Annotated in this window: 33 protein-coding genes; 13 read left to right on the top strand and 20 right to left on the bottom strand. The window is 41.9% G+C overall.

Annotation, left to right across the window (positions count from 1 at the left end):
- Positions 1 to 289: 289 nt before the first annotated feature.
- Genes leuD through leuA form a run of 4 tightly spaced genes read right to left on the bottom strand, consistent with a single transcriptional unit; the run spans position 290 to position 4988 of the window.
- Positions 290 to 895 (bottom strand): 3-isopropylmalate dehydratase small subunit, encoded by a 606-nt coding sequence (leuD, locus tag H5185_RS07325; protein WP_124018365.1) that lies wholly within the window; start codon positions 893 to 895, stop codon positions 290 to 292.
- A 21-nt stretch (positions 896 to 916) separates the two neighbouring features.
- On the bottom strand, positions 917 to 2329 hold the full coding sequence (gene leuC, locus H5185_RS07320; protein WP_182741715.1) for a 3-isopropylmalate dehydratase large subunit: 1413 nt from the start codon (positions 2327 to 2329) through the stop codon (positions 917 to 919).
- The gene (gene leuB / locus H5185_RS07315; protein ID WP_182698910.1) at positions 2329 to 3423 is read right to left on the bottom strand and encodes a 3-isopropylmalate dehydrogenase; all 1095 of its coding nucleotides are present in this window, start codon (positions 3421 to 3423) and stop codon (positions 2329 to 2331) included. The genes leuC and leuB overlap by 1 nt, the downstream gene beginning before the upstream one ends.
- On the bottom strand, positions 3420 to 4988 hold the full coding sequence (leuA, locus tag H5185_RS07310; protein ID WP_124018362.1) for a 2-isopropylmalate synthase: 1569 nt from the start codon (positions 4986 to 4988) through the stop codon (positions 3420 to 3422). Before leuA ends, leuB begins: the two co-directional genes overlap by 4 nt.
- Positions 4989 to 5516: 528 nt before the next feature.
- Between leuA and H5185_RS07305 the strand changes: the two genes are divergently transcribed.
- Positions 5517 to 7355 (top strand): diguanylate cyclase domain-containing protein, encoded by a 1839-nt coding sequence (locus H5185_RS07305; protein ID WP_182741714.1) that lies wholly within the window; start codon positions 5517 to 5519, stop codon positions 7353 to 7355.
- Positions 7356 to 7359: 4 nt separating this feature from the next.
- On the opposite strand, the gene recQ is transcribed toward H5185_RS07305, so the two are convergent.
- Positions 7360 to 9207 (bottom strand): DNA helicase RecQ, encoded by a 1848-nt coding sequence (recQ, locus tag H5185_RS07300; protein WP_165870194.1) that lies wholly within the window; start codon positions 9205 to 9207, stop codon positions 7360 to 7362.
- A gap of 200 nt (positions 9208 to 9407) precedes the next feature.
- Here recQ and H5185_RS07295 point away from each other — a divergent pair, with 200 nt between their 5' ends.
- Complete coding sequence (locus tag H5185_RS07295) at positions 9408 to 9872, top strand: thioesterase family protein (protein ID WP_124018360.1); 465 nt, start codon at positions 9408 to 9410, stop codon at positions 9870 to 9872.
- Between the two features lie 117 nt (positions 9873 to 9989).
- A complete protein-coding gene (gene rarD / locus H5185_RS07290) occupies positions 9990 to 10898 on the top strand; it encodes an EamA family transporter RarD (protein ID WP_182698908.1) in 909 nt (302 codons plus the stop codon).
- 185 nt (positions 10899 to 11083) lie between these two features.
- On the opposite strand, the gene argA is transcribed toward rarD, so the two are convergent.
- The 4 genes from argA to radC form a co-directional block, all read right to left on the bottom strand.
- On the bottom strand, positions 11084 to 12403 hold the full coding sequence (gene argA / locus H5185_RS07285) for an amino-acid N-acetyltransferase (RefSeq protein WP_124018358.1): 1320 nt from the start codon (positions 12401 to 12403) through the stop codon (positions 11084 to 11086).
- 477 nt (positions 12404 to 12880) lie between these two features.
- Positions 12881 to 13054, bottom strand: a complete 174-nt coding sequence (rpmG, locus tag H5185_RS07280; protein WP_124018357.1) for a 50S ribosomal protein L33 — start codon at positions 13052 to 13054, stop codon at positions 12881 to 12883.
- A gap of 6 nt (positions 13055 to 13060) precedes the next feature.
- Positions 13061 to 13297 carry a 50S ribosomal protein L28 gene (gene rpmB / locus H5185_RS07275; protein WP_011639236.1) on the bottom strand — a complete coding sequence of 79 codons (237 nt, stop codon included), beginning with the start codon at positions 13295 to 13297 and terminating at the stop codon, positions 13061 to 13063.
- A 121-nt stretch (positions 13298 to 13418) separates the two neighbouring features.
- On the bottom strand, positions 13419 to 14096 hold the full coding sequence (gene radC, locus H5185_RS07270) for a DNA repair protein RadC (protein ID WP_124018356.1): 678 nt from the start codon (positions 14094 to 14096) through the stop codon (positions 13419 to 13421).
- 217 nt (positions 14097 to 14313) lie between these two features.
- On the opposite strand from radC, the gene coaBC reads away from it, so the two are divergent.
- The 5 genes from coaBC (at position 14314) to folE (ending at position 19546) form a co-directional block, all read left to right on the top strand.
- Positions 14314 to 15516 (top strand): bifunctional phosphopantothenoylcysteine decarboxylase/phosphopantothenate--cysteine ligase CoaBC, encoded by a 1203-nt coding sequence (coaBC, locus tag H5185_RS07265; protein ID WP_220494424.1) that lies wholly within the window; start codon positions 14314 to 14316, stop codon positions 15514 to 15516.
- Complete coding sequence (dut, locus tag H5185_RS07260; RefSeq protein ID WP_124018355.1) at positions 15513 to 15971, top strand: dUTP diphosphatase; 459 nt, start codon at positions 15513 to 15515, stop codon at positions 15969 to 15971. Before coaBC ends, dut begins: the two co-directional genes overlap by 4 nt.
- Positions 15972 to 16006: 35 nt before the next feature.
- Positions 16007 to 16600 (top strand): nucleoid occlusion factor SlmA, encoded by a 594-nt coding sequence (slmA, locus tag H5185_RS07255; protein ID WP_182698906.1) that lies wholly within the window; start codon positions 16007 to 16009, stop codon positions 16598 to 16600.
- A gap of 167 nt (positions 16601 to 16767) precedes the next feature.
- Positions 16768 to 18717, top strand: a complete 1950-nt coding sequence (locus H5185_RS07250; RefSeq protein ID WP_182741713.1) for a S9 family peptidase — start codon at positions 16768 to 16770, stop codon at positions 18715 to 18717.
- 178 nt (positions 18718 to 18895) lie between these two features.
- Positions 18896 to 19546 carry a GTP cyclohydrolase I FolE gene (gene folE / locus H5185_RS07245; RefSeq protein WP_124018352.1) on the top strand — a complete coding sequence of 217 codons (651 nt, stop codon included), beginning with the start codon at positions 18896 to 18898 and terminating at the stop codon, positions 19544 to 19546.
- An 85-nt stretch (positions 19547 to 19631) separates the two neighbouring features.
- Here folE and pyrE read toward each other — a convergent pair whose 3' ends face one another.
- Both pyrE and rph read right to left on the bottom strand, forming a co-directional pair.
- On the bottom strand, positions 19632 to 20273 hold the full coding sequence (gene pyrE, locus H5185_RS07240; protein WP_124018351.1) for an orotate phosphoribosyltransferase: 642 nt from the start codon (positions 20271 to 20273) through the stop codon (positions 19632 to 19634).
- Positions 20274 to 20345: 72 nt separating this feature from the next.
- Positions 20346 to 21059 carry a ribonuclease PH gene (gene rph, locus H5185_RS07235; protein ID WP_011639245.1) on the bottom strand — a complete coding sequence of 238 codons (714 nt, stop codon included), beginning with the start codon at positions 21057 to 21059 and terminating at the stop codon, positions 20346 to 20348.
- Between the two features lie 176 nt (positions 21060 to 21235).
- Between rph and H5185_RS07230 the strand changes: the two genes are divergently transcribed.
- Positions 21236 to 22099 carry a YicC/YloC family endoribonuclease gene (locus H5185_RS07230; protein ID WP_124018350.1) on the top strand — a complete coding sequence of 288 codons (864 nt, stop codon included), beginning with the start codon at positions 21236 to 21238 and terminating at the stop codon, positions 22097 to 22099.
- 344 nt (positions 22100 to 22443) lie between these two features.
- Here the strand turns inward: H5185_RS07230 and H5185_RS07225 are convergent, their stop codons facing one another.
- Positions 22444 to 23058: a hypothetical protein gene (locus H5185_RS07225; protein WP_124018349.1), complete on the bottom strand. Its 615-nt coding sequence runs from the start codon at positions 23056 to 23058 to the stop codon at positions 22444 to 22446.
- Positions 23055 to 23399 carry a PadR family transcriptional regulator gene (locus tag H5185_RS07220; RefSeq protein WP_124018348.1) on the bottom strand — a complete coding sequence of 115 codons (345 nt, stop codon included), beginning with the start codon at positions 23397 to 23399 and terminating at the stop codon, positions 23055 to 23057. Before H5185_RS07220 ends, H5185_RS07225 begins: the two co-directional genes overlap by 4 nt.
- A gap of 258 nt (positions 23400 to 23657) precedes the next feature.
- Between H5185_RS07220 and H5185_RS07215 the strand changes: the two genes are divergently transcribed.
- The 3 genes from H5185_RS07215 (at position 23658) to H5185_RS07205 (ending at position 29142) form a co-directional block, all read left to right on the top strand.
- Positions 23658 to 25448: a serine hydrolase gene (locus H5185_RS07215; protein WP_165870196.1), complete on the top strand. Its 1791-nt coding sequence runs from the start codon at positions 23658 to 23660 to the stop codon at positions 25446 to 25448.
- Positions 25449 to 25810: 362 nt separating this feature from the next.
- A complete protein-coding gene (locus H5185_RS07210; protein ID WP_182741712.1) occupies positions 25811 to 27316 on the top strand; it encodes a cytochrome-c peroxidase in 1506 nt (501 codons plus the stop codon).
- A 509-nt stretch (positions 27317 to 27825) separates the two neighbouring features.
- Complete coding sequence (locus H5185_RS07205; protein ID WP_182741711.1) at positions 27826 to 29142, top strand: anaerobic C4-dicarboxylate transporter; 1317 nt, start codon at positions 27826 to 27828, stop codon at positions 29140 to 29142.
- Between the two features lie 441 nt (positions 29143 to 29583).
- On the opposite strand, the gene H5185_RS07200 is transcribed toward H5185_RS07205, so the two are convergent.
- The 4 genes from H5185_RS07200 to H5185_RS07185 all read right to left on the bottom strand — a co-directional run bounded on the left by H5185_RS07200 (position 29584) and on the right by H5185_RS07185 (position 35465).
- Positions 29584 to 30060: a hypothetical protein gene (locus H5185_RS07200; RefSeq protein WP_182723211.1), complete on the bottom strand. Its 477-nt coding sequence runs from the start codon at positions 30058 to 30060 to the stop codon at positions 29584 to 29586.
- Positions 30050 to 30781 carry a glycoside hydrolase family 19 protein gene (locus H5185_RS07195; protein WP_182741710.1) on the bottom strand — a complete coding sequence of 244 codons (732 nt, stop codon included), beginning with the start codon at positions 30779 to 30781 and terminating at the stop codon, positions 30050 to 30052. Before H5185_RS07195 ends, H5185_RS07200 begins: the two co-directional genes overlap by 11 nt.
- A gap of 306 nt (positions 30782 to 31087) precedes the next feature.
- The gene (locus tag H5185_RS07190; RefSeq protein ID WP_182741718.1) at positions 31088 to 34243 is read right to left on the bottom strand and encodes a DUF3427 domain-containing protein; all 3156 of its coding nucleotides are present in this window, start codon (positions 34241 to 34243) and stop codon (positions 31088 to 31090) included.
- Positions 34244 to 34358: 115 nt separating this feature from the next.
- The gene (locus H5185_RS07185; RefSeq protein ID WP_182741709.1) at positions 34359 to 35465 is read right to left on the bottom strand and encodes a Fic family protein; all 1107 of its coding nucleotides are present in this window, start codon (positions 35463 to 35465) and stop codon (positions 34359 to 34361) included.
- A 233-nt stretch (positions 35466 to 35698) separates the two neighbouring features.
- Here H5185_RS07185 and H5185_RS07180 point away from each other — a divergent pair, with 233 nt between their 5' ends.
- Positions 35699 to 36421, top strand: coding sequence for a sulfotransferase family protein (locus tag H5185_RS07180; protein WP_182741708.1), 723 nt, complete (start codon positions 35699 to 35701; stop codon positions 36419 to 36421).
- 85 nt (positions 36422 to 36506) lie between these two features.
- On the opposite strand, the gene H5185_RS07175 is transcribed toward H5185_RS07180, so the two are convergent.
- The 3 genes from H5185_RS07175 to H5185_RS07165 all read right to left on the bottom strand — a co-directional run bounded on the left by H5185_RS07175 (position 36507) and on the right by H5185_RS07165 (position 41994).
- On the bottom strand, positions 36507 to 37937 hold the full coding sequence (locus tag H5185_RS07175; protein ID WP_182741707.1) for an MFS transporter: 1431 nt from the start codon (positions 37935 to 37937) through the stop codon (positions 36507 to 36509).
- Positions 37938 to 38197: 260 nt separating this feature from the next.
- Positions 38198 to 40381, bottom strand: a complete 2184-nt coding sequence (mdoH, locus tag H5185_RS07170; RefSeq protein WP_404948449.1) for a glucans biosynthesis glucosyltransferase MdoH — start codon at positions 40379 to 40381, stop codon at positions 38198 to 38200.
- Between the two features lie 11 nt (positions 40382 to 40392).
- Entirely contained in the window at positions 40393 to 41994 is a 1602-nt protein-coding gene (locus H5185_RS07165; protein WP_310741661.1) for a glucan biosynthesis protein G, read from the bottom strand.

The following is a 41994-nucleotide window of genomic DNA, read 5'->3' as shown; positions in this document are numbered from 1 at the left end:
GGGAAGGATAAAACGGTATGGCTGTACACTTAATTCATCAATGATGCGAATCGCTAAAATTTTAAAATTAAAAATCAGTATCTTATAAAAAATATATCGTACAGCGGTAAGCTAAAATAATTAACCGTATTGCTCTAAACTCTGACGCTAAAAAAATTGTGACACAAAATGGTTACATAAAACTTTTTACAATTAAAAAGTAAAAAACCTCTTCATGATGTCATAAAGAGGTTTTTAATCAGTGATTCATCAGATATAAATACACCCTAACACACTCTGTAATAACAGATTATGCGTACCAAGCCGGTATATGCGCTTCGTAGTCACTAATCTGTTGCTCAAATGACAGTGTTAATCCGATTGCGTCTAACCCATTAAGCAACTTATGCCGTGCAGACTCCACAATAGTAAAACTGAATACACAACCAGAAGGTGACGTCACCGTTAGCGCTTGTAAATCTACAGTAATTTTCGCACCTTGTGTGGCAGACACTTCATCAATCAATTGCTGTACTTCTGTGGATGTTAACTTAACCGGTAATAAGCCATTATTGATCGAATTACCGTAAAAAATGTCCGCAAATGTCGGCGCAATGATCACTCTAAGGCCAAAATCCGCTAACGCCCAAGGCGCATGCTCACGAGATGATCCACAACCAAAGTTTTCCTGGGCGATTAAAATTGAAGCACCTTGATAACGAGGCTGGTTTAATACGAATTCAGGATTTGGCTTATCACCGGCATCGTCTAAATAACGCCAATCATGAAATAAATGAACCCCAAAACCGTCACGCGTAACTTTAGACAAAAATTGCTTGGGAATAATTTGGTCGGTATCAACATTAGCGCTATCAATGGCTACCGCTAAACCGGTATGTGCTGTAAAAGCTTGCATAAAAAATCCTTGTTTAGCTCGTTAATAAGGTTGACGAATATCAACAAAGTGCCCAGCAACAGCTGCAGCAGCAGCCATAGCAGGACTCACTAAATGGGTGCGACTGCCACGGCCTTGTCGACCTTCAAAGTTACGGTTACTGGTTGATGCACAGCGATCGCCCGCCTCTAAGCGGTCATCATTCATCGCTAAACACATAGAGCAGCCCGGTAAACGCCATTCAAAACCTGCTTCAATAAAAATCTTATCTAAGCCTTCCGCTTCTGCCTGTAACTTCACCTGGCCAGATCCTGGCACGACAATCGCGACTACGCCTTCTGCCACTTTACGATTTTTAGCATGCGCAGCAGCTGAGCGTAAATCTTCAATACGTGAGTTAGTACAAGAACCAATAAAGACTTTATTAATGCTGATATCTGTCATCTTGGTACCCGGCGTAAGACCGATATACTCTAATGCTTTCACCATACTGGTTCGATTAGTTACATTGCTTTCTTGCTCAGGGTTAGGTACTACGCCATCAATCGCCACCACTTGCCCAGGGTTAGTACCCCAAGTTAACTGCGGTGCAATATCGTTAGCGTAAAGCACCACTTCAGCATCAAATACCGCATCAGCATCTGTCTTCAATTGCGACCAAGCTGCAACGGCTTGCTCCCACATGGCGTCTTTAGGTGCAAACTCACGCCCTTTAAGGTAATCAAAAGTGGTTTCATCAGGTGCTACCATACCGGCTTTCGCGCCCATTTCGATGGCCATATTACACAAGGTCATCCGTCCTTCCATGGTTAATGCTTCAATAGCTTCACCACAAAACTCAACCACATAACCTGTACCACCATCCATGCCTAAAGTACCGATAATCGCTAATACGATGTCTTTCGCTGTTACACCATCGGTCACTTTACCGCGAACTTCAATCTTCATGGTTTTGGCTTTTAACTGACGTAAAGTCTGTGTTGCAAGCACGTGCTCAACTTCTGAGGTGCCAATACCAAATGCCAATGCACCAAATGCACCATGAGTCGCAGTGTGTGAATCGCCACAAACAATCACAGTACCTGGCAGAGTAATCCCTAACTCGGGACCCATTACATGGACAATACCTTGATTTGGGTGATGAATATCATATAAGCGCACGCCAAACTCTTTACAATTTTGCGCTAGAGTGTCAACTTGAGTGCGTGCCATAGGGCTAAGCGCATCAAGACTGGCACTGCGGGTCGAGGTGTTGTGATCCATTGTCGCAAAGGTTTTTTGTGGCGCACGTAGCTTACGTCCAGCCACTTTTAAACCACTAAAGGCTTGTGGAGATGTCACTTCATGGACTAAATGGCGATCAACATACACTATTGGCGCTTCACCTTCTGGGCTAGCAACAATATGAGCATCCCACACTTTTTCATATAAGGTTTTACCGGTCACTTGGGCCATTACACACCATCCTTAATTGCCTGAGTGATAAAGTCACCCATTTGAGCTGTCGACTTTGCTTCGCTGCGCTTATCGGCAGAAAGCAGTTCCCCAGTTAAATAACCACTTGCTAGTGCTTTTGTTACTGCACGTTCAATAGCGTTTGCGGCATCTTCTTGCTTTAAGCTATGACGCAACATCAATGCGGCAGATAAAATCTGCGCCACTGGGTTCGCAATGCCTTTACCAGCAATATCAGGCGCACTGCCACCTGCGGGTTCAAATAATCCAAAGCCAGTGCTATTCATACTTGCAGAAGATAACAAGCCCATAGATCCGGTTAACATGGCAATTTCATCGGATAAAATATCGCCAAACAAGTTAGAACATAACATCACATCAAATTCATCAGGGCGACGTAATAACTGCATAGTCGCGTTATCAATATAGATGTGCTCTAAGGTAACGTCAGGAAAATCTTTAGCCACTTCCTCTACTACTTGGCGCCATAATACTGAGCAAGCCAGCACATTGGCTTTATCTACTGAAGTGACCTTGTTTTTACGTCCACGGGCGGCTTCAAAAGCAATACGGGCAATTCGGCTAATTTCACGACGGCTATAACGCATAGTGTCGAAGGCTTCCTCATCTTCCCCCTCTCCTTGGCGTCCTTTGGGTTTACCAAAATAAATGCCACCGGTTAACTCACGCACACACAAAACATCAAAACCACGGGCGGAAATATCACTACGCAAAGGTGACATGTGCTCTAAGCCGTCATGTAATTTTGCTGGGCGTAAATTACAAAATAGCTCAAAGTGACCACGTAACGGTAATAATGCGCCGCGTTCAGGTTGATCATTTGGCGGCAAGTGCTCCCACTTAGGGCCACCCACACTGCCAAATAAAATCGCATCCGCGGCTTCGCAGCCTTTTAAAGTAGCGTCAGGTAAAGGACAACCATGGTTATCAATGGCAATGCCGCCAACATCATATTCGGTATAGTTAATGTCTAATCCAAAACGCGCTTCTACTGCACTAAGCACTTTACGCGCTTCAGCCATCACTTCAGGACCAATACCATCACCCGACAAAACTGCTATTTGATAACTCATACGCTACCTAACTCCCTTTCTTTATGGATCTGTTGTTTAAAATCAGCAACCTTATCTGCGCGGTATACTAAGTTCATCACATGGACTAACGCTTTAGCTGACGCTTCAACCACGTCGGTGGCTAAACCAACACCGTGGAACATCTGCTCGCTATATTTGGCAGTAATATCGACTTGCCCAAGCGCATTTTGACCTTCGCCTTTGGCACTTAATTTATAGTTAGTAATATTGATCTGACGACCAGTGGCACGTGCAATGGCATTATAAGCCGCATCGACTGGTCCGTTTCCTGTCGATGCTTCGGTAATATCTTGACCATCTACCGCAATACGCACTGTCGCGGTGGCAACTCCTTCAGTCGAATCTGAATGCACCATCATATGCTGTAGCTGATACTTATCATCGTCTTGTGCTTGCGACTCCATAAATACCAATGCTTCTAGATCGTAATCAAATACCTGACCTTTTTTATCCGCCAAGGTTAAAAACTGCTCGTACAGGCTATCCATATCATAATCACTTGGCTGATAACCCATTTCTTCCATACGATGTTTAATCACATGGCGGCCAGAGCGTGAGGTCATGTTCATATTGTTACGATTCAAGCCAATGCTTTCTGGCGTCATAATTTCGTAAGTATTTTTAGCTTTTAACATGCCATCTTGATGAATACCCGATGAGTGAGAAAACGCATTGGTTCCCACAATAGCTTTATTAGCTTGAATGGGCATATTACATAATTGACTGACGAGCGATGAGGTTCGGTGAATTTCTTTGGCGTTAATACCACACTCAACATTAAGCAAATCTTTACGGGTCGCTAAAATCATAGCTATTTCTTCTAGCGAACAGTTCCCGGCGCGCTCACCAATACCGTTGATAGTACATTCTACTTGGCGTGCCCCCATTTCAACTGCGGCAATAGAATTAGCAACCGATAAACCTAAATCATCATGACAATGAACCGAAATCACCGCTTGGTCGATATTCGGTACTCGATTAAATAAGGTTTGAATAATGCCACCAAACTCACTTGGCACGGTATAACCCACTGTATCGGGAATATTGATCGTACGAGCACCCGCTTTAATCGCTGCCTCTACCATTCGGCACAAGTTATCGATTGGGGTTCGGCCGGCATCTTCACAGGAGAACTCAACGTCATCAGTAAAACGTCTAGCATACTTTACCGCATTAACGGCCATCTCAAGCACATCGTCAAACGAGCGCTTTAATTTGCTTTCAACATGAATGGTCGAAGTTGAAATAAAGGTATGAATTCGAAATTGATCGGCAACCGATAATGCCTGGGCGGCAGCATCAATGTCCTTTTCAAGTGCACGAGACAATGCACACACTCGGCTATTTTTGATGGTCTTAGCAATGGTCTGCACCGAGTGGAAATCACCAGGAGAAGAAACCGGGAAACCCACTTCCATCACATCAACACCCAAACGTTCAAGCGCCAAGGCAATTTGCAACTTTTCTTTAACGGTTAAACTTGCTGCTAGTGCTTGCTCACCATCACGTAGGGTAGTATCAAAAATTATGACTCTATTGGACATCGAATTTCTCCATCGACCATCATGTATATTTACCTAACTGTAAACATCACAACTAGTACATTTCAAAAGGGCTAGAAACAAAAAACCCCGCGGCTGTTAGCGCGGGGTTTGTGTATGCTTAATGAATTATTTTGCATGTAACACAAAGGACTCCGCGCAGGGTATGCGTGAGAGGAGAAGGAGTCCGAGTAAAGTTGATTGTGTGTTCATGCCGTTAATATTCACTTTTAATAACTAAATATGCTAATTGTGCGACATACAATTATGTCTATACCTAATATGTAACGCGACCAGCCTTCTGTGTCAACCCTAATTTAACTAACGTGAAAAAGATGATAGCGTACTAGTGCTTCATTACAGTTAAACAACGACGTGATCAGCCAATATTGATTTGCTTTCAATTAATGAACTTACCTCTCAAAGTACAAATAAACATCAAGCTAAGTGGCTGCATCAATTATATTTTTATGTTTCTCAAGATAAATAATCGTATACTGCACGTACCCCATATAAAATTGATATATGACGATGACGTTATCAAGAAAGAGTATTGAATATCATGGTAGTCGCATTTTTGCTTTAATCTTCGGCCTAACTCTGCATTTAGTCGCAACACCAGCCTTAGCACAACCATCGCAATCTTTATTACTCTCCGGCGACATTATTAGCCAAACTCAACAGTTGAGTGTTCGTGAGCAGCTCAATGTAATCAGTAATATTAACTCTCAACGTTCTTATGAAGCAAAGGCACTCATTGAGTCACTTGAGCAACAACATAGTCAACAACCATTAGCTAATATCAACGCACTGCGCTTAACGCTACTTCATTGCTTTAATTTGCTGGAATTTGGTGAGTTTAATCAGGCAATCACCTTGGCAAAACAAGGGGAGATGAAGGCCAGACAGTTTAAATACGATACCGCTCGCCCTTACTTTATGCAGTGCCAAGCCGATGCACACCAAAGCCTTGGCAATACGCTACAAGAACAACAACTCACCGAAGAAGCGCTTCGTTTAGCCCGGCGTTACTCTGAGAAGCAAGCGATTGTAAATAGCCTTTATGCCAGAAGTAGACAAAATACTAGCTTAGAAAATTACAATCAATCGATTGAGGATTTACGCTTAGCATTAGCCATTTTTGATGAAGCTCAAAACCAATTTCAGCATTGGTTCTTATTGCCAAAATCATATCTACAAGCCGAAATCTCTAATGTATTTTTCTCTATGGGGGATCTTGAAGAAGCATTACATTTTGCAAAACTAACTTACCAAGACCCATCAGCTTTCGGTAAACTCAATTTTGCATTCGCAATTAATTTAGCACGCATTAACATCGTACTAGATAATAGAGAACAAGTGCTTTATTACCTAAATATGGCTGAGTCTGAGAATGATAAAAACTCCGCACAAAGAGATTTGGCAATTGGAAACGCTATACTCGCTGGTATCCATCTGTACGTAGGTGATTTCGACATCGCAGAGAAACTTGCGTTATCAAGTATTACGAGCATGACTAAATACCAAGAGCCTCTTTACGTCATGCGCATCAAGCGCACCTTAGCCAAAGTGTATTTTGCACAACATAAAGATATTCGAGCATTGTCGCTACTTAATGAGATTATTGAACAAGCAACTGAACTTAAGCAATTTTCTGATTTAGAAGAATTTAACCAAATTATCAGTCAATACTACGCTGAACAAAAACTGTTCGAATCCGCTTACCTGTTTCAAGTGCAGCGTTTTGATGCCGCCAAACAAGCTGCAGCTAAGTTAAACAATGCTCATTTTATGCAGTATAAAGCCAGAATCACCGCGCAAAGTGAAGCCAGCACAATACCAGAAAAACCGCTCAATAATATCAACCAAAATTTAACCATTGCAGTGCTAATTATTTTATTCTTATCCGTTGGGCTAGTACTGTTTTTAGTCAGAAAACCAAAGCATCTTAATATTGAGGAGCAAGAAGAAAGCCAACAACAATGTATCGATAATATGTTAAATAGTGCCAAGCAAGGGCACTATCAACTGACGTTATTACTACTCAATATCAATCATATAAATACCATGGACTTGGCATTTATCATCCCACGCCTCAAACATACTCTCAGAGAGCAAGATAAATTGTTTCGTCATAACACTGATGAAATCATCATCATACTGCCACACACATCCCCCATTGGGGCTGCAAGAGTGGCAACCCAAATTGAACAAGTCCTCAGCGAATGGAAAACGGCGCTCAAAGTCAATATCGGCATAGCGGGTTTACAACAACTCGATACTTTTGACGTACTAGTAAAAAAAGCGGTAATTAATCAACTGAATAAAATAAAATCCCAGGAAACGTCTTATTCTCATGACGAAAATTAACCGCTTAACCTTGGGTCAAATATTCAGTGATTTCATCTAAAAACTCGCCGCCAAAGCGATCAAGCTTTATTTGACCAATGCCGTTTACCGCCAACATTTCTCCTGGACTGGTTGGCAGCATGGCGCACATTTCAGCCAGTGTGGCATCGTTAAAGACTAGGTATGGAGGAATGTCATTTTTCTCAGCCAGTTCTCGGCGCAATAATTTTAACCGAGCAAATAATTTACGATCATATTGCTGTGGAGCGCGTGAATTAGGCTTACGCTTAACATCAAGTAATTGAATCCTTGGTTCCGCTAACATGAGCGATAGCTCAGCTTTTAACACTGGTCTGGCGGCAGGATTGAGCTTAATAGCAGAGCCGCGGGTAATATCCTGACTCATCAAACCCAAATGGATTAACTGACGAATAACACTGAGCCAAAACTCAGTTGATTTATCTTTACCAATACCCCACGTCGATAATTTATCATGGCCTCTATCGACAATATTAGCCGCTTTAGAACCACGTAATACTTCAATAACATGGTGAATGCCAAAGCGTTGCTGCAAACGGTAAATACAAGACAGCACTTTTTGCGCATCTTCAGTGCCATCGTATCGTTTCGGCGGTGCCAGACAAATGTCACAGTTACCACAAGGCTCAGAGGCGACTTCATCAAAGTAATTTAGTAACACTTGGCGGCGACACGTTTGCGCTTCAGCAAATGCAGCCATTGTATGTAATTTATGAAATTCGACCTGCTGCTGTGGGCCTGGTTCAGATTGCTCAATTAAATGCCTGACTCGGCCTATATCTGCTGGATCAAACAGCATATAAGCTTCAGCATCTAAACCATCACGGCCAGCTCGACCTGTCTCTTGATAATAGGCTTCAATGCTTTTAGGAATATCGTAGTGCACCACAAAGCGTACGTTAGATTTATTAATCCCCATACCAAAAGCAACCGTCGCGACCACAATATCAATTTGATCTTTGAGAAATTTATCTTGAACGTTACTGCGCTCTTCTTGACTTAATCCGGCGTGATAAGCTTGAGCATTAAACCCTTGCAAGCGTAAACGTTCAGCCACTTCATCTACTCGGCGACGACTACTGCAATACACAATACCATTGGTGCCATTTTGAATGGTTAAGAACTGACGCAGCTGATTGGTTGCATTGAGTTTTTCTGCCACGGTATAACGAATATTAGGCCGATCGAAACTCGATAATAAGGTATAAGGCGTCACCCTTAAGCGCTCGCAAATGCTCAAACGCGTGGCATGATCTGCGGTTGCAGTTAAGGCCATTAAAGGTAAATAAGGAAAATATTCTTTTAACTGACCTAATGCAGCGTATTCAGGCCTAAAATCATGACCCCATTGGCTAATACAATGCGCTTCATCTACAGCAAACATGGAAATGTTCACTGATTGAAGACGCTCAATAAAATCAGGACGCAACAAACGTTCAGGCGACACATACAGTAATTTAATCTCGCCAGAATGAAGCTTACGTAATACCTCAGCACTTTGTTCACGCGGTAAAGATGAATTGAGATAGGCGGCGGATACACCACTTTGCATTAAACTGTCGACTTGGTCTTTCATCAACGAAATTAACGGCGATACCACGATAGTCACACCAGGCAATACAATAGCAGGCAATTGATAACACATACTTTTGCCGCCACCGGTAGGCATAATCACAAGCGTATCTTGGCCTTGTAAACTTTGCTCAATGACTTCTCGCTGCCCTTCACGAAAGGCACGATAACCAAAAACTTGCTGTAAGCTTGCAGCAAGTACATCTTGCTCTGTCGTCAACACATCTGAGGACGCAATATTGGTCGAAATCGGAGTATCCATTCACACAACATCATCATTAAAGGGGCTCTCATTTTAAAGCACTCAGCCGCAGAAGTCTTGGGCCAAAACACCTTTGTCTGTTTTCAAACAAGATAGATGATTGAGTCAAGGTCACTTTAGGGTTAGATTAAATACTCTATGACAGTACGTTTTTCAAACCAACGTTCACTATAATAATAATAAATCGACAAGGATTGCTCATGACCACCTCTATTCAAACTCAGGCTTTACAGCAAGTTGCTGATATTTTTGATCAACATGTCCCATTCCATAATCTACTCGGGTTAGACATTAAACATTACGACATCAATGGGGTTGAAGTCGTAATAAAAATGAAGCCCGAGCTAATTGGTAATATTCATCAAAACATTCTTCATGGTGGGGTTACTGCAACATTGCTTGATGTTGTCGGCGGGCTAACAGTATTTGCTGCTCTAGTAGCGAGTAAAGAGGATTGGACTCTTGAAGAACTGCAACAACGTTTAACCACCTTAGGTACCATAGATATGCGAGTCGACTTTTTACGTCCAGGTCGCGGTGAAGTCTTCACTGGTACTGGAGCGGTTATCCGTTCAGGTAACCGAGTATCGGTATGTCGGATGGAATTACATAATGAGCAAGGAGTTCATATCGCCTTTGGCACTGGTACTTATATGGTGGGATAAGCGCAATATATAAACCAAACAACCAGCTTATAAAAGAATTAGCTTAATCACTTGTGTCATCCAAAATGGCGACCTACAATCGCCATCTATTATTTTCCTGCCCATTATTGACTCACTATGCCTGATTTAGAATACCGTAAAGGAGTGTTACTGGCAGTTTGCGCTTACACCATTTGGGGTGTCGCACCACTGTATTTTAAACTTTTACATCATGTCCCCGCGACAGAAATATTAATGCACCGTGTAATTTGGTCATTCATTTTTATGATTATCATGATGCAGTTTATTGGTGGTTTTGGCCGTCTACGCCTGATCCTCAAACAACCTAAACAACTTTTAGTACTGTTTGTCACTTCAGTGCTAATTGCAGCTAATTGGCTTATTTTTATCTGGGCGGTCAACAATGACCATATGCTTGATGCCAGTTTGGGATATTTTATCAATCCGCTTTTTAACGTATTGCTTGGTATGGTATTTTTAGGTGAACGTCTGCGTAAATTACAATGGGTTGCAGTCAGTTTAGCCAGTATTGGCGTACTGGTTCAATTAATCTCTTTTGGATCAATTCCATTGCTATCATTGGCATTGGCTGCCAGCTTCGGCTTTTATGGTTTATTACGAAAAAAAGTAAATATCGATGCTAAATCAGGATTATTGGTCGAAACAGCCATCTTATTACCTATCGCCCTCGGTTATCTATTCATCACTTTAGACAGCTCGACAACAAGCATGCTGGCCAACACTCTCGACCTCAATTTACTTTTAGTCGCTGCCGGCATTATTACCACTATCCCATTACTATGTTTTGCTGGAGCGGCGGTCAGAATTCCCTTTTCAATTTTGGGTTTCTTTCAATATATTGGCCCCAGCATCATGTTTATCTTGGCGGTGAAATTATTTAATGAACCGTTTGATATTGAGAAAGGTATTACCTTTGGCTTTATTTGGGGTGCATTGATTATCTTTATCGGCGATATGCTACTGCAACGTCAACGACGCAATACTGTAGCAAAAGCCCAAGCATAATAGGCCATTGATAGCCATTTAATGGCAAGTCACAAAATTGAGCATGCTGAACACGGCTAATGCAAAACAGATTGATTGAATGGCTTAACGTAACGAGTTAATCACATTAGCAATGTACAAAATTGAATCAAAAAAATGCCGGATTTATCCGGCATTTTTTTGAGCTGTTTATCCTATCCTCGTCACTATAAATCTAAAGCAAGGATCTTCGAGCGACGCTGATAGTTATAAAGCTGCTTTTTCTTGTTCGGCAGTTCTTCAACATCGACAATACTAAAGCCATGCTCTAAAAACCAATGAATGCTGCGAGTGGTTAACGCAAATAAACGGGAATAACCGCGCACGCGTGCCTGACCAATAATATTATTGAGTAACAAGCTACCACGGTCTGCATCACGATAATCAGGGTGCACTACAAGACAGGCAAACTCACCGGCATTATCTTCTTCAAATGGATACAGTGCCGCGCAGCCGATGACTAAATTGTCACGCTCAACAAGCATAAATTGCTCTATTTCCATTTCAAGTTGCTCACGAGAGCGACGTACCAAGATACCTTGCTCTTCTAAAGGTCGAATCAGGTTTAAAATGCCACCGATATCGCTAATGGTTGCGCGGCGTAAACGCTCAGCACTTTGAGTAACAATTTGCGTACCTATGCCTTCGCGCGAGAATAACTCTTGTAACAAGGCGCCATCTTCTAAATAACTCACTAAATGACAACGTGGTACGCCTCGGCGGCACGCTTCAACACTGGCTTTTAAGAAAGCGATAGTCCCCACTGAAGTATGATCATCCTCAGACATTGTCTTGAGCATTTCTTCGATATCATCTGGCATAAGTTCGGCAATCACTTCGCCATTTGCGCCTAAAATACCGTGGCTATCACTAAAACCAATAATCTTATCGGCCTTTAACTTAATCGCGACTTGGGTCGCCACCTCTTCAGCGGTCAGGTTAAAGCTTTCACCAGTAACAGAAGCCGCAATCGGCCCCATTAATACAATACCGTTGTTATCTAATTGGCGGCGTAACCCTTGTGCATCAATACGACGTACTTTGCCACTTAAACAAAAGTCGACACCGTCATCAACACCCAGCGGTTGCGCAATAACAAAATTACCACTGACTAAGTTAATTTGTGCATTCTGCATTGGCGTATTACCTAAGCTCATCGACAGCCTAGCGGTAATATCAAATTGAGTCGCCCCCGCAACCTGCTTGATAATCTTTAAGGTTTCATCATCAGTAATACGAATACCATTATGGTATGCAGGCTCAATTCCAGCAGCCTTTAAGCCGGCATCTATCTGTGGTCTTGCACCATAGACTAATACCACTTCAATCCCAAGCGAGTGCAACAAAGCCACATCATTCAAAATACCGCGGAATTGTGGATGCGCTAATGCTTCGCCACCCAACATGACGACAAAAGTTTTACCTCTATGCGCATTAACATAAGGAGCAGAATGACGAAATCCATCAACTAATTCAGTGGTTCTCACGGGCAAATTCACCTCGGTATAAATTTGATGTGCATTAATGGTTATGACAAAAAATGTCACACAATGATTTGTAGTGCCAAAAGGGAATGGTATTGCATTTTAATTCACTTTTAAAGCATTTTATTTCACTCAAAGTAAAACAGAGTGTCTCAAATTTATATGAAAAAATCATTACAGCCAAAAAGTTAGCTTATTTTTACTGTGAATAATACTTTACGCATATATTTATAACATTACATTAAACTTTAATAACAATCCTCAAACATCATCACATAATAATAATGACCACAGAGCTTGATTCAATACCATAAGATTAATCATGCACCATACATAGTAAACAACTACGCAGTACAGGAAAATCAGCAGCTTAGTCACCATTTGAGTTCACCTGCTTATGCAACAGTTTAGTATAGACTATTTTCAAACGGCCATAAAAAAAGCCCCAATTAAGGGGCTTTTTTAAGAATCAAAAATCAATTACTTGATTTTAGCTTCTTTGTACATAACGTGCTGACGAATGACTGGATCAAATTTCTTGATTTCCATTTTTTCAGGCATGTTACGCTTGTTCTTTTCAGTAGTGTAGAAGTGACCAGTTTTAGCAGTAGATACTAATTTGATCTTCTCACGATTACCTTTAGATTTAGCCATTTTCTATTATACCTTCTCGCCACGGGCACGAAGTTCTTTAACAATCACTTCGATACCTTTCTTGTCGATAATACGGATACCTTTAGTAGATACACGTAATTGCACGAAACGCTTTTCTTCTTCTAACCAAAAACGGTGGTTTTGTAGGTTAGGTAAAAAACGACGACGAGTCGAATTTTTTGCGTGCGAACGGTTGTTACCAACCATTGGCTTCTTGCCAGTTACTTGGCATACTCTTGACATGTCAATCTTCTCCAAAACAAATTTTTAACGCTCGAGCATTAATGTGCCTCGTATGGCCGTCGCCCGAGGCACAAAGAGGGCGCATTTTATACACGATTGACCATATAAGATCAAGCAGTGTTTATACAATCCACCCTCGCTCGGCAAAGGAGACTATCTCCTGATCACCTACAACCATATGATCTAACAAAGAAACATCTATGGTTGCCAATGCATTTTTTATTCGCTCAGTTATTCGCCGATCTGCCTGACTTGGCTCAGCAATGCCAGACGGGTGATTGTGACACACAATTACCGCTGCCGCTTTTTTCTCCAAAACAAGGCTTACAACCTCGCGAGGATAAACAGAAGCAGAATCGATGGTGCCACGAAATAATTCTACAAATTGAATGACTCTATGTTGGGTATCCAACAATAGTAAGGCGAACACTTCATAGGATCGGTCTGCCAATTGTCTCATTAAATAGTCCCGAGTTAAATCAGGATTTGTCAAAATTTGTCCTCTTTGTAGATTTTCATGCGCAATTCGCTTAGAAATTTCCGCTGCAGCCTGTAATTGAGCATATTTTACCGGTCCAACACCGGCTAATTTACATACTTGGCTTTTAGGTGCACTCAATAAACTGCGCAAACCACCAAACTGATGAATCATGTTTCGGGCTAAATCCACCGCATTTTGACCTGCCAGACCATTACGTAATATTACCGCGAGCAATTCTGCATCCGAAAGATGTCCTGCACCCTTGAGCAATAATTTTTCTCGCGGCCCTTCTCCTTGTGGCCAATCTTTAATTCCCATGAATGTCCCTTATATTCAATGTGGCATTACACTTCGCGTACTCAATCGACTCTAGTCACAAAACAATCACCCATCACAGCATCAATAAGCGGTCACTGTCATTTTCAAAAAGAGTTCGAATCAATTACACAGTATGGTCGATATTTTTGAGATTGGATCTACGTAACTTGTCACAGGTTTGTGATATTGTTAGCCGAAATTAGATTTGAGTCGGATAATGTGCATCATGCTGACAAATAAAAAAGTATTACTCGGAATTGGTGGCGGTATTGCCGCTTACAAAAGTGCAGACCTTATTCGCCGCTTGAAAGAGCGTGGCGCAGACGTACGTGTCATTATGACCCAAAGCGCCATGGAGTTTATTACCCCATTGACCATACAAGCGCTCTCTGGCAACCCAGTAGCCTCTGATTTACTCGATCCCGCAGCAGAAGCGGCTATGGGTCATATCGAACTCGCTCGTTGGGCTGACGTTGTTCTATTAGCACCTGCTACAGCTAATTTAATTGCACGTATCAATGCAGGTATGGCGAATGATTTACTAACCACCACCTGTTTAGCCACCAGTGCGCCTGTTATTGTATGCCCAGCAATGAATCAACAGATGTACCAAAACATCACCACTCAAGAAAACCTAGCCAATTTAGCCCGTAAAGGCCTCATCATCTGGCAGCCAGCATCTGGTAATCAAGCCTGTGGTGAAGTCGGCCCAGGCAGAATGCAAGAACCCACTGCGATGGCAGAACAATTAGTGCAATTTTTTGGCCCTAAATCACTCTGCGGCCATAACGTGCTTATAACTGCGGGCCCCACACGTGAAGCCATAGATCCAGTGCGATATATCTCGAATCACAGCTCAGGGAAAATGGGTTATTCATTAGCGCAAGCAGCGGCTGAAATGGGCGCCAAGGTGACATTAGTCTCTGGTCCAGTCAATTTAGCCACGCCTCCAGGTGTCACGCGTATTGATGTTGATTCAGCGCAGCAGATGCTCGAAGCTGTAATAGGCCAAGTTGAACAACATGATATTTTTATCGGCTGTGCCGCAGTGGCTGATTATCGAATTGCAGCTGTCGCGGATCAAAAAATCAAAAAATCGGCTGAACAAATGCAACTTGCGCTGGTACGAAATCCTGATATCTTAGCCGCGGTAGCTCAGCACGCTATCCGACCTTTTACGGTCGGTTTTGCTGCAGAAACAAACGATGTCGAACAATACGCTCGCGGTAAACTACAGCGCAAAAAGCTTGATATGATTGCCGCCAACGATGTTTCTATTCAAGGCTTAGGCTTTAATGCCGATAGCAATGCACTACAGGTATTCTGGCAAGATGGCAGCCAACAACTGCCGGCAACAGATAAACTGACTCTAGCGCGCCAATTACTTACATTGATAAAACAACAACTAAAAAAATCATGAAAACACCCATTGAACTAAAAATTATCGACTCGCGTATTGGCAGTGAATTTCCATTACCCGCCTACGCAACTTCAGGTAGTGCAGGCATGGACTTACGCGCCATGACCGACGCGACTATGGTGATTGAACCTGGTCAAACGGTATTAATTCCAACCGGTATCGCTATTCATGTTGCTGACCCCAGCCTTGCGGCGGTAATTTTGCCGCGCTCAGGCATGGGCCACAAGCATGGTATCGTTTTAGGCAATTTAGTCGGGTTAATAGACTCCGATTATCAAGGGCAATTAATGGTGTCATGTTGGAACCGAAGTGATAAACCATTCACACTCGAAATAGGCGACCGTTTAGCCCAATTGATGTTTGTACCCGTTGTACAGGCAGCATTTACCCTAGTGGATGAGTTTAATAGCTCAGATCGTGGAGAAGGCGGATTTGGTCACTCAGGCACCAAATAACCTTTTCAAGTAGTCACTGAGCCAAGGAACAGATAATGGCTGAAAGCCCTAAAATAAATCGCCGTGAGCATATTTTACAATGCTTAGCACAAATGCTCGAAACCAGCCCTGGTCAACGTATAACTACAGCCAAACTGGCCGCAGAAGTGGGTGTATCTGAAGCCGCACTTTATCGACACTTTCCTAGCAAAGCACGGATGTTCGAAGGCTTAATTGAGTTTATTGAAGATGCTATATTATCGCGTTTAAACATCATCATGGACGAAGAAAAAGATACTATGGTTCGCTGCCAATTAGTGCTGCACTTATTATTGGTATTTTCTGAACGTAACCCAGGGATCTCGCGAGTATTAAATGGCGATGCGTTGTTGGGTGAAAACGAACGTTTACGCAGTCGTATCGATGTGCTTTTTGCAAAAATAGAAACCCAAATCAAACAAATTCTACGAGAAAAAACCTTACGTGAAGGCGTAGGCTTTAATATCGATGAAGCCATTCTGGCTAACTTGTTACTCGCCTTTGCCGAAGGCAGAATTTCACAATTTGTCCGCAGTGAATTTAAACAAAAGCCAACCCAACACTTTGATGAACAGTGGACCTTTATTCAGCAACAGTTGTTGAGAAGTTAACCGTCTTTAGGGCTGTATGCTGTTAACATGTAGCCCTAGATGTTAAATCATTTAAAACCTATATCCACCTAATTCTGCTGAATAATTAGTCGACAACTCTTGCCCCAAAAACTCAGATAAAATACAATGCCTTTACATTTTTAACATTAATTACACGGACTGTATTTATGCTGCGCATTTTATACCTCACATGTTGTTTGCTCGTTCTATTTACCACCCACACTTTTGCTGCTCCACAAATTAAAGACTTTAGTGCTGATTCAGAGTTTTCTGGCGTTAAAATTTCACCCGATGGTAAGCACCTTGGTGTGATCCTAATCGAAGATGAAAAACGCACTTTGCTCATCCTTAACCTTGAATCGATGAAGCCAACGTATGCGGTTAAATTCAGTGGCGATGAAGAAGTGGGCAGTTATTATTGGGTCAATGAAGAAAGGGTTGTGTTACAAAAACTCTATAAACATGCTCAACGTGAAGTGTCCGATTACTACGGTGAGCTATTGGCAGTCAATTTTGACGGCAGCAAATCAAAATACCTATTTGGTTACAACAGTGATACATCAGCAAGTACAAAAATAAAAAGTAATGGTGGTATTCAAGCGACTGCATTCGTATTAGATACTTTAAAGGATGATAAAGACGATATCCTTGTAATGGCTTACCCTTGGAATAAGCAGAATTATACATATACAGAAGTTTATCGCGTCGATGTTTACTCAGGTAAACGAAAACGCCTTACCACATCACCGGTCGCAAATGCAGGTTTCTTAGTTGATAACAATGAAAACGTGCGCTTTAGTTTTGCCAGAGACAAGAAAAACAATGATCAACTCTTCTACTATGAAAATGATGAATGGGTTGATGCTGAGAGAATTAAAGGCGGACTAACCGATTTCTACCCTCTTTCGTTCACCGAAGACAACAAATCGATTTATGCTATTGCTCATGGTGAAGGCGCGACTAGCGCTATCTATGAAGTCGAACTCGCTACAGCTAAACATAAAAAAATCATCCAACATGATGTTGTCGATCCATTTATGACATGGGTAAGTGACCAAACAAACACCCTTTACGCGGTAGAGTTTGAAAACGGATATCCTGAGTATCAATTTGTCGACACTGAGAGTGCCAAAGCCAAAGCATTGCAACAGCTAATGGCTGCAATTCCTGATCACCGTATTCGTATCGTAAGTGAAACTGTTGACGGTAATACCCTTATTGTTATGGCAATGAATGACAGAAACTCTGGTGACTATTATTTATTTGACCGTAAAAAACTCAAACTTAAATTCTTGTTCGCTGAAAATGCTGCCCTAGACCCTAGCGACATGTCTGAAGTACGTCCCATCAGCTTTACTAACCGTGATGGTGTGACGATTCATGGTTATTTAACCCTACCTCGTGGCATAAAAGAACATAAAAACATGCCTCTAGTGGTTAACCCTCATGGCGGCCCACATGGCCCGCGCGACTTGTGGGTATTCAACTCTGAAAACCAGCTATTAGCACAAAATGGCATTGCCGTATTACAGGTTAACTTCCGCGGTTCGGGTGGGTACGGTAAAGCATTTGAAGAATCAGGCTACTTGGCTTGGGGAAGCAAAATTCAATACGATATTATCGATGCGACCCAATATGTTATCGATCAGGGTTATGCCGACAAAGATAGAGTGTGTATTTCTGGCGGCAGTTTTGGTGGATACTCAGCGCTAATGAGCCCAATGCTAGCGCCAGATATGTTCAAATGCGCAGTAGGCGTTGCCGGTGTTTATGATTTAGAACAAATGTATAAAACCGGTGATGTTCCTGAATCTTATGGGGGAGAAGCATACTTGGAAGAAGTGTTAGGTACTGATATCCAACGCCTTCGTGAAATGTCGCCAACTCACAATGTTAATAAACTGAAAGCAAAAGTGTTATTAATTCATGGTGAAGAAGATGAGCGCGCGCCTATTGAGCAATTTGAAGCAATGGAAAAAGCGTTAAATCAAGCCAACTACCCATTCCAAAAAGAGATATGGAAAAAGGAAGGCCATGGTTTTTTTAACGCCGAAAACCGAGCAAAATATTACGAAATCACACTCAAATTCATCAAAGAAAACCTAAACGTAAAGTAGTTATCGCTTAAACGTTTAACCACAAAAGGCCGATACCTGACTAAAAGGGTCGGCTTTTTTGTTACCCGTAGTATTAATTTAGCGCAAATCGCGTTATTCTCCTCGTCCCTTAACGGGCACCCAAATGGGTATTAACATACACTCATATAAACAGTGATATTGAGTAGTTGGAGGATATATGGCACTCAGTGAAGCCGCAATAAAAGTACAAGCAGCACTAAAAGACCGTGGGCTAGAAACCCCGATGTTGCCAAAAACTTCCACGCCTGAACAACGTAAAGTCAAAATTGAACACCATATGCGTGAAATTTTGACCTTAATGTCACTCGACTTAACCGACGACAGCTTGGCTGATACTCCACGCCGCATTGCTAAAATGTATGTCGACGAAATTTTCTCAGGGCTTGATTACGAAAACTTCCCTAAGATCACGGTTATCGAAAACAAAATGGGTGTTGATGAAATGGTCCGCGTACAAGACATCAGTCTTACCAGCACCTGCGAACATCACCTAGTGACCATTGATGGCTTTGCCACTGTGGCCTATTTGCCCCGTAGCAAAATTATTGGCTTGTCTAAAATCAATCGTATCGTGCGATTTTTTGCCCAGCGCCCACAAGTGCAAGAGCGCCTAACCCAACAAGTGTTAGTGGCGCTGCAAACATTACTTGAAACCAAAGACGTAGCAGTAAAAATGGATGCGGTACATTACTGCGTAAAATCTCGCGGCGTAATGGACTCAACCAGCTCGACCACGACCACTGCATTGGGTGGTATTTTTAAATCAAACCCTGCAACCCGCGCCGAGTTTTTACACCAAGTAAAATAATGTATGTAAACAAAACGCCAATAAAAACGCAGCCACCTAATTTAATAATCTAGGGGCTGCGTTTTTGTATTCATGGTTAAAAAGACTAAATCCCGTATTGCTCACGATAAGCGCTAACTGAAGCAAGTTCTGCTTCCATACCCGGCTTTTCAGACAAGTAACTGATTAAATCAGCAAGCGTAATTATCGACACAATCTGGCAGCCAAAATCGCGTTCAACTTCTTGAATCGCCGACAACTCGCCTTTGCCTTTCTCTTGGCGATCAAGTGCAATCAACACGCCCGCAAGTTGGGCATTGTGGGCATTAATAATCTCCATCGATTCACGAATAGCCGTACCAGCAGTGATCACATCGTCCACCAACATCACTTTGCCTTTTAACTCGCTGCCCACCAAACTGCCACCTTCGCCGTGGGTTTTGGCTTCTTTACGGTTAAAGCAATAAGGAATATCCACATCGTGATGATCACACAAGGCAACCGCTGTGGTTGTCGCAATCGGAATACCTTTATACGCTGGGCCAAATAACAAATCGAATTCAATACCCGAGTCCATTAACGCCGCAGCATAAAAGCGGCCTAAACGCGCTAAGTCTTTACCCGTATTGAATAATCCAGCATTAAAAAAGTACGGGCTCGTACGGCCAGATTTAAGGGTAAACTCACCGAAACGTAATACTTGGCGAGCTAAAGCAAACTCAATAAATTCGCGTTGATAGGCTTTCACGGTTATTCCTCTTTTATCAAATTTTAGACTAAAAAAAAGGACCGTAATCGGTCCTCATTTTTCAACAGCATATTAACTTAACGCAGCTTTTTGCACATCGACAATTTCGCGAATACTGTTTTTAGCTAACACTAACAACTCAAGTAACTCTTCATGGCTAAATGGCTCGCCTTCTGCAGTACCTTGAATTTCAATAATTTTACCCGTTTCAGTCATCACAACGTTCATGTCAGTTTCTGCAGCGCTGTCTTCAATGTATTCTAAATCACTGATCGCTTCGCCTTTATAAATGCCCACACTAACAGCAGCAATTAAAAACTTAAGTGGGTTAGCTTTAATAATGCCTTTACCACGAGCCCAATTAAGTGCATCAACTAATGCGACACAAGCACCAGTAATAGCCGCAGTACGCGTACCACCATCAGCTTGAATAACGTCACAATCGATAACGATGGTGTTTTCACCTAACAACTTCATGTCTACAGCGGCACGTAATGCACGGCCAATTAAACGTTGAATTTCTTGGGTACGGCCAGACTGCTTACCACGAGCCGCTTCACGGTCCATACGGCTATGAGTTGAACGCGGTAACATACCATATTCAGCAGTTACCCAACCTTGGCCTTGGCCTTTAAGAAAACGCGGAACGCCTTCAGTGAAACTGGCAGTACATAATACTTTTGTGTCGCCAAACTCAACTAAAACAGAGCCTTCAGCATGTGCAGTAAAAGAACGCGTAATAGTGATCGGGCGAGTTTGAGCTGGTGTACGGTTACTTGGGCGCATGAAAAGTCCTGTAGTCGAATTCATATCAGATTTGAGCCCATATTATAGAGCTTCACGCCGTTAGATGCCATGCTAAGCAGCGATAAGCCACAAATCTATCGACTAATCCTTTAATCCGGTTGGCTAAAACGGCTATAATCACTCCACATTCGCGTAATAACATAACAGGACACTCCATGATCCAAAGCATGACAGCCTACGCTCGTATCGAGCACAAAGCACAATGGGGCACCGCCTCATGGGAAATCCGCTCAGTCAACCAGCGCTACCTAGAAACCTACCTGCGCCTACCTGAGCAGTTTCGCAGCTTTGAACCTGTCTTACGTGACCGCTTACGTAAACGCCTGAATCGTGGCAAAATCGAAGTTAATTTACGTTATGAACTTGCCGACAACAGCAGTAATGAATTACAGCTAAACCAAGCGCTAGCAAAGCAGTTGTTAAGTGCTGCAAATTGGTTAAAACAAGAAGCAGGACAAGGCGAACTCAGCTTAACTGATGTGCTGCGTTGGCCTGGCGTGCTGTCCGCTGCAGAACAAGATATGGATAGCATCGGTGCCGATTTAATGATCGCGTTTGACAGTGCTATCGATCAGTTTATCGAAGCGCGCGGCCGTGAAGGTGAAGCCATTAAAGACATGCTACTTACCCGTTTAGACGGTGTAATGGAGCAAGTAAAGGTTGTGCGTGACCACATGCCAACCGTCATGCAGTATCAACGCGACAAACTGACTAACCGCTTAGCCGATATCGCAGGCGAATTAGATCCTGCCCGTATCGAACAAGAAATGGTGTTATTGGCGCAAAAGCAAGATGTCGCCGAAGAAATGGACCGCCTTGAAGCTCATGTAGCAGAAGCTCGCCGCATTCTTAAAAAAGGTGGCAGCGAAGGTCGCCGTCTAGATTTTATGATGCAAGAGTTTAACCGCGAATCAAACACCCTGGCGTCTAAATCAATCAGTGCAGAAATCACTTCTGCCGCTGTAGAATTAAAAGTATTGATTGAGCAAATGCGCGAGCAGATCCAGAACGTAGAATAAATTTTTAGCCTGTTTTAACAGGCTAAAAATGACCAATAAAACCCAGCATTTGCTGGGTTTTATGTTTTTGCAGGAGTTTGATGGTTTACTATTGTTACGTCAAAATTGGTGACTAAATTAAACTAGGATCTGCACTACAAATAAATCTGGGAAGCATTTTCCCCTACTTGTCCTTCCGTTGGCGCTACAACCAAAAAGTTTGATCGCAACGCACTTTAGATGACACTTTACCTTCACCTCATTTTTCTACGTGTTGATGACCAATGCTTAAGCTACAGCCGATTAAAATTAATCACTTAAAGGTTTTGTTTTTAGATAATAGCGTTGAAAAACGCGCAGGCGCACTAATAGGAGCTCTGTTTATTAACCTTAGGTTTAAAAAACAACAGATACAATAGTTTACTTAAACCCCAATAGGCAAAAACACTAGCTAAAATGGCGATAAATGAAAACTGCGCAGGCAGCCATTGAGTTGCATTATCTTGATGAGAAAAAGAGAGTGATAGCAACCCACCATTATTATCCAGCCAAATGCCAACTTCAGGGTTGAATATATGCATTATTCCCATAATAAAAAAGATAAATGAAATAAAATATCCAAAGCCAAAAATAGCAGTTAAAGACAAGTGTAATAAGCTTTTTTGAGTAATTTGTAATAAGCTTTTTAATATCGCTTTGGGGTGCCCTTTAGCGACACTTTGCGCATGCAAAATATCTGAAATTAATGGTGTCAGGTATAAATCAGGCTCACCTAAACGGTCAATAGCATTAATAATTCTTTTTTCTTCACTTTCAGCGCCATCATTTAAAGCTGACTCATATAGATGGCTTAAAATTTCCATCTTAATATCATCTTTTTCACTTACCGATAAAGGTGCTAACTTGTGATTAAGTTCGCGCTCAAAGTTACTCCATAATTTTTTAGATGTTTCACTTTTAATAGGAAATTGATGTGTCATGATTGCATCACCATTTTTAGCACTGAGCTATGCGTATTAGTCCAAATTACTTTCATTTTATCTAAAGTCTCAATACCAGCGTCGGTAATTTGGTAATACTTACGTGGTGTACCAACCTCGGCTGTTTTCCATTCTGTTTGAACTAATCCATCACGCTTTAAACGGTTAAGTAACGGATAAAGCGTTCCTTCGGCGACTTCTATTGAAGTAAGATTTTTAATCTCCGACGCTATTTCGTAACCATAACTCATGTTTTGTTTTAACTTTAATAAGATAATAAATTCTAGTAAACCTTTACGAAATTGAGGCAACCATCGGTCAATGATCTGATCAGAAAGCATGGCACAGTTATCTTTAATAATTTAATCATGCCTACATAGTAAAACGATATACATACCATTGCAATTTCTGTTCGGTATTACTTTAAAAATGTTGTTATTAATCGAAGATAACCTAGGTCACTTGATGAACATATCATCTAAACTCCATGATTACTATGCCAAATAAATTTAACTACGTACATTGTATTGCTATGTATAATTTATTGAACTAGACTACCTAGCAATGCAATGTACATAGTATGGGTTTTAGGTGATCAAATGAATATTAAAAATATAGCCATTATAATTCTAACCTTGGGTTTAATAAGCCATGTCCAAGCTAACGAAAATGAATATGACGTAACCGAAATTTCAAAATTAATGGCTTCATATGAGCAACTTGGTCGTTTTAATGGTGCAATAACGATTAAAAAAGACGATAAAATTATTTATAGCCGGGGTTATGGATCCGCGAATGTAAAAACTGAAGTTAACAATGATAGTGATAAAGTATTTGCAATAGGTTCAATTTCAAAGCAATTTACCGCTAGCGCCATATTATTATTAGCCCAACAAGGTAAATTATCATTAGCAGACCCCATAGCGACATACCTACCCTATTATCAAAATGAAGTGGGTCAAAAAGCGACTATTTACCAACTGTTAACTCATACTGCCGGTATTCCAGATCCTATGGATACGGGTAAAGGTATTGACGGTGATAATGATCCACTCATGCACGAGAAAACCTTACCTGTAACAAAGAAATCATTAATTGATAGCTTTAAAGATCTGCCTAACTCATTTGAACCAGGCAGCCGTTATGAATACACCAATACTGGCTATATTTTATTAGCTGACATTATTGAGCGAGCATCAGGAAAAACTTACGCTGATTACCTAAAAACCTACCTTTTCGAACCTGCTGGCATGAAAAATACTAGTGCATCCAGACCTGACAATAGCCCGCTGTTAGTCGAGAGCTATAGCGGCATAGGTTCCGACAAAGTACACACCACTAAAATAGACAACAGTTGGTTAGTCGGTGCAGCAAGCCTTTATTCAACCACAGGAGATTTGTTCAAATGGGTAGATGCAATGAATGCCCATAAAATATTCAAAGACAAGAAGTTTGATTATTTACTCTCTAACCCTGTGGATTTGAGAAGAAATAATGAGTTTTATGGTTATGGCATGGAAATGACAACATTATGGGGTCAAAAAGCCTATCGCCATGATGGTGCAACTGCAGGCACAGTAGCAGATTTTATTTACCTTCCAGAGCAAAATATAACCATTATTATATATATGAATCATGTACATAATGTTAGTAATATTGACCTCTCAATTGATATGAGAAAAAAAATTATTCAACAAGTTTCAGGGATTTTGTTAGCCCATAAAACGCCCGATATAGTGTCTTTAGTAAGCAATAACACCCTAGATTTACAGCAATATGTAGGCCGTTATGCGTTTGATGATGACCATCAAATAGCGATAACACTCAAAGATAATACTTTGAAAATTAACACCATTGGCTTAAAAAATTGGACATTATATAACTTAGCGCAAGTGACTCACCTACCACCAGATCAACTCACTGACACAGCCACAAAATTATTTAACCTGCTTAATACCAATGAGTTAACTAAATTAGCTGAAATTTTTGATGAACAAATGGCCTCTGCACCGCTCGATGTTTTTCAAGGGTTTTGGCAGCAATTAGAAGCAGAACTTGGCGCTTTAGAAAATCACTATAGCTTTTCAAAAAGTATTGATAATGATGAGATCCAGCAGCGACTAATTTTTGAAAAAGGCATTGTAGATATGTCGGTCTTTTTCGATAAAGATGGAAAAATTAAAGGCATTCAAAACTCCTCACCAATCCCCAAAGAAGAGAATGGTTTTACATCTAAACTGCTCAGCATAGAGGGTGATAAGTTACTCATTGACGGATATGTTATAAAGCAGCATCAAGATTTAATTCTTAAATTTACCCGTAATAATAAAAATCAAATCACTGGCTTTAGCTACAACCAAATGGTCGAACATCAGGCAATTAAACAATAGTAACTTCCCCCCGTGACTTCACTGTGATCACGGGGGGCTTCTCGACATATTTGACTTACCGCCTTTTACTACACCTTCCAAAGCCTTATCAGATAATGATCTTTTAACATCAGAGGCTGGCTGCTGATGTCGCACTAGCAGTAATGCTCCAATACAGTGCGCCTCAATGGATTTTTAAAGTAATAATCATCCATGCTAACGCTGGCCACTCAAATGAATCGAAATGGTCTGGCTTTTACTCTACTAATTAATAATACCTACCCATAATGATAACAAATAGTTAAATAAATGATGCGTAAATGTTAAATAGGGCCATACTCACGTACGAATTCCAATGCACATTGCTAAGTTAAAGGAAAAGTATGTCTACTAAATTTACGCTCTCATTTGTTGCCCTTATTTGTGGATTGTTGCTTGTGGGCTGTAAAGATACAGCACAAGACCCTGTTGCCATTGAAAGTATAAAATTAACCACAGATTTACGAAGTATAATTGAGGTGCAATCCTTAACGGGTGAACCTGCAGTAGGACGCGATTTGCCACAAGTCGACTCTCCAATTGTGACACTTGGAATGCAATTATTTTTCAGCCAAGCATTGAGTGGTGAAATGGATGTCGCATGCGTGAGTTGCCATCACCCGGTATTAGGCGGCGGAGATGAACTGGCATTATCAATAGGTGTTGAATCTGTCGAACCACTGCTATTAGGATCTGGCCGTGAACACAGTTCTGCTGGAACCGCATTTGATGGTGGACCAACTGTGCCACGCAATGCACCAACAACTTTTAATATTGGTTTATATGACAAGGCAATATTTCACGATGGCCGTATCGAAAGTATTGAAGGTAATATTGGTACTAATGGCACTGGCACCCAAATTTTGACTCCAGATTCACCGAATAGTAGCACTCCAGACCTTAAAGCGATTAATTTAGCAGCTAGTCAAGCTAGCTTCCCTGTGACGTCCAATGAAGAGATGAAAGGACACAAAAAAGGTGCACTAAATAACGAGGGGATCCGTGATTATTTAGTAACACGACTTCGCGGAGATAACGATGATCTGCCTACCAATGAATGGTTAAAGGCATTTAGAGTTGGTTTACAAGATGAAAATGGCACAGCTGAAGAACTCATTACTCAAGCAAATATATTCAATGCTATTGGTGAATATGAGCGTTCTCAAGTATTTGTCGATAGCCCTTGGAATTCGTTTGTAAAAGGTGAAGATGACGCTATAAGCTTAGATGCTAAGAAAGGGGCGAAGTTATTTTTTGCCACTTCAGCAGATGGGGGTGCCAATTGTGCCAGTTGCCACAGCGGCGATTTCTTTACCGATGAGAATTACCACAACATAGCAATACCACAAATTGGTCGAGGCAAAGGCGATGGTGTCACTGGCACTAATGATTTAGGTCGTTTTAGGGTCACCAAACAAGAGGCTGATAAGTTTGCATTTAGAACTCCAGCATTATTAAATGTCGCAGTTACATCACCTTACGGCCACAGTGGAGCTTATCAATCGTTGGAAGCTGTGGTTCGTCATCACCTTAACGTAGAATCAGCAGTAACTAACTACGCCTTATCTGATAATGTGAGTCAAATGGGCATACAAAGTAATGATCTGATGCCAAATACCCTAGAGGCATTAGATAAATTAGCCAGCGACAGAATCGCAGGCATACCAGGCCAGATTGAAAATCTCGATTTAACCAGCGAACAAGTCACACAGTTGGTAACGTTTTTAAATACCCTTACAGATAACTGTGTATCAGGCGCAATTGATGCGACTTGCTTAAGTCAATGGGTGCCAAATGACAACACGCCTGATCCTGATGGATTGCGGCTAGTAGCTAAATTTCAAGATTAACCAACTAGATTATAGAGTTAAAAATGGTGTCCATACATCAGCCAAACATAACATTGTGATCTTGGTTATTCGCCTCAAAAAATGAGGCGAATAACTTTTTTGCATGCTTTCAAGAATCATCCCAAAACAACTTCATCGCTTAATTCATTAGTCATTTATCCATACAACAATGATATTTAACGCAATCGTTCAATTCTGACCAATGTTAACTCAGCTATTATTCACTGGGCATTTTATGGCGCGACCGTTTTATTAGCCGTGTGAATATAAAAGCCGACCGTAAAAACCAGTGTTGGTGACAGCAAAACCTGCACGGCAAATTCCATTTTCCCTCCCCAACAGAAGTGCCACAACACAATATATGCGCTTGTATAGAATGTTGTTCACGTTTTAAACATTTATCTTCACATCCCATTCAATAGCTTGAGTTAAATCACGAACCTCAAAGAGAGAGTGAGATAACTTCAAAAGGCTAAAAATAATAACGACCTACATGGGGAGAGAACACGATGTTTTATGTACACATGCTGCTGTTATTAGCGGTGATATTTGTTGGTATTCGCCACGGCGGAATCGCCTTTGGTTTATTGGGCGGGTTAGGTGTTTCGGTACTCGCTTTTGTATTTGGCATTGCCCCAGGCTCACCGCCAGTCAGCGTCATGTTAATAATTCTGGCCGTAGTCGCAGCCTCTGCAACATTAGAGGCCACTGGCGGTTTAAAGCTGTTGGTCAAATTTGCTGAAAAGCTGTTACGCAAACACCCTGAACACATCGTTTTTTTAGGCCCACTGTGTACCTATTCGTTAACCGTACTGGTCGGCACTGGCCACTCAGTTTATCCCCTGCTTCCTGTTATTTATGATGTCTCATACAAGAAAGGCATCCGCCCTGAACGCCCATTAGCCATGGCAACTGTGGCATCACAAATGGGCATTACCGCCAGCCCTATTGCTGCTGCCGCTGCCGTAGTGCTTGCCACCGCCGTTGATAACAATCTAGATATTAATTTACTTGATGTACTCATGGTGACCATTCCCGCAACACTAACAGGCTTGATAGTGGCGTGTACTTGGAGCTTAAAGCGCGGTAAAGATTTAGATAAAGATGAAGAGTTTCAGGCACGTTTAACAGATGATGAGTTTCGTGAATCATTAACCGATCCAAAAGCGGATGAAGTGCAAACGCCACAAGCAGAATCAACGGCAAAGAAAGGCTTAACAGTATTTTTACTCGGTATCTTTGCCGTTATCATGGTGGCAATGTTTAGTAAGCAAATACTGCCAGCTGGCGTAAAAATGTCGGTAGCAATTCAGTTTATGATGCTGTCTGTCGGTGGGATAATTTTACTCGCCACCAATATATCACCGAAAAAAATTGTCACCAGTAACGTGTTCACCGCGGGTATGACAGCGGTCATTATCATTTTTGGTATCGCATGGATGAGTGACACCATTATTGAGCACCATAAAACCTATTTGGTGAGCGCGGTAAGCGACATTGTCAGCGTGTATCCATGGACATTTGCTATCGCGATGTTTGTGTCATCGATCTTCTTAAAAAGCCAGGCTGCGGTATTAACCATTATGCTGCCACTAGGTTTTTCACTTGGCATCCCAGCACCAGTATTAATCGGCGTGCTGCCCGCGTGTTATGCCTACTTCTTTTTCCCATTCTACCCAAGCGATTTAGCCGCAATTAGTTTTGACAGAACAGGCACCACCCATATTGGTAAATACGTACTCAACCACAGCTTTATTATTCCAGGCTTTATTGGTGTAGTAACCGCCACATTTGTTGGTTACTTTATATCGATGGCTATTAACTAATCTCAGCGAACATTTTGGCTTTGAGCTTTGGGCTAAGAACTAGAGTGATAAACTGCTAGTGACTCACTAGCAGCAATAAAAATGGCAGCCAATATGGCTGCCATTGTTGTTTTTAATCATTAAGAACCTAAAAGCGCTAAGACTTAAAACGCTAAGACCTTAAATATTAAAACCGAATTTACTTAGGCCAAAACAAAAATGAGCAAGTCGATTATCAGCGGGTTTATGAATTAACCCGCCAACCACATCATCCTCTGCAACATGCCGTAAACCCATCCATGGGGGCTTGACGAAAACATCCGGTCTTGACCAATCGCAAAAGCGAATATATCTAGGCTAGAACAAGTCTGCTTTAAAGCAAAACTGAATTTAATGCCAAACATCCCCCACAAAAAAAGTGAGCATTTGAGCTATAATTTGAATCGAAAAATGCAGAAAATGTCACTTATCGCTTTGAATATAAATAGGATTGTCATATTCGCTCTTGTTATTTATATATTTACAAAAACCGCTTGTCGTATTCTGTGTTTCAAACTCTAAAAAATGAGGTTTTACAGACTCATTTTTATCACTTGGGATAACATAGTATGAACTAATTGATTTTATTGGTGAATATATCTTATTTTCATATTTAAAGATGACATACTCCAAATATTCCGCACTACTAACTCCTGTTTCAAAATTCCCCTTAATGACTGGCACTCTGAAATCTATTCCTCCGCATCTAACATGTAGAACAGCAATTAACTGCAAATCGTTTGACGCCTGGCGGTCTATGATTACTTCAGCAGCTCCTTCTGTGGGAGAATGTAATAAATACTCTTGGTCAGTCCACTCAGATAATCTGAACTCATTTGCATTTAGTGAAAATGAAGTTAAAAAAACTATAAAAAAACAGAGAGCTTTATTAAAAAACATCTTTAAATACCTTCCTTTTTAATAAATCAGTTAAATTATCATGACGCTCGCTGTAACTTGTTGTCTTATTATTAATGACTTTAGTTATACTATCCGTAACCATTCGACTTGCCCCTATATCTGCTTTTTTATAAAGCTGATGTTCAAGCCAGAATATTAGAGCAGATCTTACTGCAAACTTGGGTTGTAGCAATAAATCGGGGTTAGCAACAAAATCGACACTTGCACTCCACAAGTTATTATGTTTTGTTTTCATTGAAATATAATTGGATTTTCCGGTTAATTGAAGCATACCTCTACCTCTATATTTCCAGCCGTCACCAGACTCTACACTGCCATTACCCATTCGGTTCGCATATGCATGATTTGCAATTGCTTCGATATCTGCTTTTTTATTAGTAGCCCTGTTATATGCGTGATTTTTTGCATCTGAAGGAGTTCGTCCATAGTGTGAGAATGTAGATATCAAAGCCATTTCACTATAATTAAGATTCTCCTCTAAGTTGAATTTACCTCCAACTTCATGCATCACTTGAGCAATAAAGTGACACATTCTTAATTCTGTATTGAGTTGACACATATTAACGTTAGAATTCAACTCCTCAGCCACTTCACTTAATAGTTTGTCGCTTACATTTTGTTCACTTCCCCAAATTTTTCTAAGGTGCGATAAACTCAGAGTTTGATTTTTAACTCTATTTGAAGACTTATATATAGACATCATCAATTCCTTTTTTACTGACTATTTACATATAATTTTTAAACCCACTTTAATTTAAATAAGATACGACAGGATTACATTTGAGTATATAATCCTCAATAATGATGAAGCATGACTGAATACACCCCAAATAATAACCCCAAACAGTTTCGCTCTAAGTTAATAAGACTTAAATACTGTTGAAGTTATTAAAACGAAATATCCCAAATATCAACATACTTCCTAAAACGATACACAGTAAACCCATCCATGTGACTTGGAGAAAACATCCTGTTTTCAACAGCTGCCGATACCGATATGATCGGCTTATCCTACTGCTAATTTTGCAGCTTCATGCCACATTGCATCAGGTATGGGCGTCATTAATTTCCAGGTGATATTCATGGGTTGTGCCCCAGTGTGAGCCATATAAACCACCTCACCAAAATTAACAAAGCCCATGGTGCGACCGTTCTCATCTTTCGCTTGCTCACGCACAAATAAGATTAACTTACGACCCATTTTTGCTTGCTCAATATAGCCTAAGCCCCTGCCATACTCTGGTCTTGCACTATTTTGAGATTGCCAATGAAATAGTGATTCATTAATCGCATAATCATGATACATAGTCGTTGGTGAAAATTGTTTGACTGACTTTTTCAAAGTAACAAAAAGTAATTCAACATTAAGATCGTTAAGAACTAAAACACCTTCCCTTGCGGTTGATTTTCTCTCAAAAGAACTTGCACCACTGGCGGCTAGGATCTGCTCTCTGGTATATCTTGAATGCACTTTTAAGGCTTCTAGTGCGGGGATATTCATTTCAAATTCGCGATGATGAATGCGATCGATAAGTAACGATATGACATCTAGCAGCTCTGCTTGTAATTGAGTATTCCTCAACGCAACTAAGCTTTGCTTAAGGTTTGTAAAGCCTAGCTCGGTGCCGGATTTATCCCAAAAATTGTAATGGCACATTAGTGCAAATTGGCACTGGGTAGCATCATTTTCTTCAAAACTGAAGTTATCAATAATTAACTGCTTTAAAAACTGTAAATATGAGATAGAACTGCAGCCGAGCAAGTGATTATTTATCGCACGATAGTACGCTTTAGCCAGACTAACATCTAAATTTGGCTCATTAATTTGATTTTTATTTGCACTATCAACGAGTTCTAGCCAGCTCATTTTTAGCTTATAGATATCCTCTAAATTAACATTCGGGTTAAAGCGTAAAAAATGAGCCAAGGTTAAGGTTAATGTACTTTGGTGCTGAAAATTATTAATGAGCTGTCGCAACCTGCTAGCATTCATGGTTGCACGGCTAATATTTCGCAAAATCATTGCCTGAGTCTGCTCTTCTAACTCGATCCGACACCCTAATGGCAAATGCGGGAAGTCATTGTTGATCTCGTCTTTAATCGATTGATTCGTTTTACCAACCAGCGCCCTAAACTTTTGCGAAAAGTCATATTCATCACGTGAATTACCCACAAAATCTAATACGGTACAGCACTGTTTGTCATCAGTTAACCGCAACCCACGACCTAATTGCTGTAAAAAGATAGTTAAGCTTTCTGTTGGACGTAAAAACAAGAGCGTATCGACGTCTGGAATATCGACACCTTCATTAAAAATATCCACAACACATAAAATGTTCACATGACCGCTGATTAAACTTTGGCGTTTTTGTTGCCTCTCATGACTATTATCACTAGTAAGAACATCTGCGCTAATACCGGCTAAGTTAAACTTCTTTGCCATGTATTCTGCATTTTCTTTACTGACACAAAACGCCAAAGCTTTTATCTGACCAATGTCAGTGACTGTGTCATTAAGGCTGCTAATAATGCGAGCGACTCGCTGTTCATTATGAGTATAAAGATGGCTTAGCTCTGCGATATCATATCGCCCTTGATGCCATTTAATGTTACGAAGGTCGGTATCATCATCAATTGCAAAATACTGAAAAGGGCATAAATAGCGCTGATTGATGGCTTCAGGCAAACGAATTTCTGCGGCTATAACCCCACAAAAATCATCGAGAATATTTTGCCCGTCATGGCGCTCTGGTGTGGCAGTTAACCCCAATAAAATCTTGGGAGAGAAATGTTCTAACAAACCTCGATAACTATTAGCGGCAATATGATGTACTTCATCTATCACAATATAATCATAGAAATCAGCGGTGAGCGGTAAACTTGATAATTGTAAATTTAAGCTTTGTATCGAAGCAAACAAATGCTGGTAGCTATTAGGTTTGTGCTCAGCAACCCACAATTCACCAAACTGATTATTCTTCAATACTCCACGATAGGCAAATAAAGCTTGCTTAAGGATCTCTTGTCGATGAGCCACAAATAAGAAATTAGCTTCTGGATGCTGTTTATAAAAACGTGAAAAATCAAACGCTGAAATAAGCGTTTTACCGGTGCCGGTTGCCGCAACGACTAGATTTTTATACCGCTGATGAATACTACGCTCAACATTTAACTGCTCAAGAATTTCTCGCTGATGTGCAAAGGGTTTGATATCAAAATGAAAGGTGCTGCTTTCGGTATAACTACCTTTAGCCTCACGTAATGCTTCATGAAGCTTGTTTTTAGCTTCGATATCGCCATTAAACGATTCAAATTCACTTGATTGCCAATATGATTCAAAGGTGTTGAGGGATTTATCGATAATGTGGGGGATTTCTTGGGTGGTTATTTTTAAATTCCACTCAAGACCACTAGTCAGCGCAGAATGGGACAAGTTGGATGAACCGATATATCCAGTGTGAAATCCTGTATCACGCAGAAATAAATAAGATTTCGCATGCAAGCGCTCTCGCTTGGTGTTGTAACTCAACTTAACTTCGGTGTTAGGAAGGCTAGCTAAAAACTCGACTGCTTTAGCATCGGTCGCCCCCATATAAGATGTCGTAATGATCCGCAGCGTTTTGCCGCTTCGAGTGAACTCTTCAAGTTCATTTTTAAAAATGCGAATGCCAGCCCACTTAATAAAAGACACTAACCAATAAATTTTGTCTGCTGAGCGGATCTCGCGCTTTAATTCGGTATCTAAAGAAATTCCGGCATTGCTACCACAAAAAAGTTCGCTTTGGCTTAACCCTGTTAGCGGGTAGATAGCTTTAGTAAACGCTGGGAAGTCTGTAGCTATAGGATTTGTTTTATCAAATAGTGCCGTCAATATACGGCCTTTACTATCGAGCAAGTTTTCAGTGATCAATTGATCATCTTGAACATGATCTTTTAACCAAAGCACTAACTTATTTGCCAAGCTGATTTGCTCGGTAAGTTGGTTGTCTCCGCTGGGGATTGCACCAATGGCATACTCCATTATCTTGGTCAAAAACCTCGACAGCCAAACACTAGCCTCAGCGCTCTCTAATGGCCGTTCACCTAAATAGAACACATCACGATTAATGCTTTTATCTATCAGCTGAGTAATAAGCTTTTCATAAATACCAACTTGTTCCATGTCGGATAGGCCTTTTGAAAGTGAAAACACTAAGAATATACCATAGCAATAAGTGCATCTTACGACTAAGAATAATATTATTTATCAATAAAATGCTTACAGAAAAACGATTAAATTAGCGCACCAACACATACCTTGTGCTTCTACCGCCTGCGCCAGTTTTGGCTAAACACTGTTGATCCACAAGTTGAGCCAAATGACGGGTTGCGGTTGCGCGGCTGACTTTAGCGACTTTTTGATACTGGCTACTACTGATCCCATCATTAAAGTCACCATCAAGTAATCTATTTAGCACTTTCACTTGTTCTGTGGTTAACGCTGGAGTGAGTAAGCGTTGGTTCACTCGACGCCAAAATTGGGTTTTAGCAGTAGTTTGCTCAATGCTATTGAGTGTGTGTTGAATAGCGTCATTTAAGGTGTCTAAAAACCACAGCAGCCAAGATGTGATATCTAAGCCACCTTGCTGGGTAGACTCTAATATTGCGTAATAAGCTTTGCGTCGCTCAAGAATACTAACTGACATGGCGTAAAAATGAATCGAGCGATGCTCAGCTTGCGCGAGTGCTAAGTCGGTGAGTAAACGCGTTATACGTCCGTTACCATCATCAAGCGGGTGCAAGGTGACAAACCACAAATGGGTGATGGCTGCGCGCACGAGCGGGTCGACATTAGGTTGATTTCGCGATTGATTAAACCACTCAAAAAACTGCGTTAAGTTAAGATCTAGTGTATTGCGTGGAGGCGCTTCAAAATGCACTGTAGGTTTGTCTAAACGGCCAGATACTACTTGCATAGGTTCATTACCACGTAACTTACCGCCAACAACAGGATTAAACTCCATTTGGTTTTCTGGAAATAACATTGAACGCCAACCTAGAATCCGCGTTAAACTCAGCGGATGTTGCCAGTTTTGTAGCGCATCTAAGGTGATATCTGCTAAACCATCAGTTTGCGTCGTGGTGGGATAAGGTTTTTCTTCACTCACGCCAAGCTTATTCGCCAAAGAGGAACGTACAGAAAATGCGTTAAGCTTTTCTCCTTCAATAGCACTTGAATGAACGATATTGGCCAGCATGGTATCGAGTGTCCATTGACTCGCGGATTCCGAACCCATTTTACCCAGCAGCAAACCCTGGTTAAATTGAATTTGCCTCAATAGTGCACTTATACGAGCATTATCCCATACAAACTCTGGCCATTCTTGCTGTTGCCAAATCCACATAGTAACTCCTGTTTAGCTGACTAAAATACTGTATTGATGCACATACCCAGCTATTCTACTTACAACATGAGGCAAATAGCAATTTATTCGCCTCACAAAATGAGGCGAATAGAGTGGCTAATTGCCTCATGGCTCCCATTAGCAAGCTCGATAACACCTTGGCAGGCATTTCGGTATAATCGTTTACTGTCTCTATAACCTTTAATTTATATAACCCAATGCGACTGTAATTAATGACATCTAAGCTGACTGAAGTATCGACATCACCACAAGCCGCTTTACCTAAAGCTAAAGTGGCGAATGAGCTAGCTAGTAAAGTGTTTATTATTGGTTTGCCGCGTACCGGCACAACCAGTGTGAGTGTGGCCTTACTTGAGCAAGGGTTAACGGTTGCCCACCAAGCCTTTACTAAGCAGGCGTTTATGTTGGCCGATGCGGTGTCTGATGCGCCGTGTTTTAGTGACTATCAGCAGTTAGATAGGTTATTTCCCAACGCTAAGTTTGTTTATTTAGATAGGCCGTTAGATAAGTGGTTGCCGTCGATGCAAATGTTACTGGGCAGAATGCTAGTGCATTTAGACAAAGACAAGGGTCGTTTTCATCCGGTGATGAAACGCAGCTTTAACCATTGCTTTGATATATGGCAGGTTGAGGATGTGTTTGATGATAGCCATTTAACAGCCTGCTATCTGCGCCACCAGCAGCAAGTGCTGGACTATTTTGCAGGGCGAGATGACTTTATTGCCCTTGATATTAGTGTGACCGGTAGCTTTGCTGCGCTGTTGCAATTTATCGGTTTACCTAAGCCAAATACCACTGACTTTCCGCAGTTGAGCTTTCCACAGTTAAATATGGGCCGTAATGTGGCCAGTTGGGATGAGTATAAACACCCAAATAAAATTAGTGCTAACGCTTCGGGGCCTGATAAGCGCAAGTTTTTTGATTACCGACTGTAACGCTGTCGATTAAAAGTGAGCGCGTCAATACACTCTGATCCACTCGCGTATCAACCACGGTTTTATAACCGTTTGCGGCTGGTCATTACTTCTCTTTATCGCGCTTTTTCTTGGCAACGGTTAGCCAATCTAAGCTCACACCCGATATGGCATTAAAACCACGGATACGGAAAATCAGTGTCAGCAGTTGAGGTCTAGGGCGAATTTTGGGCTCGACCGAGCGCGGAATAAACCACAATGCCACCAGCGATCGCATGGTAGTTGATACGATAAACACCACAAATATTGGGCTGCTTAACCAAGTATCCAAACCAGACCAAACTAAAAACACTTCCGAATATGAGGCAATGGAGCCGCCGACCATGGCTCCCACAAACACAAATCCGGCGCTTAATGCAGCTTGTAAGGCGGCATAGATGGCAAAGTCACTGCGAAAGGGTCGAATATCGTAAAGGTAATTAGCAGTGCTTAAAGTAAAGCCACTCCAAGCAAAACCCGAAAAAGCTTGAATGGCGAGAATGTATAAATAATTTTCCGAGAATAACCACAGCAACGGCAAACTGGGAATTAAGCAGCTGGTGATGATCATCACCAGACGATTGCCATATAGGTCGCTAAAGCGCCCCCAAAAGCGCAAGGTGATGAACTGAGTCAAAATAGACGCTACGCTGCTTAACACAAATTCAAAGTAGGTAAAGTGCAAGCCTTCGAGCATATATACCGCAAAAAACGGTGCTGATATCGCGACCATGCACTGCATACCAGCAACAAATAAACTGTAATGCCTAAAGGTTTTATCTTTCCATGCTTGACCAAAGTTATACAAGGTTTGGGTAAATACCCCTGATGCTTTTGCCACCCTAGGTTCTGGGTCGTGCATTTGCAATAATAACCACGCCGATACAAACCGCCCCATAGCCGCAATCGAAAACAGTAAACTAAAACCAAGCCATGCCATCTGCACTGAGTCGGTTAAGGTTAAGATGCCGCCGCCAACAAAAAATATGCTTAGTGATGCCATCATGGTTAAGCGGGTGCGCGAAGCAAAAAAGGCGCCGCGACGACGCTGTGGCACTATCATGCCCATCCAAGCACGCCAATGTGGCTGAATCAGATTAATAAACCCTTGATAGAACACAGCTAAGCCAATGAATAACCACACCGCATTCTCAGGCCTAAACGCCGCGAGCGCGCCCATGCCTAACACCACTACCGCTTGCAATACTGCACACACAACAATGAATTGTCGGCGACTAAAATGACTCGCTAACCACACTGATAACAGTTGTGCTATCGCGCCAAACAGCTGAGGTAAACCGGTTACCCAACCCATTTGCCCTAGGCTTGCCCCTAAGAAAATCGCATACGCATTAAAAAAGTTGTCACTGGTGGCTGTCATGGTTGACGATGCCACCGCCTCTTGCTGGCTGCGGCGCAAGGTACACCTCAGCCACGACAATCTATCGCGACTGCGTGAGCATGGATTATGTGGACTTGATGAAGGATCAAAAGCCATAAGCTATATAAGTGCACACCATTGATAAGTGATTGATTATGATTACGGATTAACGTCACGGATGAAAGTCACGGGTTAACGTTAGTGACTAAAATTATGACTGATAAATAATCAGCTCACAATCTATAACGATCACATAATCATCTATTGTCATTGTAAGCTTAAGTGCGCACTGTGTTGATATAAGCCCCCAGAAACACAAAAGCCCTGTCATAAACCGGCAGGGCTTTTTTCACATCAACCGTAAATCACACTCTCACCTAACAGAAAGACACGATTCCTTCGGTGACATACTGCTCTGGTAACTTTTGTAACTGTTTAAGCAATAAAGGATTGCCCAGTAAATACGCCAATTCTTGACGGGTAAACAGACTGGCAATGTTGTGCTGGCATTGTGCTTCTTGCACCTTAACCCGGGTAATCGCTTCCAGCGACTCAACCGCAGAACCAGGTAAACGATGAGGCCTTTTATCGATAATGGCTAAATGAAGATCCATTAACTCTGGGTCTTGCAGCAGTTTTGATAAGGTCCACGGCTGCGCAATAGCGCTAACGTATTCGCTACGGCGTAGTTGTGAATCTAGACTTAGCTTGGGGGCACACACTTCTTCAGGTGTTGCCAGTATGGCTAAACGCTTTACCCATAAACCAAAACCTTCAGAGCCTGTCATGGCCGAAAGCAGAACCGCCAGCCACAAACCAATTAACGCAGGGCTCATCCAAGCTAACAAGGTCAGCGAATCAAGCACAGCGGCATAACCTAATAGCGCTCCAATTAACATGTGCCAACGATGGCGGTAAATCAGTGTTAGCCAAGGTAAACTGCCATCATCACGTCGTTGTGGTGCCCAACCGCTGTCGCGTCCGGCTAAAATAGACATTACCGCACCGCAGTGGATCAGCATCATTATCGGCGCAATCAGTGCCGACAATATCACTTCAACCACGACGCTAATCATGGCTTTACCTCTACCACCGAGCTGCTTACTCATGGAGCTATTTTTCAGTAACAATATGATCCCAAGAATTTTAGGACCAAACAATATACCCATGGTGATATAAAACAACCGCAGTGCACGGTCTGAGTCCATCACCGGCCAAGTGGGAAATAAGGAGAATTGATCCGTAAAGTACTCGGGGCGAATAAAGTGCGCTTGTAATGCCAACATTAAGCCTGACAAAATCAACATTAACCAAAAAGGCGATGACAAATACGCCATGATCCCTGTGAGTAAATGTAAACGGCTCACCCAATGTAACCCTTTACTAAACAACACCCGCGAGTGCTGTAAATTACCTTGGCACCAACGGCGGTCGCGCACGGCTAAATCGACAATAGACGGTGGGCATTCTTCATAAGAGCCAGGAAGATCTGCGGCAATGACCACGCTCCAACCAGCCCGTCGAATCAAAGCCGCTTCAACAAAGTCGTGGCTCATGATATGACCACCAAATGGCGGTCTTCCTGCAAGATTGGGCAACCCAGCGGCGCTCATAAAAGCCTGAGTACGAATGATGGCATTGTGGCCCCAAAAGTTGCCTTCTTTATGGGTCCACCAAGATAAACCCGTACCAATAACCGGGCCATAAATACGCGCAGCAAATTGCTGTAATCGCGCCATTAGGGTATTGCCATTGATTAAATACGGAATGGTTTGGATAAGCCCAGCATCAGGGTCTGCCTGCATACGTCTCGCCAAACTGACGATAGTGTGGGTTTCCATTAAGCTGTCAGCATCTAACACCAAAAGATGGTCGTATCTGGCGCCCCAGCGTTTGCAAAAATCGGCCACATTACCGGCTTTACGGGCATCATTTTTACGCCGACGGCGGTAATACACCCGCGCATCTTTGCTGACTTGATGGCGCAAGATTAAAAATGCCTGTTCTTCTGCCAACGCAATATCAGGGTCAGTAGTGTCGCTTAATATAAACCAATCAAACGCATGGCTTTCGCCCGACGCAACCAAGGCCATGGCCATCACTTCAACCGCGGCAAAAACGCGATCGGGTGACTCGTTATAAGTCGGCATTAATATTGCGGTGCGAGTATGCAGTTTTATACTTTCTGCAGTTTTTGTAGACGGTTTTTTGAGTAGTATAATAAAGCCAGCTATGCCGCCGCTAAATGCCAAAGCAATCCAACAAAAGTTAACCGCAAACAAGACCAAAACAATGTATTCCAGCGGCGTTACTCCGCCGACATTAAATACCGATACCATCTCGTAAATAGCCATTATCGACATGATAAAAGCGCTGCCAACCACTAACAGGCGACGTAAAGTGACTGACTTTACGCCATTGGCAATAATACTTTTACGTGGCATACCGTCGGACAACGCACGTAAACTTTGCGCTTCCATTGGGCTTGGTCGCTCTAGCGGCATGGCAGCACCACCGACCAATATAGGGTCGACGGCGCTAATATCAGCCTCTGCTTGCATCATGTTCATATTTAAAGAGTCCAACGATAAAGCCAAGTTTCGACATCACGTGGGCCAGTAAACTTCAGCTCAGCACGAAGCTCAATCAATTCAGCATCTTGTGGGTCCATTTCAAAGGCTAAACGGTAACCGTTGGTTTTAGGCTGACGAGACACCACCACATTGGTGACTACGCCTGCAGAACTCTGCACTTGTGCCACTGGGATGTCATCGTTATTACCTTCTTTTACTTGATAGTCGATAACAAACAAACGTCTCGGTGTGGCTTTCGCAATTTCAGCGCGGCCACTGGCGGTACGCGCCACAATTACAGTGCCATCGTCAACTTCAGGCTCGTTACCCCAAATTAACCGATAGGTAAAATGAAACTCACTACCGGCTGCGATAGGTTGTTTAGGCTTCCAGTAGCTGACGATGTTGTCATGAATTTCAGAGTCGGTTGGAATTTCGGTTAACACCACCTCACCCGCGCCCCAATTACCGACCGGCTCAACCCATAAACTTGGGCGACGCTCATAATGGGCTTCGAGATCTTGGTAGGCATCAAAACTACGTTCACGCTGAATTAAACCAAACCCTTGCGGCGAGTTGTCCATAAAAGCACTCACCTGCAATTGCTTTGGATTGGCTAGCGGACGCCATAAACGCTCACCGCGACCATTTAAGATTAATAGCGCATCAGAATCATGCACTTCAGGTCTGAAATCATCGGTGTTTTGACGACCATTCATAGAATGTAAAAACATACTGGTACTAGGCGCTAAGCCGACTTTAACTAAATCGACTCGTGGAAATAGAGTCGCTTCCACATCGATATGGGTGTTATCGCCCGGTCTAACTGAAAAGCGATATGCCCCTGCCACGCTAGGACTGTCCAGCAAGGCATGTACCACGATTAAGTTACTGTCGGTGTTTGGGCGTTCAACCCAAAAAGCGCGAAATATCGGAAACTCTTCACCTTCAGGCTCAGCTGTATTTAACGCTAAACCTCTTGAAGACAAGCCGTAATCGCTGCCTTTACCCAATGCACGGAAATAACTCGCGCCTTGAAATACCATAAGCTCGTCGAAATATGCCGGGTTATTCAGCGGATAATGGATACGTAAACCTGAATAGCCAATATCTTGGGTGGGTAATTTTTGGCTAAGCACGTCGCCTGCACTAAAAAATTCTGAGTTATAGGCTAAATGAGTGGCTTGATTGCCTTCAACTAAGGCAATTTCAATCAAATCTTGGAAATAAAAGCCCCGATGAAATAATTGCATTTGATAGGGTAAGCCTTCGGCTTTCCAAATAGACGCTTCTGGCTTAAAACGAATATCTCGATATTCATCGTAAGAAATTTTAGCTAAACCAGCTGGCAGTGGATCGTTAAGATCCACATAGGCAGTTTGGGATAATCGGCGGGCGATTTTAACCACAGAATCGGCATCAAAATTAGCCGTTTTCGCAAAACGCACTTTAGTTTGTGTATCTAAGGTATTTTGTGGTTTAACGGTCACCGTTTCATCTGTGTAAGTCTGAAGCGGTATGGTCACGCTAGATGATGAAGGGACAGTAGTAGGCGAGTTTGATTCTTGTGCAGCAAGGGTAAAACAAAGCCCTGCGGCAAT

Origin of the sequence: Shewanella sp. SG44-6 (assembly GCF_014164185.1) — a bacterium.
GTDB lineage: Bacteria > Pseudomonadota > Gammaproteobacteria > Enterobacterales > Shewanellaceae > Shewanella > Shewanella vesiculosa.
Note: the sequence above shows the minus strand (reverse complement) of the source record. Positions and strands in the feature narration are given on the sequence as shown.

Coding starts and splice junctions, on each gene's coding strand:
- leuD (WP_124018365.1), bottom strand. CDS start 895: ATGCAAGCTTTTACAGCACATACCGGTTTAGCGGTAGCCATTGATAGC.
- leuC (WP_182741715.1), bottom strand. CDS start 2,329: ATGGCCCAAGTGACCGGTAAAACCTTATATGAAAAAGTGTGGGATGCT.
- leuB (WP_182698910.1), bottom strand. CDS start 3,423: ATGAGTTATCAAATAGCAGTTTTGTCGGGTGATGGTATTGGTCCTGAA.
- leuA (WP_124018362.1), bottom strand. CDS start 4,988: ATGTCCAATAGAGTCATAATTTTTGATACTACCCTACGTGATGGTGAG.
- H5185_RS07305 (WP_182741714.1), top strand. CDS start 5,517: ATGACGTTATCAAGAAAGAGTATTGAATATCATGGTAGTCGCATTTTT.
- recQ (WP_165870194.1), bottom strand. CDS start 9,207: ATGGATACTCCGATTTCGACCAATATTGCGTCCTCAGATGTGTTGACG.
- H5185_RS07295 (WP_124018360.1), top strand. CDS start 9,408: ATGACCACCTCTATTCAAACTCAGGCTTTACAGCAAGTTGCTGATATT.
- rarD (WP_182698908.1), top strand. CDS start 9,990: ATGCCTGATTTAGAATACCGTAAAGGAGTGTTACTGGCAGTTTGCGCT.
- rpmG (WP_124018357.1), bottom strand. CDS start 13,054: ATGGCTAAATCTAAAGGTAATCGTGAGAAGATCAAATTAGTATCTACT.
- rpmB (WP_011639236.1), bottom strand. CDS start 13,297: ATGTCAAGAGTATGCCAAGTAACTGGCAAGAAGCCAATGGTTGGTAAC.
- radC (WP_124018356.1), bottom strand. CDS start 14,096: ATGGGAATTAAAGATTGGCCACAAGGAGAAGGGCCGCGAGAAAAATTA.
- coaBC (WP_220494424.1), top strand. CDS start 14,314: ATGTGCATCATGCTGACAAATAAAAAAGTATTACTCGGAATTGGTGGC.
- dut (WP_124018355.1), top strand. CDS start 15,513: ATGAAAACACCCATTGAACTAAAAATTATCGACTCGCGTATTGGCAGT.
- slmA (WP_182698906.1), top strand. CDS start 16,007: ATGGCTGAAAGCCCTAAAATAAATCGCCGTGAGCATATTTTACAATGC.
- H5185_RS07250 (WP_182741713.1), top strand. CDS start 16,768: ATGCTGCGCATTTTATACCTCACATGTTGTTTGCTCGTTCTATTTACC.
- folE (WP_124018352.1), top strand. CDS start 18,896: ATGGCACTCAGTGAAGCCGCAATAAAAGTACAAGCAGCACTAAAAGAC.
- rph (WP_011639245.1), bottom strand. CDS start 21,059: ATGCGCCCAAGTAACCGTACACCAGCTCAAACTCGCCCGATCACTATT.
- H5185_RS07230 (WP_124018350.1), top strand. CDS start 21,236: ATGATCCAAAGCATGACAGCCTACGCTCGTATCGAGCACAAAGCACAA.
- H5185_RS07225 (WP_124018349.1), bottom strand. CDS start 23,058: ATGACACATCAATTTCCTATTAAAAGTGAAACATCTAAAAAATTATGG.
- H5185_RS07220 (WP_124018348.1), bottom strand. CDS start 23,399: ATGCTTTCTGATCAGATCATTGACCGATGGTTGCCTCAATTTCGTAAA.
- H5185_RS07215 (WP_165870196.1), top strand. CDS start 23,658: ATGAATATTAAAAATATAGCCATTATAATTCTAACCTTGGGTTTAATA.
- H5185_RS07210 (WP_182741712.1), top strand. CDS start 25,811: ATGTCTACTAAATTTACGCTCTCATTTGTTGCCCTTATTTGTGGATTG.
- H5185_RS07205 (WP_182741711.1), top strand. CDS start 27,826: ATGTTTTATGTACACATGCTGCTGTTATTAGCGGTGATATTTGTTGGT.
- H5185_RS07200 (WP_182723211.1), bottom strand. CDS start 30,060: ATGTTTTTTAATAAAGCTCTCTGTTTTTTTATAGTTTTTTTAACTTCA.
- H5185_RS07195 (WP_182741710.1), bottom strand. CDS start 30,781: ATGTCTATATATAAGTCTTCAAATAGAGTTAAAAATCAAACTCTGAGT.
- H5185_RS07190 (WP_182741718.1), bottom strand. CDS start 34,243: ATGGAACAAGTTGGTATTTATGAAAAGCTTATTACTCAGCTGATAGAT.
- H5185_RS07185 (WP_182741709.1), bottom strand. CDS start 35,465: ATGTGGATTTGGCAACAGCAAGAATGGCCAGAGTTTGTATGGGATAAT.
- H5185_RS07180 (WP_182741708.1), top strand. CDS start 35,699: ATGACATCTAAGCTGACTGAAGTATCGACATCACCACAAGCCGCTTTA.
- H5185_RS07175 (WP_182741707.1), bottom strand. CDS start 37,937: ATGGCTTTTGATCCTTCATCAAGTCCACATAATCCATGCTCACGCAGT.
- mdoH (WP_404948449.1), bottom strand. CDS start 40,381: ATGCAAGCAGAGGCTGATATTAGCGCCGTCGACCCTATATTGGTCGGT.